Genomic DNA, 47003 nt, shown 5'->3' on the forward strand with positions numbered 1-47003 from the left:
CGAAGGCAATGTTGTTGTGGGATAGAGCGATGCTGTCGAGACGTTTCATCATAGAAACCATCAACGACCAGTTAAAAAATATCTCTCAAATAGAACACTCTAGACACCGCAGCGTGCATGGTTTTATGCTAAATATGATTGCCGGACTCATCGCCTATCAATTGAAAGACAATAAGCCACAACTGAACCTCACTAACGCAGAGTTTAATGCTATTACAGTTATGGCTTGTTAAACCGATCTCAGGTTAGCTAGGTTGAGAAGGGCTTGATTGAGTGGATATGAAAGCAAAAAACGCTGCGATTCTATAGAAGGAATCGCAGCGTTTTTTATTGAGCTGTATTGGTTGCTATTGATTTCGACACGTTTTAAATAGCGTTAAGTTTCAATACATTTATTTAGACTGGTGCAAAAATTCGGCGCGGGTCGCAGGGTTAGATTTGAAAATACCGCCCAGCGCTGTGGTAGTGGTCGAACTGGTGGAGTCCATCACGCCACGGGATTTTACGCAGTAATGCACGGCATCCATTTTAACGGCAACGTCTTTGGTTTCGAGCAAGGTTTGTAGCGCGACTAACACTTGCTGAGTCAAACGCTCTTGCACTTGTGGACGTTGGGCAAAGAAACGCACAATACGGTTAATCTTTGATAAACCAATGATTTTTTTGCGTGGTAGATAAGCTATGGTCGCAGTGCCATCGATAGTCACTAAATGATGTTCGCAGGTGCTGGTAAGGCTAATGTCTTGCACTCGCACCATTTCATCGAAGCCCATCTTATTGTCGATAACCGTGATCTTAGGGAAGTTCGCATAATCTAAGCCGGAGAAGATTTCATCGACGTACATTTTAGCAATGCGGCGCGGCGTATCGGCAAGGCTATCATCTGACAGATCCAATGACATTAATGTCAGGATTTCTTTCATATGATGTTCAATCTTGTCTTTACGTTCTTCACTGCTGTAAACGCTTGGGAGCATTGGGGTTTCAAGTCCACGTTCTAATAACGCGGCTTGTACTTTTACTGCTGCTTCACTTAATGCCATCTTATCCTCCACTACGTCGTAGCGGCTATAACAGAAAACCTATGCTGATCATCGCGTGGTACTTGGGCTGTTCAGCATCAGATACAAATTATTGCTATTCTCGCTAGGGCAAGAATAGGGGGAGGAGGATAGCGCGAATTGCAGACAATTCATACCGAAAAACGCGCATAGGCCACATGAAAAAGCCGATAGTCCTTATCGGATATCGGCTTTAAATCTGCCACTGCTAATCGAGTTTAGCCTAGCAGTGTCGGCAAGTTTGAGTCAATTCTAAAGTTTCAGATTGGTTTTTAGGAAACTGAGCATTTGTTCATAGTATTTCGCTCTATGCTCATCGTTATAAAAACCGTGGCCTTCATTGTCCATCACCAGTTTTTGGTAAGGATAATTGTGAGCTTTTAGGCCTTTTTCGAGGGATTCGAGTTGTTCAATTGGCGCTCGCTCATCTTCACCACCATGCACCAATAGTATGTTTGCTTTGAGTTTATCGACGTTTTCAGAAGGAGACATTGCTTTAAGTACCGCTTTATCTTGGCCAAGCACATCCTTGAGATAGCTAGTACCAGAACGGCTGTTGGCGACATCGCCTTCATTAAACATCAATTCAAGATCATATACGCCAGCTACACCTATGGCGCATTTAAACATATCTGGCGCAAGCACAGCGCTCTGCAAGGCGCTGTACCCACCAAAACTGCCGCCAACAATACAGATGCGTTCCTTATCGGCAAAACCTTGGTCAATAACGTACTGGGTTGCGTCGATAATGTCGTGCTGAATATCTGAGCCCCATTTTTGATAGCCAGCGCGTTCAAATTGATCGCCATATCCGCCTGAACCACGGAAGTTGACCTGTAGAACGGCTATGCCTTGGCTTGCTAGATATTGGTTTTGTGGGTCAAAGCCCCACCAGTCACGGATACCGTGTGGACCACCGTGTGGATTGACGACTAAGGGTAGGTTTTTAGCTTCTTTACCAAAGGGGAGCGTTAGATACCCATGGAGTTGTTTACCATCACGGCTGGTGAAACTGATGGGTTTAACATCAGCCATTTGCTCTGGGTCGAGCCATTTTTTAGCGGCGGCTAGATATTCAAGTTTTAGTGTTTTCGTATCAAATATGTAGTAATCGCCAGGGTTTCGATCGTTAAACGCAAGTACAACGAGTTTTTCTGCATCTCGGGTTTCGCTAACAATTCGTACTTGATGGCCGGGGAGAGCACCAAGCAGATCTTTTAGTAATTTAGCGTGCGAATCCTCATTATCGACAAAGGCATAACTTGGGTAACCATTTTCAAACTCGACGGCGTAAAGTTGTTTATTGGTGCCGTTAATCCAAAAGTTGCTAGGGTCAACGTTTTCATCCTGAATGATTTCAGTTTTATCGCCCGTTTCGAGATTAATTTTGTAAACCCCTAAGGTTTCACCTTGGGAGCGACCGGCGGCATAAATCGTATTTTTATCATCGGCAAAGGAGAGTGGTTTAAAATCAGCAAGACCTAGATTTAGTTTATCTGTATTTACCCAGTTACCATCTTTGCGGTAGAAGACTTTAGTGATGTTTTGTTTGTCTTCACCTGCAACGAAGCGAACCTCTCCATCATGGTCTGTCATAAAACGGGCTCTGCCGATAGGTGAGCCTGTGATGCGTTTACGTGTGCCATTGAACAAGTCTACGCGATAGACATCTTGTGATAGTTCAAAGTCAAGATTGATCCTATCATTCCATGGAATAGCATTGACTAACATGTAGCGTTCATCATCTGGCAGAGGATCGAGGATAAACGCGCTCGCACGCATAGGGGTGTTTTTCTTGATATTTGAACCTGTTTGTTGCTCGCCACTCTCGAAGCCGAATAAATACGCTTTTCGTGAACCATCGGCATTTACCGCCATCAATTCACCGTAGTAGATAGGTGTGTCTTGCCAGCCTTTTAGGTATTCTTTTGCCAGTACCAGTCGCTCACTGTTGGCCCATTCATAGTCGCCGACTTGAGCATTATCGGGAAAACGTATCGCATTGAGGAGTTTTTTGGTTTGGGTATCTAAGACTAAGAGAACGTTTTTACCTTCGACACTTGTGATAGCGCTTAAATATTTACCAGTAGGCGATATTTTTACATCCGAGTACTCATCACCTTTGCTGAATAACTGTGCTTGCGATAACGCATTCGCGTTGGAGCTATTGGCTGCAAAGGTGGATATTGGAAGTATTGGTAAGCAAAGTGTCGCCAACATGGCTAATCGGAAGAGTTTCATCTGACATCCTTGTAAAATCATTGTGTTTTTTGTTCTTAAAATGTTTTTCGAGGATAAAACAAAAGATGGGGCGAAACAAGGAAGGAATATCGAAAATAAAGGACGATAGTTACCGTCCTTTATGTTGAAAAATCATTAGCTTTGTAAAAGTTGGTGCTGGATAAAACGCCACTGTTCATCGAAGTGTGTCGTCGGTTTGAGTTTGAATTCACTTCGTACAAATTGGGCGATGCGGCCTTCGGCAAAGGCTAACAGTAAATTGGCTAATATGGCTTCGTCTAAGTTGAAGCCTTTACCTTCTCGTAGGGTTTTTTCCCGTAAAATTTGCTTTAACTGGGTTTCAATTTTGGCAAATAAGTTACCAATACGGCTTCGCAGGCGTTCATTTTCACCGAGTAGAGCATCACCGTTGAGAACGCGGGAAATTCCTGGGTTACGTTCTGCAAAGATCAGCAGCAGTTGCAGTACCAACTGGCAGCGCTTCATGGTGTCTTTTTCGTCATCCATGATTAAATTGATGCGCGACAATAACGACTCTTCGATAAATTCGATTAGGCCTTCGAACATCCGCGCTTTACTCGGGAAGTGGCGATACAGTGCGGCTTCCGATACACCGACTTCTGAGGCCAGTTTCGCTGTGGTGATCCTTTGTCCTGGGTTGGTTTCTAGCATCTGCGCTAGACATTGCAGAATGTGTTCACGACGATTAATTTTTGGGCTTACAGCCATTGCAGTATCCTTGGCTCAATAACGACTTAGGGGATTATTTAGTGCCTGAATGGCCAAATCCGCCTTCACCACGGTCTGAGCTGTCGAACTCATCAACGAGTTTGAATTGTGCTTGTACCACAGGAACAAACACCAGTTGCGCGAGACGATCGCCCATTTCTAAGGTGAATGGACTGTCACCACGATTCCAACAAGATACCATTAAGGGGCCTTGGTAATCTGAATCTATGAGTCCGACTAGATTCCCCAGTACAATACCGTGTTTATGGCCCAGGCCTGAGCGCGGTAAAATCACCGCTGCAAGTCCTGGGTCGGCCACATGAATGGCAATCCCCGTGGGGATGAGCACAGTTTCACCCGGTGCTATGGTTAAAGCCGTGTCTATCATGGCGCGAAGATCCATGCCTGCACTGCCTGCGGTGGCGTAAGCGGGCAAGGGAAATTCTGAGCCGATACGGGAGTCGAGAATTTTTAATTCAATCGGTGTTTTCATGTATTTGTTTTTTCTTTCACTATCAACGAAAGTAATTGGCGTGCCAACGTGAGTTTGTCAGTAGCAGGCAAATCTTGACTGCCGTGCGGCCAGAAAACACGCAGGGCATTAGCATCGGCATTAAAGCCTAGGCCAGCAATGGAAACGTCGTTTGCGGCGATCATGTTCAAGTTTTTACGTTTGAGCTTATCGCGCGCATAGGCTTCTACATCATGGGTTTCGGCGGCAAATCCCACCACAAAAGGACGGTTAGGTAAGCTCGCAACCGTGGCTAAGATATCAGGATTCCTCACCAGCGCAAGTTGCATTTCTTCGGTCGATTTTTTGATCTTACAGGTAGCAATATCGCTAATGCGGTAGTCTGCAACGGCGGCGCAGCCAATAAAAATATCTTTTTTATCAACGTTATCCATAACAGCATCGAGCATATTTTGCGCCGATTCAACATCAATGCGTGTCACGCCTTCTGGGGTGCTTAGATTTACTGGGCCTGAGACTAAGGTGACTGTTGCCCCCATATCTGCCGCGGCTTTGGCTAGTGCAAAGCCCATTTTTCCAGAACTGTGATTTGAAATGTATCTGACGGGATCAATTGCTTCACGGGTTGGTCCGGCGGTAATCAGCACCGACTGGCCAGCAAGAGGCAGCGCAGAGACTTCTTTTGTTGCAAAAAAATCACTGGCTAGCTCGGCAATTTCTAGCGGTTCGAGCATGCGTCCAGGACCCACTTCACCACAGGCCTGACTGCCACTGGCGGGTCCCCAAAGTGTAAAACCACGTGATGCTAGGCTAGTTAAATTCGCCTGCGTAGCCAGATTGCGGTACATCTGCTGATTCATTGCTGGACACAGGGCAATTGGCGCCTCAGTGGCAAGACATGTGGTGGTGATTAGCTCATCGGCCATGCCTGCATTAATCCGCGCCAATAGGTTTGCGGTTGCAGGGGCGATGATGACGAGATCTGCCCAACGAGCGAGTTCTATATGACCCATGGCTGCTTCTGCTGCGGGGTCGAGCAAGCTAGATGCCACTGGATGTCCAGACAACGCTTGCAGCGTCAGAGGCGTGATAAATTCCATCGCACTTTGGCTCATCACCACGCGCACATCAAAACCACGCTCTTTCAAGCGACGTACTAAATCAGCACTTTTATAGGCCGCAATACCGCCGCCAATGCCCAGCAGGACGTTTTTATTTGTCAGACTCACAGACATCATCCGAGATAGAAATAATGCCGGCAACAATATCACAAAGTGGTGAATTTTAGTGACTATCCCAGTTCAAAAAATCTCGTCCATACTCAGTAAAGTGAAAATATGTGAGATGACAGGGAGGTCACATGGGGATTAAAGATTGGCCTGAGGGCGAAGGTCCCAGAGATAAACTGTTACAAAAAGGAGCTGCGCATCTCTCGGATGCTGAATTACTGGCAGTATTGCTGCGTAACGGTTTAGCTGGATTAAACGCGGTTGACCTTGCTAGGTCGCTTATTTGCGAGTTTGGCGGCCTCAGAAACCTGCTCTGTGCCCCAAGAAATCAGGTGTGTCGACTTCCGGGCGTAGGACCTGTAAAATACGCCCAGCTTCAAGCTGCGGCCGAATTAGCGCGGCGTGTAGCGCAGGAAAATCTGCAAAGAGGTCAGGTTTTGACAAATCCCGATTTAACTCGGGACTATTTAATGCGACAATTGGCCGATCGCTCCTATGAAGTGTTCGCAGTTTTACTGCTGGATAGCCAGCATAGAGTGATTCAATTTGTCGAATTATTCCGCGGCACAATAGACTCAGCCTCAGTGTATCCACGTGAAGTGGTGAGCTTAGTGCTGGAGAAAAAGGCCGCAGCAGTTATAGTTTGTCATAATCATCCGTCTGGTATTGCCGAGCCCAGTCAGGCTGACCGACGAATAACTGAGCGATTAAAAAATGCGTTAGCAACCATAGACGTATCCTTGTTGGACCATATGGTTGTAGGTGATCGAGAGATAGTTTCTTTTGCAGAACGAGGCTGGATTAATTAATCTAACACTTGATCTTCACTCTGTGATCGTGTATAAAATGCGCCCTCTTTGTGCCTCGGGCGACGGCCATACGAGGCACATTAATGCTCGAGCGTTAAAATTGTTTTTGGAGAAGATTGACATGTCAAGAGTATGCCAAGTTACTGGCAAGAAGCCGATGGTTGGTAACAACCGTTCGCATGCAAAAAACGCGACCCGTCGTCGTTTTTTACCTAACCTACAAAACCACCGTTTTTGGTTAGAAGAAGAAAAGCGTTTCGTACAGTTACGTGTATCTACTAAAGGTATCCGTCTGATCGACAAAAAAGGTATCGAAGTTGTTGTTGCTGAACTTCGTGCCCGTGGCGAGAAGGTATAATAGATCATGGCTAAAGCTAAAGGTAATCGTGAGAAGATCAAATTAGTTTCTACAGCTAAGACTGGTCACTTCTACACAACTGAAAAAAACAAGCGTAACATGCCTGAAAAAATGGAAATCAAAAAATTTGATCCAGTTATTCGTCAGCACGTTATCTACAAAGAAGCCAAAATCAAGTAATCCTTGGTTAGTGTTTCGAGAAAAGCCCCTTATTTAAGGGGCTTTTTTTTGCACTTTTTTTAGTGGCTAGTCATCAAGTTGAGATAATTGCCTCGCAAACTGATGCCGCTGAATCATCCCCTGTGAAGTTAAAAAAGTGTGAACACTTACTGAAAATATAAAATAGTGCGGTTCTAAGCACTTTAAATCATCAAATCTGCACTTTAGTGAGAATAAATTCTTTATATGTGAATTAAAATGCAATACCATACGCGAAAGTTAGCGATTCATTCCTGGTGTGTCATAGTGACGCTGCCAGCTCAAAAATGAGGTGTAAATAACGCGTGCGTACCACTGAACTGGTTGATGGATTTCGTCATTCTGCCCCCTATGTTAATGCTCACAGAGGTAAAACTTTTGTGGTCATGCTGGGTGGTGAAGCTTTGGCTCAAAATCAATTCCGCGCCATCTTAAATGATGTCGCCCTGCTGCACAGTTTAGGGATCAAAGTGGTGTTGGTATATGGCGCTAGGCCGCAGATTGATGCTGCATTAGCCGCCAACGGTATTGCGCCTGCCTACCACGACGGTGTGCGTATCACGGATGAAGATTCGCTCAAAGTGATTAAGCAAGTTGCGGGGGCACTGCAATTTGATATCACAGCGCGTTTATCCATGAGTTTAAGTAATACGCCGATGCAAGGTGCGCAAATTAACTTAGTGAGCGGCAACTTTGTGATTGCTCAACCACTGGGTGTGGATAATGGTGTGGACTTTTGTCTGAGTGGCAAAGTGCGTCGTATTGATGTGCAAGGCTTAAAACGTCAGCTAGATAATCACTGCATCGTGTTGATGGGGCCGATTGCGGCTTCGGTTACTGGTGAAAGCTTTAATCTCACCGCTGAGGAAATCGCGACTCAAGTGGCAATTAAGCTTAAAGCAGACAAGATGATCGGCTTTAGCTCACAGAACGGTATTCTCGATCGTAATGGCGATGTAATTGCCGAGTTGATGCCAAATGATGCGCAAAACATCATGAACAAGCTGGCCGAGCAAGGGTCTGCTTGTGTTGGCACTATGGCGTTTCTCAAAGCCAGTATCGATGCTTGCCGCAATGGTGTGCCACGTTGTCATTTAGTTAGCTACCTTGAAGATGGTGCTTTACTACAAGAGCTGTTTTCCCGCGAAGGGATTGGTACACAAATCGTCACTGAGAGTGCTGAGCGTTTACGCTGTGCGTCGATCGCCGATATTGGCGGTGTGTTGAACCTTATCCGTCCATTGGAGGAACAAGGCATTCTGGTGCGTCGTAGTCGTGAGCAGCTTGAGATTGAAATCGAACAGTTCATGTTGATTGAGCGCGACGGTTTAGTGATTGGTTGCGCTGCGCTCTATCCTTTTGAAGAGGACAATGCGGGTGAGTTTGCTTGTTTGGTGGTGCATCCTGATTATCGCGATGCCGATAGAGGGAGCTTACTGCTGAAGAACATTATCAATCAGGCTAGAAACCGCGGTTATTCACGCTTGTTTGCGCTGACAACTCGGAGCATTCACTGGTTCTTAGAGCATGGTTTTGTGATTGAAGATGTTGAAGCACTGCCACAGAAGAAAAAGCAGTTGTATAACTATCAACGCCGCTCAAAAATTCTCGCGCTCGATCTTTAAGCCGTTCTAAATCAATCCAATCAATGCCAGCCTAGTACTCATATTAGCGCTGGCATTTTTATTGACATAATATGTCTTTATTGGCAGATTAAGACTTCACTGCATGGGAGATACTGCCAATGAGTCCTCAATTTTTTGAACTCGCCCCTTTAACCCAAACCTCTATCTTCAGTTTTATCGTCTTATTGCTCGGTTTAGCGGGTATCTTGCTGATGTTATGGCTAAAAAATATGCCTAAGATAGCGAAGTCGGCGAGTTTAGGTATATTGCTGGTGGTGATGGGCGGATTTTCTTGGGTCTTCTATCAATCGAATAGCGCCGAATTAGTGTTAACCGATACAGAGCTCACAGTGGATGTTCCCTTCTATAAAGTGCAGTTATCTCGCGTGGATTTATTGCCTGCCGAGGCGCGCATAGTCGATTTGCAGCAAGAGGCAGATTTAGCGCCGAGCTTTAAAACGAACGGCATAGGCATGCCAGGGTTTCAATTAGGCTGGTTTAAGTTGCAGGGGAAAGGCAGGGCATTTTTGGCGATAACAGATAAATCGCAGTTAGTGTTAGTGCCAACGACTAAAGGCTACAGTTTATTACTAACAGTACCGCAAGGGAGTGAGTTTTTAGCACAGTTACAGAAGTAATCATCATATGTCATCACTTCTGCCACTGTGTTTATCGGCGTGATAATGCTCACGCCGTTTTGCGTTTATAGGCCATATCTAAGGTAAAGACGAGCAGCGCGCTCCAGATAAAGCCGAAGGTCACGCCTTTTTCGGCATCGAAGGGCTCATTGAACAGACTCACCGCGAGGATGAACATAATACTCGGACCAATATATTGGAAAAAGCCGAGCATAGACAATGGAATACGTACCGCTGCCCCTGCAAAACACAGCAAAGGAATGGTAGTCACTATCCCTGCCGCCATTAACATCAGATTCAATTGCCAATCGTTAGTTAGCATGCTCGCCGTGGCTGTGTCTAAGGTTGCGACGAGATAAATCAGCGCTACCGGTAATAACACTGCGGTTTCGACCAATAAGCCGGCCTTAGCATCCACATTGACCTTTTTTCGCAGCAGCGCATAGAAACCAAAGGTACCCGCGAGTGCCAGTGAGACGATGGGAATTGAGCCAAAAGAGATTAACTGGATCAATACGCCAGCGCTGGCGAGTGAAACCGCAAACCATTGCAGTTTACGCAATCTTTCGCCTAGAAATAACATACCGAGTAAGACGTTGAGTAAAGGATTGATGAAGTAACCTAGGCTGGCATCGAGCATGTGATCGTTATTTACCGCCCAGATAAATAGTAGCCAGTTTCCCGCGATCAATATGGAAGTAATGGTGAGAACCATCAACTGTTTAGGCTGTTTAAACAGTAAGCGTAAGCGAGAAAAACCGCCGATAAACTGCATAATGATCAGCATAAACACGAATGACCAAATCACTCGATGGAGCAAAATTTCGGTGGCGGAAACATGGTTGAGTAATTTGAAATATAAAGGCGCAAAACCCCACATACAGTAAGCACTGACGGCAAGTAGGATCCCTTTGCGGTATTCAAGATTTGGCATGAGACATCTTCGAAGAACAACAAGGTGGCGATTGTAGGTGTGTCTGACCGCTGACTCAAGGGATTCGCCGCGTTCTTTTCGTTACAGAATATCTCCACAAAAAATTGAATGGGCGATTAAAGTCAGTAAACATCCTGTTAATCAAGACGTTTACCTTAGTCAGTTTTGAGCCCTAAGGCAGTAATACACATCTAAATTTAATCGCCTAACCCACCATATAAGTCCCTGTTCCAAAGGCGATATGCGTGCCTTGCTCATTATGTAGTTCCATGCGGCATACTGAAACTCGATTACCCGCACGAATGACGCTGCCCGTCCCCGTAAAGGTGAGGCCACGGCCAGGTCTAAGATAATCGACGCGCATATCAATCGTCCCTAAAGTTTGGAGGCGTTGTTGTAATTCTTCAATCGTCCAATCTTCACGGCTTGCGACCAGTCCTGCAAATGCGGTAAGTCCGCCGACCACATCCAGTACTGTAGCTGTGACACCGCCGTGGAGGATCTGTTGATGGATATTGCCAATAAGTTCTGGTTTCATATTGATGACCACTTCGACACCGTCGACATCGTAACGTTTGATATCGAGTCCGAGTAGATTATGGAAAGGGACATGTTGATCAAATACTGCTGCGACTCTTCTCAAAGCTTCGGCTTGGATTGGGTTTGTCATGGTTTCTCATCCTTGTCACTGAGTGACGGTATTAGGCGTAATTGGATTTGTTATCAACACTTAGATTAACAAAGTGCGGCTTAGAGCAATTAATCTACAGTGAAGCGTGCGCAGAATGCAACTTAAGCCAGATTGAAGATAAATTGGCTATGGGCATTATGGTTAGTTGAGGGAGGGCGATCTTAGTCGATGACATTTATCCAGAATGGGTTTACGACAAGATGGCGCAAGACAGGAGCGGTTCAGTCCTTTAGAATAGGCCCCCTCACTTTTGACATAGAAGATCCATGGAAAAGCTCGTACTCGACACGCATGATGATCCGCTCTCGCAACGCCTCGCGCAGGTGTTTGGTTACCGTGACTTTAGGGACGGTCAGCGGGAGGTGATAGAACGTGTCTGCGGCGGGCAAGATTGCTTAGTGATCATGCCGACTGGCGGCGGTAAGAGTCTGTGCTATCAGTTACCCGCCTTGATGATGAATGGCATCACTATTGTCGTCTCCCCATTGATTTCTTTGATGAAAGATCAAGTCGATAGCTTATTGCAAACCGGTGTTGCTGCGGCTTATCTGAATTCTTCTTTGCCGCGCGAGCAGAGTGCCGAAGTATTAAGGCAGCTACGCCACGGTGAGTTAAAGTTACTTTATGTGTCACCTGAGCGTTTATTAACCGCTGATTTTATTGAGCGTATGCAGTCTCTCCAGCTGGCGATGTTTGCCATCGATGAGGCGCATTGTATCAGTCAGTGGGGCCATGATTTTCGCCCTGAATATGCGGCGCTCGGCCAGTTAAAGCAACTCTTTCCCTATGTGCCCATGATGGCGCTGACCGCAACAGCAGATCAGGCGACTCGGCAGAGTATTTGTGAGCGGCTCGGTATTGACCCGTTCCGTTTACTTTCAAGTTTCGATCGGCCCAATATTCGCTATACAGTCGCTGAAAAGCTTAATGCAGCTAATCAGTTACGACATTTTTTAACGCAGCAGAATGGCACTAACGGCATTATTTATTGTAGCAGCCGTCGCCGTGTCGATGAAGTGGCTGACCGTTTATGCCTGCAAGGTTTTAATGCCAAGGCCTATCATGCGGGAATGACGCAGGAAGACCGTGGTGCAGTACAGGATAGTTTCCTTAAAGACCAAATCGATATTGTGGTTGCCACTGTGGCTTTCGGTATGGGTATTAATAAGTCGAATGTGCGTTTTGTGGTGCATTACGATATCCCAAAAAGTATCGAAGCCTATTATCAGGAAACGGGCCGAGCAGGACGTGATGGGCTCGATGCAGAAGCTTTTATGTTGTTCGATCCCGCCGATATTGGTCGGGTGCGACATTTGATTGAACAGTCCGAGCCAGGGCCGCAGCAACAGGTCGAATTCCACAAACTTAATACTATGGCTGCCTTTGCTGAGGCGCAGACCTGTCGCCGCCAAGTGTTGCTGCATTACTTTGATGAGAGTGCATTAGAGCCCTGTGGTAACTGCGACATTTGCCTCGACCCGCCTAAGCGTTATAACGGCACCGAAGATGCACAGAAGGTGTTGTCATGTATTTTCCGTTTAGGCCAGCGTTTTGGTATCAATCATTTAATTGAAGTGTTGCGCGGTTCGAAAGGCGCACCGATAGTCGAACGAGGGCATGACAAACTCACGACTTGGGGGATTGGTAAAGACAAGAGCCATGAATATTGGTTGAGTGTGATCCGCCAACTCATTCATTTGGGACTGGCGAGTCAAGATGTGACTCGCGGTTCATCTATTACCCTAAACCCATCAGCACGGCCTGTGCTCAAAGGTGACGTAGCGTTAATGCTCGCCGAACCGCGTATTCAGTTAACGACCACAAAACGTAAGGCGAGTCAGTCTAAAGCACCGTTGAATTATGACCGTAAGTTGTTCGCACGGTTGAAGTTATTGCGTAGAACCATTGCCGAGCAGCAGGATGTGCCGCCGTATTTAGTCTTTAACGACGCTACCCTCGCAGAAATGGCAGCCATGATGCCAACGAGCGCGGGGGAAATGCTCGTAGTCAACGGAGTGGGCGAGCGTAAACTGAGCCGTTTCGGTGACGCTTTTCTCGATGAAATCGCGGCTTATTTAGCGGGAGAATAATAGTTTGGATTATTTTCATTGATTTTAACCTTGCCCAATTGATTGATACTGGCTCTCTTAATTAAAGACTCTAAGGTATCAAACTGTTGCATCGCCGCTATACCAATATTGACCTTACTTGAACCCTGCCAAGGCTGAATGCAAGCAACTAACTGACTAACGACTCTTTTAGCACCAGTTGCCGAGGTATGCGGCAGGATAATGACAATTTCATCCATCGAATATCGGATTAACTTATCTTGCTCCCGTAGTCTGTGTTGTAGCTCATCCTGTAAGATAGGTAGGTCAACTTGACGGATCTGACTCGCATTAAACAATAATAAAGACAGTGGGTAATTACCTTGTTTGGCACTGTTTAATGCTGATGTGACTTGTTGGAGCAGCGTTTCCGCAGGTTCATTACCTTCAATATGTGGGGCACGATTATTCTGTTTATCAATCAAATACCAAATCGCTCCGCCCAATAATGCCATCGCGATTAAGAACAGTGTGCTATAGGCCCAATCGACATTTAGCTCTTGTAAGATTGAATCTTTTTCTGGTGCAGTGCTATTTGGCTCCTGCTGCAGATCTTGTTGATTTAGACGTGCCTTAAACTGCAATATCCGAGCATTATTCATCGCTTGATTGGTGAGCTCGGCCGCTCGATAACGTTTGAGTAAGAAAGAATAGGCCTGTTTAAAATCCCCTTTTTCTAAGTAGTGATCGCTCATGATCCCGTAAAATCCTTTGAGATCAGAATACTGTTTTAGATTTTCAGCTTGCTCAATTGCGTGATTCATGAGGATTAAAGCGGCATCTTCTTGATGCTGAGCAAAACGAATTTGGGCGAGTAGGCGAGTTGAACGCATTGTCGCTAATTGTTGATTTTGTTTTTTAAACGTATTAATCGCGATAGAAAGATATTCTTCGGCATTATCGATGCGGCCTTTATCGAGCGCGATTGAGGCCAAAATGGCATAACTGTAGGCGAGTTCAAGTGGCGAACCGAGCTCAGGTAAAAGCGCTTTAGCTTGTTGTTCGAGTTTATCACTGTAATCAAACTCTTGATTATCAAGCGCTATCCGAGCTGCATTGCGTAAAATAAAGTGTAAAACCTTCCCTTTTGCATCGGCACTTTGTATACCTAAGTTGGTGTAATACATGGCTTGGGGGAAATCATGGGTGGCATAAAGTAAATTTCCCATCGCGGCATACACATAGGCCTGTGGTGGCCAAATCCAATTTTGGTTTTGAGTATGAATATCCGGATAAATATCAATCGCGAGGCGTAAATCTTCGATAGCAGAGGAGAAGTTATCAGTGTCAGTATCGAGTTGGCCACGTAAGCGTAAGGCATCGACTAAGGCTTGTGGTTGCTGGTAACGTCGCGCTAGGTTAATGGCTGAATCAAGCAAAGGTAGGGCATTTTGAATATTGTTATAGCTAAGGTTGGCGTCGGCTTGGCAAATCAAAAAGTAAGGTCGTACTTGATCTAGCTTAAGTTGTTTAGCGTTTGCTTCGCCTAATTGAGCAACGTTGATAGCGGCTTCATTTTCCCCTATTTGTAGTAGGTTTTGGCATTTCAATACACTTAATCTGAGTCGATTGATATCTGAGCTTGCACTGGTCGCAAATTGTTTTTCTAACGCTGTTATTTGAGTGAGTGCTTTACTGGGATATTGGTAGACGAATTCAGTGAGTTCATCTAATTGGTCTATAGCACTGGCCCCAAAGGGAAACAGCCATAACAACAGGCTCAGTACCAAGACGCGAAAATCCATTTTGTGCTCCATATAAAATGCGTAAGTTCTAATATCCCTAATCACTAAGGCGGGATTATAACTTTTCTTAATCGTTTTTTGCATAAAAAACTATTTTTTTCTAAGGGGAATAAGTTAACACATCCCAGTGATTTCTGAATCCAAACAGCCGGTTAATTCTGTGGAATCGATCACTAATTTGGGGATGAAACTCACCGTTATTAGCCTTAAGACAGGTTGAATGAGTGGAACATGAAAAAATTAGGGTTGACACTATCGGCTAGGCAAGTTAAATATTAACCGTCCTCAATAATTCAAACAGAATAAATATACAGATTAAATGAATATTATTAGCCGCAAACTCGACCTCCTCCTTCTCTCTCTCGCGGTTTATACGCGGAGGTCTTAGTGTTGCACGCTCGATAAAGAGGCAAAGCATTCACAAACCCCGCACCGATGTTGCGGGGTTTTTTGTATCTGAATACGGCAAAAATTAACTAACGAACGGTGACGTTCCATGGAGAAGCGAGATGTCTAACAGAGTCATAATATTTGATACTACCTTGCGTGATGGTGAGCAGGCATTAGCCGCAAGTTTGTCGGTCAAAGAAAAACTACAGATCGCTATGGCGCTGGAACGTCTCGGTGTGGATGTGATGGAAGTGGGTTTTCCGGTTTCTTCACCCGGTGATTTTGAGTCAGTGCAGACCATAGCGCGTACCATCAAAAATAGCCGCGTTTGTGCCTTATCCCGTGCATTGGAAAAGGACATAGATGCAGCGGCGCAGGCCTTGTCAGTTGCAGATCAATTCCGTATCCATACTTTTATCTCGACCTCGACTATTCACGTTGAGAGCAAGTTGAAGCGTTCTTTCGATCAAGTGTTAGAGATGGCGGTGGGCGCGGTGAAGTATGCCCGCCGTTTTACCGACGATGTGGAATTTTCCTGTGAGGATGCGGGGCGTACGCCCATCGATAATCTATGTCGTATGGTAGAAGCCGCCATTCGTGCGGGGGCGCGCACCATTAATATTCCCGATACGGTCGGTTACACAGTGCCCAGCGAGTTTGGCAATATCATTCAGACTTTGTTTAATCGGGTGCCGAATATCGACCAAGCGGTGATCTCAGTGCATTGCCATGATGACTTAGGTTTATCTGTGGCTAACTCGATTACCGCTGTACAGCACGGTGCACGTCAAATTGAATGTACGATCAATGGCATAGGTGAGCGTGCGGGTAACTGTTCACTTGAAGAGATCGCTATGATTTTAGCGACGCGTAAGGGCATGTTAGGGCTAGAAACGGGCATTAATGCCAAAGAAATTCACCGTACTTCTAATTTAGTCAGCCAGTTATGCAATATGCCAGTGCAGGCGAACAAAGCGATTGTCGGTGCGAATGCCTTTACCCATTCGTCGGGCATCCATCAGGATGGCATGTTAAAAGCACAAAATACCTATGAAATCATGACGCCAGAAAGCATAGGTTTGAATCGCAACAACTTGAATATGACCTCGCGCTCGGGTCGCCATGTGATCAAGCATCGCATGGAAGAAATGGGCTATAGCGAGCACGATTACAATATGGATACTCTGTATGAAGAGTTTCTAAAATTGGCAGATAAAAAAGGCCAAGTATTTGATTATGATTTAGAAGCCTTAGCCTTTATGGAAGCGCAGGCCGAAGAAGACAATCACTATCAATTGCAGCAATTAGTGGTGCAGTCTGACTCAACTGAAGGCGTAGCTACGGCGACTGTGCGTATCGAAGTGGGCGGCGAAATTAAAACAGAAGCCGCAACGGGTAATGGTCCTGTTGATGCTGCCTATAACGCGATTGCTCGCGCAACCGATCGTCGAATCGATATCATCAGCTACAAGCTAGGCGCTAAAGGCGTAGGTCAAAATGCCTTAGGCCAAGTGGATATTACCGCGGTTTACCACGAGCAAAACTTTCACGGCGTAGGTTTGGCAACCGATGTGGTTGAAGCCTCGGCACGCGCTTTAGTGCATGTGATGAACTTAACGTGCCGCGCAGACAAGGTTGCCGATTACAAACAAAGCATGCAAAAAAATCGAGAGCTAGGCGGCGTCTAGTCGCTAAAAGTATCCAAAGAATAGCAAGGTCGAGCATAAAGCATTTACATTTAAAGGAGTTGGCTGGCGTATGAGTTATCAAATAGCAGTATTAGCAGGGGATGGGATCGGTCCTGAAGTGATGGCAGAGGCGCGTAAAGTGCTGCGTGAGGTTGAAGCGCGTTTCGATTTGAATATCGAATACACTGAATTCGATGTTGGCGGTATTGCCATCGATAACCACGGTTGTCCCTTACCCGATGCCACACTAAAGGGCTGTGAAGCGGCCGATGCGATCCTGTTTGGCTCGGTAGGCGGCCCTAAGTGGGAAAAGTTACCACCAAATGAGCAACCTGAGCGCGGCGCGCTATTGCCACTGCGTGGTCACTTCGAACTGTTTTGTAATCTGCGCCCAGCTAAATTGCATGATGGCTTAGAACATATGTCACCGCTGCGTAGCGATATTTCCGCCCGTGGCTTTGATGTTTTATGTGTGCGCGAGTTAACCGGCGGCATTTATTTTGGTAAGCCGAAGGGCCGTCAAGGCGAAGGCGAAAATGAAGAAGCCTTCGATACCATGCGTTATAGCCGCCGCGAAATTAGCCGTATCGCCCGTATCGCCTTTGAAGCCGCCCGTGGTCGCCGTAAAAAAGTGACCTCAGTGGATAAAGCCAACGTACTGGCTTGTTCAGTCTTATGGCGCCAAGTGGTTGAAGAAGTCGCGGTAGATTTCCCCGATGTCGAGCTTGAACACATCTATATCGATAATGCGACCATGCAGTTGCTACGTCGTCCCGATGAGTTCGATGTGATGCTATGTTCTAACCTGTTCGGCGATATTTTATCCGACGAAATTGCCATGTTAACGGGCTCTATGGGCTTGTTGTCATCGGCGAGCATGAACAGCACTGGCTTTGGTTTATTTGAACCAGCGGGTGGCAGTGCGCCGGATATCGCGGGTAAAGGCATTGCAAACCCTATCGCCCAAATTCTGTCGGCGGCATTAATGCTGCGCCACAGTTTAAAGCAAGAAGAAGCTGCGTGTGCGATTGAGCGTGCCGTCAGCAAAGCATTAAATTCTGGCTACTTAACCGGTGAGCTATTGAGCAGCGACAAGCGTAGCCAAGCTAAATCAACCGCCGAGATGGGTGACTTTATCGCCAATGCTATAAAGGAAGGTGTGTAATGACGACTGTGCCAAAAAACGCGGTGGCAAAAACGCTGTATCAAAAAGTATGGGATGCCCACGTTGTAGCGACTCCTGAAGGTGAAGCGCCGATCATTTATGTCGACAGACATTTAGTCCATGAAGTGACTTCTCCCCAAGCATTTAGTGGCTTAAAAGTGGCGGGCCGCAAACTGCGTGCACCGGAAAAAACCTTTGCCACTATGGATCATAATACTTCGACCCGCAGCGCCAGCTTGGATGCCCTAAGCCCGATGGCACGCACTCAGGTTGAAACCCTAGCGCAAAACTGTAAAGACTTTGGCGTGCGTTTATACGACATTCATCATCCTAATCAAGGGATTGTGCATGTAATGGGGCCAGAGTTAGGGATTACCTTACCCGGCACTGTGATTGTCTGTGGTGATTCCCATACCGCGACCCATGGCGCCTTTGGGGCGCTGGCGTTTGGCATTGGCACATCTGAAGTTGAGCACGTTTTAGCGACGCAAACTCTGCGTCAGCTAAAAGCTAAGACCATGAAGATTGAAGTGCGTGGTCATGTCACCGATGGCGTGACCGCCAAAGATATCGTACTCGCTATTATTGGCAAAATCGGCATGGATGGTGGCACGGGTTACGTGGTGGAGTTCTGCGGTGAGGCGATTGAAGCCCTGTCGATGGAAGGCCGCATGACAGTGTGCAACATGGCAATTGAGATGGGCGCTAAAGCGGGCATGGTCGCGCCGGATCAAACCACTTTCGACTATTTAGCAGGCCGCGAATTTGCGCCAAAGGGCGAAGATTGGGCAGAGGCTGTCGCTTACTGGAAAGCCATAAAGGCCGATGATGGCGCCGTGTTTGATGCTGTCGTTGAGTTAGATGCCGCTGATATTGCGCCGCAATTGACTTGGGGCACTAACCCTGGCCAAGTCGTAGCGATCGATGGAAAAGTGCCAAATCCTATTGATGAAGTAAATCCAAGTACCCGAGCTAGTATGGAAAAGGCCCTAGAATACATTGGCCTGAGTGCGGGGACGCCTATGACAGACATCAGTATCAACAAAGTATTTATCGGTTCATGTACTAACTCGCGGATTGAAGATTTACGCAGCGCCGCAGTACATGCCAAAGGCCGTAAAGTCGCGAGTGGCGTCACCGCGATTGTAGTACCTGGTTCTGGTCAAGTGAAAGCCCAAGCCGAAGCCGAAGGCTTAGATAAAATCTTTATTGAAGCGGGATTTGAGTGGCGTTTACCGGGTTGTTCCATGTGTTTAGCGATGAACGATGACAGATTAGAGGCGGGCGATCGCTGTGCCTCGACCAGTAATCGTAATTTCGAAGGTCGCCAAGGCCGTGGCAGTCGCACCCATTTAGTGAGCCCGGCGATGGCCGCCGCCGCTGCGGTGGCTGGGCATTTTGTCGATATTCGTAAACCTTACTAATTACCGTAAACCCAAGAGGAGAAGTTAATGCAACCTTTTACGACCCATACCGGGCTTGCGGTCATGATCGACAGCACCAATATCGATACTGATCAAATCATTCCTAAACAGTTTTTGTCTAAGGTGACGCGCGATGGTTTTGGCGTGCACTTATTTCATGATTGGCGTTATTTAGATGATGCGGGGGATGTGCCCAATCCTGAGTTTTCATTGAACCAGCCTCGTTATAAAGGCGCTTCAATTCTTTTGTCGCAGGAAAACTTTGGTTGTGGTTCAAGCCGCGAACATGCGCCTTGGGCGCTGGCGGACTTCGGTTTGCGCGCCATTATTGCACCGAGTTTTGCCGACATTTTTTACGGCAACTCAATCAATAACGGCCTATTGCCTGTGGCGTTAACCCATGCGCAGGTGCGTCAGTTGATGGACGAAGTGGCGGCAGAAGAAGGCGCGCAAATCACGGTTGATCTCACAAGCTGTAAAGTGATTGCACCGTCAGGTGCTGAGTTTAGTTTTACGCTGGCAGAGTCGGCGAGACATAAGTTACTCAATGGGTTAGATGCTATTGGGCTGACCTTGTCCCATGCTGTGCAAATCAGTCAGTACGAAACTCAAATCCAAGGTTGGCGCCGCTAAACTTTCAGCGCACATTTGTACTCGTGTTGAGTCTATATTTAAGCGCCTAGGTTAATACCTAGGCGTTTTTGTTTTGAATCTCAATACACTCTTAATTTAATCAGTTGTATTTTAAAGCATAAATTTTTATTGTCGTTTTGATACTAGAAAATTTTATTCTCCACAGTGATTTATGCTGAATTTGTCGAGTTTAAATGATTTACAGGTGTTCCAAAGTTTTAATTTTTTATCTTGTTGTTTAATATTGGTATTTGTTGGGTTCTTAATTTAAATCTCACGACTGTCGTGAATGATTTTTGAGTGTTTAAAGGTGGTTTTTTGTTTTAATGGTGATGTATGTCACTAAATCTGTTTTAAAGACTCATTTTTTTAGAGTTTCTGTCTGTTTTATCTCCTTTGGTTGCAAACATCTTCTGCATAAGTAAACTGCTGCGCATTCAATATGGAGTGTTTGCTCTATTTTGCCTGAACGCCGCAGTACTCATCTAAGTAGTACAGATAACAATAATATGATTAGAGAATAACAATGCAAAAACGTCTTCTGACTTTGGCTGTCACTGCAGCCTTGTTAAGTTCAACGACTCAACTCCATGCCGCGGGTTTTCAACTTGCGGAATACTCTGCTACAGGTTTAGGTCGCGCCTTTGCGGGTGAAGCCGCTATGGCGGATAACGCTTCGGCTCAAGGTCGAAATCCTGCAATGCTGACTTATTTAGAAGGACGTCAGTTGTCCGCGGGTGGCATTTACGTTATGCCAAACGTCGATGTGACTGGTGATGTGAGCCTTAGCTCACCGTTAATTGGTCCTAATCCTGTTGTTATGAAAGGTGGCGATGCACTAGATGTAGCTGATGACGCACTTGTGCCAAATTTTTATTATTCAAATCAGCTAAATGATCAATGGACTTGGGGCCTAGCGGTAAACTCTAATTATGGTCTAGCCACTGAATTACCCGCGACCCACGCAGCGGCTATTTTTGGTAACAAGACTTCGGTTACGACCGTTGAATTTAATCCAAACATCGCTTATCGCATCAATGATGCTGTCAGCGTAGGTGCTGGTGTACGTATCGTTTATGGTGAAGGCGAAATTGGTGCCTCATTACCAGGTTGGGTTGATGGTATCAAACCTGCTCTGCCGGCTCCTGTGCAGGCAGTGTTACCTCCAGGTGGCACTGAGCTGAAAAGCATGAAGGGTGATGATGTGGGTTATGGCTGGCAGTTAGGTGCCAGTTGGCAGATTAATCCGGCTCACCGTTTGGGTTTTGCTTATCACAGCGGCGTGCAACTGGACTTAGATGGCCATGCGTCTGGTGTTCTGTACACTGGCGGCCAAGATGTGTCCATTGAAGGTTATTTACCGCTTGAATTGCCCGCTTTTGCAGAGATAGCTTCCCATCACCAATTGACCGATAACTGGGCCATGCATGCGAGTGTGAACTGGACAGATTGGAGCGTATTCGATCAACTAGTGGCTTATTTCCCTGGTGAAGTTAAACCTAAGGGCGGTTTAGAGTCTGATTTAGTTAAAGAAGAGCACTTCGAAGATAACTGGCGCTTCGCGCTAGGGACGACTTATCAAGTGAATAACGACTGGTTAGTGCGTGCCGGTGTTGCTTTAGATAAAACGGCGGCAAATGACGAGTGGCGCACAACCACAATTCCAGACTCTGACCGTCTGTGGTTCTCTGTCGGCGCAGGTTATCAGGCAACTAAGAACCTGAACGTTGATTTTGCTGTGACTTATATTAAAGCGACTGGCGATGCGCCAATCAACGAACAGCAAAACCTATTGAACCTAGCGACTGTTAACTTTAACGGCGAAGCAAGCGGCGATGTATGGCTTGCGGGTATCCAAATGAGCTACAAGATGTAAGTTCAGTATGTTAAAAAAAGCCCTGAATCTTCAGGGCTTTTTTATGGCTATAGCATGGTGGCGTTATCTTGTTTTACGGCTTACTTGCTGGTCACGGCGGTAAATTCCGAATATATTCACTGCATAAGTCGGTGGATCATGTTAATTCTCGCCAGCATAAAAAGGCGGCGGAGAGTTCAGATAGGATAGTAGCGTGCAGAAAAAATACGTGGTGGCCTTAGATCAAGGCACGACCAGCTCAAGGGCGATAGTGTTCGATCACGACGCAAACATTGTCAGCGTGTCCCAGCGGGAATTTACCCAGTTGTACCCTAATCCGGGTTGGGTCGAGCATGATCCCATGGAGATTTGGGCAAGCCAAAGTTCAGTGTTAATTGAAGTATTGGCGCGTGCGGGTATTCACAGCGATGAAGTGGCCGCCATTGGCATTACCAATCAGCGGGAAACCACTGTTATATGGGAGAAGGCCACAGGTAAACCTATTTATAACGCGATTGTGTGGCAGTGCCGTCGCAGCGCTGAGATTTGTGAGCAACTCAAAGCTCAAGGGTTAGAAGAATATGTGCGTGAGAATACCGGTTTATTACTCGACCCTTATTTTTCAGGCACTAAGATCAAATGGATTCTAGATCATGTGCCCAATGCCCGTGAGCAAGCCGAGCGTGGTGAGTTGTTGTTCGGCACTATCGATACTTGGCTCGTGTGGAAGTTAACCGAGGGCAAGGTGCATGTCACCGATCCCACCAATGCTGCCCGTACTTTGCTATTCAATATCCATAGCCTGACTTGGGATAATAAGTTACTCGAAGCCTTAGATATTCCCTTGTCTATGTTGCCTGACGTTAAACCTTCCTGCAGCGTGTATGGTACGACACGGATAGCGGGGGAAGGCAGTGAAATCCAAGTCGCAGGAATGGCGGGCGATCAACAGGCTGCGCTTTTTGGTCAGTTATGTGTCGAGCCCGGCATGGCGAAGAATACCTACGGCACTGGTTGTTTTTTGTTGATGAATACAGGGACCAAAGCGGTGCGCTCAAACCATGGCTTATTGACTACAGTTGCCGTGGGGCCTAAGGGTGAAGTGAACTATGCCCTCGAAGGTTCAGTCTTTATGGGCGGCGCGACCATTCAATGGCTGCGAGATGAACTGGGGCTTATTCGTGATGCCAGTGATACTGAGTACTTTGCCTCTAAGGTCGCCGATACTAATGGCGTGTATCTGGTGCCCGCTTTTGTGGGACTCGGTGCGCCCTATTGGGATCCCAATGCCCGTGGTGCGCTATTTGGTCTGACACGCGGGGCGAATCGTAATCATATTATTCGGGCGGCGTTAGAATCCATCGCTTACCAGAGTAAAGATTTACTCGATGCCATGATCAAAGACAGTGGCGTCAGCCTTAAGCGTTTAAAGGTGGATGGCGGCGCGGTCGCTAATGATTTTTTGATGCAATTTCAAGCCGACATTACCGATGTCGAAGTGTTAAGGCCAAGCGTTTGTGAGACAACCGCTTTGGGTGCGGCATTTTTAGCTGGGTTGGCAGTGGGCTTTTGGGAGAGTGTGATAGAGCTTGAGCACAAAGCCTGTATCGATAAGCATTTTATCCCTAATATCGATGCCCAGACTCGAGTACAGCTATACGCAGGTTGGCAGGACGCGGTGGCCAGAACTCGAACTTAAACAATACGCCTTGAGGCGGCATTGGTTTGAGATAAAACTTAATTTGAGGTATCGCATGATTCGAAATCTGGCCTGATTTCAGGCATGCTCGATAGTGCTGCTAAAAAGAGGCTAATAAAAAGGCGCTAATCCAATGGGATTGCGCCTTTTCCGTTTTATATCAGTACGGATTTATACTTCTACATCAATGATATGTTGGCTCGGTAGCTTCTTGATTTCTGCGGAATCATCGGTCACTTCAAGTACGACACCTTCTTTTAGTTTTAGCGTTTCGGTTTCATCCGATGCACGGCGTTTCTTATTTTTATTGTTATCTGATTCTTTGCGTCTTTCCCTGACTTTAGTATTGTGGCTTTCTAACGCTGGAGGTAACTGCGACTGCGGTGTTTCATGGCTATCGGGGGCATTTGCGCTTGCACTGCTGACTTGGTCAACAACCCGTTTAGGGTGAAACACGGCTTTTACTGGCTGTGCCAGCATGGCATAAATGCTATCCAATCCACTCATAACGCCTCCTTGTTATTACACCTCTTAATATGATATCGGCTGAAGTCGGTCAATATTTAGACTATACGCCGTTTAACTTGTTAAGGCGAATAGGGCGAGTCATTAGGTAGTTAGTGCGGGTATAAGGTGAATGTGTAGGGATAAAGTGGTTATTTTGGTGGATTTTACGTGGGATTTTTGATCTTTCTCGCAATCGCGACATTAATATTCAGCCATTAGTAAAAAGATGAACGTCTTTATTTGGAATAAAAATTTAGATTTTTATGCTGATTTCAACTCTTTTTTGACTGTCGAATAAGGATGGACGTAAGTTTGTTTTGTTGCGTTTTTGAGTTTGACGTTATTTCTCGACCCGTAAAATCCCACAAATACAGAAATAATTCCCCATTTTTTTCATCGCAAGCACCTGAAAGCAAAAGGTTGCTGAATATATCGGCGCTATTTATTCCTGTTGTTTCCTCTGTTTAGTCAATCTCTAATGGTTTTTCTTGTCAAAAGTTTGTCGCGAGGTTAAGTGCTCAACATGCGGCTAACCCGCTTGCCGACTGGATTTATAAAAGGATCCCATCCCTTGACAATGCTTGTCGACTGTCCCTAAACTTAGCAGTTGTGGGAAATAGTGGATATTTGTGGATCAAAAATCAAAGGATAGGATGAATTAGCGTGTTTCGTGGAGCCAGTGCTATCAACTTAGATACAAAGGGACGGATCGCTATTCCAGTGCGATACCGCGAACCTTTGCAGCTTGAGCACCAAGGCCGCATCGTGATTACCGTCGATATCCAATCCGCCTGTTTACTCTTGTATCCCATTCACGAATGGGAATTGATCGAAGCTAAGTTGTTGAAGCTTTCAGATACCGATAAAACCCAGAGATCCTTAAAACGCCTGTTACTCGGCTACGCCCACGAAGTGGAGCTCGACAGTAATGGGCGCATATTACTGCCGCCACCGTTAAGGCAATATGCCAATTTAGATAAGCGCATCATGCTGGTGGGGCAATTGAATAAATTTGAGCTGTGGGATGAGCAATCTTGGCTGCAGCAAATTGATGAATGTCAGGAAACGATTCGAAGTGAGGATCTCGTTAATAATGAGCGTCTCGCGGATTTTTCACTTTAACGAGTCGTGATAACTAAATAAGAAGAGAGTAATGAGTCAAGAATTTGCCCATTTATCCGTACTGCTAGCAGAAACGGTTGGCGGTTTAAACATCAAAGACGATGGCATCTATATCGATGGCACGTTCGGCCGCGGTGGTCATTCAAGACAAGTATTACTACAACTCGGTGAACATGGTCGATTGATCGCCATCGATCGTGATCCTCAAGCGATTGAAGCGGCCAAACAATTTGCTGACGATCCACGCTTTCAAATCGTGCATGGTGGCTTTGGTCAATTAGCCGATTATGTCGAAGAGCTTGGGCTTGTGGGCAAAATTGATGGCGTATTACTCGATTTAGGTGTGTCTTCACCCCAGCTCGACGATGCTGAGCGCGGTTTTAGTTTTTTGCGCGATGGTCCACTCGATATGCGTATGGATAACAGCCAAGGCCAAACGGCTGCGCAATGGTTGGCTCGTGCCGAAATTGAAGATATGGCTTGGGTATTTAAAACCTACGGTGAAGAGAAAAATGCTCGCCATATTGCCCGTTGTATTGCTGCCGATCGTGAGAAAACGCCGTTTTTACGTACCAAAGATTTAGCCGATTTAATTGCGCGTATCACTAAAAATAAAGAACGCAATAAGCACCCTGCGACTCGGGTGTTTCAAGCAATCCGCATTTATATCAATAGTGAATTAGATCAAATTGATCAGGCACTTGAAGGAGCCGTCAATGTGCTCGCACCCCAAGGACGCTTGTCGGTCATCAGTTTTCATTCTTTAGAAGATCGTATCGTGAAGCGTTTTATTCGTCGTCATAGCCAAGGCGAAAGTGTGCCGCACGGTTTTCCGGTTACTGAAGATCAAATTAACAAGTCGCGTAAGTTACGTGCCGTGGGCAAGGCGATTATGCCATCCGACGAAGAAATCGAACGCAATGCCAGAGCTCGCAGCTCAGTGTTACGCATTGCCGAGCGTTTAGATTACTAAGGGGCGCACTGTGAGTAAGCCCTCGATTAATCTGCCACGGATCGTTTTACATGATTTATGGCTGCACAAATGGATCTTGTTATTAGCCTTGCTTGTGCTGAGTAATGCGGTTGCCGTGGTTTATGGCAGCCATGTTAGCCGTCAACTGACAACCCAGTGGGACCAGTTACTGCAGGAGCGAGATAGATTAGATATTGAGTGGCGCAATTTATTATTAGAAGAGCAATCGCAGACTGAGCACAGTCGTATTACGCGTATTGCCTCTAAGGAACTCAACATGAGTCGTCCGTTACCCAGCGAAGAAGTTGTGGTAAAGGTGCCGTGAGTATAGGGAAGATATGACTAGGCAAGCGAAAATCAAACGGGTAAGCAAACCGCAAAAACCTCAATTGATCCACTGGCGTTTATACGTAGTGGTCGGGTTTGTGTGTGCGTTGTTTTGCAGCCTAGTGGGACGCGCAGCTTACATTCAAATTATCGAGCCCGACAAATTACGTCACGAAAGTGACATGCGAACATTGCGGACCACAAGTCGTGAAGTGCAGCGTGGCTTGATCACCGACCGTAATGGCGACATGCTGGCCGTGAGCGTACCTGTACGAGCCGTCTGGGCCGATCCAAAACAAGTCAATGATAGTAATGGTTTTGCCGATATGCGCCGCTGGCAAGCCTTAGCCGATGTGTTGCATGAGCCCCTCGAAGATTTGTTAGAGCGAGTGCGCAGTAACCCCACCAAACGCTTCACCTACTTGAAACGCCAAATTACCCCTGCGGTTGCGGACTATATTACTCAGCTTAAATTACCCGGTGTATTTCTAAAGTCTGAATCACGCCGTTATTATCCCGGCGGTGAAATCACAGCTCAGTTAATCGGCATCACTAATATAGATGATGTTGGGATTGAAGGTGTTGAAAATGCTTATAATAGTTGGTTAACAGGTACGCCTTCCAAACAAAAAGTGCGTAAGTCACGCGATGGTCATGTCGTCGAGCGTCTCGATATAGTGCAGGAAGGTGAGAGCCCTAACGATCTCGTGCTGAGTATCGATCATAGGATCCAACAATTAGCCTATCGCGAACTAAAACGCACCACTGAGATGAACCAAGCGACTTCGGGTTCGATTGTCGTCCTCGACATTCACACGGGTGAAGTCTTGGCTATGGTGAATACGCCTTCGTATAACCCCAATGCGCGCGACAATCTGCAAACCTTCAGAATGCGTAACCGTGCTATGACAGATACCTTTGAGCCGGGTTCGACCATTAAGCCATTTGTGGTAGCCGCAGCGCTTGAAGCTGGCACAGTTAAATCGACCGATATTATTGCCACTTCACCGGGTTGGATGCGTTTAGGTGGTCGCCAAGTACGTGACCCCGCGAACTACGGCGATATGAGTTTGGCGCGTATTTTGGCTAAATCCAGTAACGTCGGCATCAGTAAATTGGCTTTGTCTATTCCGGTGCAGCAACTGCTCGGCACTTATCAATCCATGGGACTTGGTAGTTTTTCGGGAATTAATCTCACGGGTGAAAGCGCTGGCTTGATTCAAGATCGCCACCGTTGGTCAGACTTTGAACGTGCCACCTTGTCGTTTGGTTACGGCTTAACGGCAACAACACTTCAACTTGCGCGCATGTACGCCACCTTAGGCAATGGCGGTACTTTGTTCCCAGTCTCGATAATGAAACTGAAAAAGCCACCTGTCGGTGAGCGAGTCATTTCTGAAAATGTGGCCCACGATGTGATGCAAATGCTGGTCGGTGTAACGGAAAAAGGCGGCACTGGCACCTTAGCGCACATCGACGGTTATCCAGTTGCAGGTAAGTCTGGCACAAGTCGTAAGGCAGTTGCTGGTGGTTATGGTGATGATTATGTTGCTTTATTTGCGGGTGTTGCTCCTGCGAATAATCCTAGATTAGCGATAGTGGTGGTAGTGAATGAGCCTAAGGGCGATCTCTATTATGGTGGTTCAGTGGCGGGGCCTGCATTTGCCAAAGTTATGTCTGGCGCACTGCAAATGTTAAACGTTGAACCCATTACCGACAAAGAACAAGTGCAATTGGCGGGAATCGCCGCTGGGAGAGCAGAATGATGTTATTACGGGATTTGCTAGCGCCTTGGCTACATTATGCTGGCGCGCAGTCCTTCAATGATCTGACCTTAGATAGCCGCGCAATACGTCGCGGCGATGTGTTTTTGGCGCTGCCAGGACATAAGGTCGATGGCAGACAGTTTATTGAAAAAGCCTTAGATTTAGGTGCTGCAGGCGTATTAGTTCACACGGATGATGCTGACCAACATGGCAAAGTGTTGCTGGGCGATAATGCCGAGTACGGTGTGCAGATTTATTTCTTTCAGTTAAGTCGTCAGGTATCGGCAATTGCCGCCCAGCGTTATCCCTTAGCGCACAAGTCTGCCGTTATGCCATCCCTTGGGGTTATCGGTATTACTGGAACTAACGGTAAAACCTCTACGAGTCAACTCATTGCACAACTGGTAACTTCATTGGGGCGCAAAGCCGCCGTCATGGGCACCCTTGGCAATGGTCTCTGGGGCGAGCTTGTTGATAGTGGTAACACTACAGCCGATGCGATTACCTTAATGCGTCAGTTGCATGAGTTTGAAGCCCAAGGCGCGAACGTCTGCGCCATGGAAGTGTCGAGTCACGGCTTAGTGCAAGGCCGCGTCGATGCGGTGCCCTTCGATGTGGCTGTATTCACTAATCTGACGCGCGATCACCTCGATTACCACGGCGATATGGAAAGCTATGCCGCCGCTAAACAAAGCCTATTTCGTTTCAGCACTTTAGGTCACGGTTTATTGAATCTCGACGATGCAGTTGGCGCCTCTTGGTTGACTGAGCTTAAGCCTGCGCCTGCGCAGATTTGGGGTTTTAGCATTGAAGGTCATCAAGGTGCGGCTTTTTATACTAAAAATGCCAAGTTTGACGATCAAGGTGTCAGTGCAACCTTAGTGTGGCCCGAGGGCGAGACTCAAATCCACTCGCCACTTCTTGGTGCCTTTAATCTCTCTAATTTACTCGCGACGTTATCGGCCTTGTATCTGCAAGGTTTTGATATGAAAGCGTTAGCGGAGCAAGTGCAATATTTAACGCCCGTTGCAGGTCGTATGGAGCGTTTCACTACTGCGGATAACATCACCTTAGTGGTCGATTATGCCCATACACCCGATGCGATCGAACAAGCGTTAAACGCGCTACGTCGCCATTGTGCCGGTGATTTATGGTGCGTGTTTGGTTGTGGCGGCGACCGTGATAAGGGCAAGCGTCCTTTGATGGGTCAAGCTGCAGAACAGTATGCCGACCGTATTATGGTGACCAGCGACAATGCGCGCAGTGAAGACCCTGCGCAAATTATTACCGATATTATCCAAGGGCTTGCAACACCTGAACAGGCATTGACTGAGGTTGACCGTATCGCAGCGATTAAAGAGGTTGTGGCATTGGCTAAACCTGGCGATGTGATCTTGCTTGCGGGCAAAGGCCACGAAACTTACCAAGAGGCGGCAGGTGTGCGTCATGATTATAATGAACGCGCCCTGGCACGCCAGTTATCGGAGCAATCAAGATGATCCCTCTTTCTCTCGAGACTCTAAGTCAACACTTAGGCGTGCATCGAGTCGGTGACGACGTCACCATCCAAGATTTAAGCAGTGATAGCCGTAAAATCGGCGCTGCAACCCTGTTTGTTGCCTTAAAGGGTGAGCGCTTTGACGGCCATGATTTTGCAGCTACAGCTATTGCGAACGGCGCAGCGGCGTTAATGGTTGAGCGTGAGTTAGCTTTTGATATTCCGCAGCTCATAGTGGCTGATTGTCAAAAAGCCATGGGGGCGATTGGTGCTTATGTTCGTGACCAGATCAATCCGATTTGTGTTGCTTTGACTGGCTCAAACGGCAAAACCAGCGTGAAGGAAATGATCGCGACCATTCTGTCGGCAAAGCATCAAATCCTCTATACCGCTGGCAATTTTAATAATGAGATTGGTGTGCCGCTCACTTTGCTGCGTTTAACGCCAGCGGATGAGTTTGGGATATTCGAGCTCGGCGCTAACCATAAAGGTGAAATCGATTACACCTCGGGACTTGTGCGTCCAAACGTCGCGCTGGTGAATAACGTCGGCAGCGCCCATTTAGAAGGATTTGGATCACAAGCAGGTGTTGCACAGGCGAAGTCAGAGATTTTTAATCATCTGCAGGCCGATGGCACTGCCATCATTAACGCCGATGATGCCTTCGCTGATTTTATGAGCGTTAAGGCAAGACCTTATAAGCAACTGAGCTTCTCCCAGCAAGATGGCGCCGCTAAACGTCATATCGACGTGATAGCGACAGGTCATAAGACTAATGCGGATGGTTGCTATCGTTTTATGCTCAATTATTTAGGTGAATCTTGCCAAGTGGTATTGCCGTTGGCGGGTCGTCATCAGGTGAGTAATGCTCTCGCCGCTGCAAGTGTTTGTATTGCTTTGGGATTGAGTTTGACTGAAATATCTGAAGGCTTGAGCCAATTAACGCCAGTGAAAGGACGTATGCAGCCGAGTCAATTGGGACGCGTGCGTCTAATCGACGATAGCTATAACGCAAATCCTGTCTCCGTTGGCGCGGCGATCGCTTGGTTAAAGGAAATTTCTGAAAATCGCTGTCTGGTACTGGGAGATTTAGGAGAATTAGGCGACAATGCGCCCCTTTTACACGCTGAACTAGGGCAACTGGCCAAGCAACAGGGGATTGATGCCTTGTTTTGTACCGGAACTTTAAGTCAGCACACGAGCCAAGCTTTCGGTGCGGAGCACTATGACAGTGTGGCGACGTTAGTAGAAAAACTTATAAAGCATATAAACCAGTTGCCGGGACAGGTAACGGTTCTCGTTAAAGGTTCACGTAGCGCCGCCATGGAGCGGGTCGTGGATGGCCTAACAGTAGCCTTCGGGCGTGGGGAGTTAGTGTAAATGCTGGTATATCTGGCCGAGTATTTAACCCGTTTTCATACCGGGTTTAACGTGTTTTCCTATGTGACATTTCGAGCCATTTTAGGCTTATTGACTGCATTGGTTTTTAGCTTATGGTTTGGCCCTAAACTGATTGAACGTTTGCAATTACTGCAAATTGGTCAGGTTGTGCGTAACGATGGTCCAGAATCACATTTTAGTAAGCGTGGCACGCCGACTATGGGGGGCTTGCTGATATTGGCTGCTATTTTCATCAGCGTATTGTTGTGGGGTGATCTGGGTAGCCGCTATGTGTGGGTCATGCTGTTTGTGCTCGGCAGTTTCGGTTTGATCGGCTTTATCGACGATTACCGCAAAGTGGTGCGTAAAGACACTAAAGGCTTGATCGCGCGCTGGAAGTACATTCTGCAATCTTTGGCTGCGCTGCTTATTGCTTTTTTCCTGTATGCCACGGCGGCCAATCCAGGTGAAACCCAGTTAGTGGTGCCTTTCTTTAAAGACGTGATGCCGCAACTCGGCGCCGTATTTATCGTATTGGCGTACTTCACTATTGTGGGTTCGAGCAATGCGGTGAACTTAACCGACGGCCTCGATGGTTTGGCGATTATGCCGACGGTAATGGTTGCGGCGGCGTTTGCCTTGATTGCTTATTTATCGGGTCACGCGCAGTTTGCGAACTACTTACATATTCCGCATTTACCTGGCTCGGGTGAGCTTGTGATTGTCTGTACCGCCATTGTCGGTGCGGGTCTAGGCTTTTTATGGTTCAACACTTACCCCGCGCAAGTCTTCATGGGCGATGTGGGTTCACTGTCATTAGGTGCTGCACTGGGCACGATCGCAGTGCTTGTTCGCCAAGAAATTTTGTTAGTGATTATGGGCGGCGTGTTCGTGATGGAAACCCTGTCAGTCATTCTGCAGGTGGGTTCGTACAAGTTACGCGGCCAGCGTATTTTCCGCATGGCGCCGATCCACCATCACTATGAGTTAAAAGGTTGGCCTGAACCTCGAGTGATAGTGCGTTTTTGGATTATCTCGATATTCCTCGTCTTACTTGGCTTAGCCACGTTGAAGTTAAGGTAATTGGTTATGCAAAATCAGTATTCACACATAGTGTTAGGTTTGGGGGCCACGGGCTTGTCCGTGGTGCGCTATTTGTGTGGAAAGGGCATTACGCCATTGGTGATGGACAGTCGTCGGCAGCCTCCGGGCGCCGAAACGTTAGCGACGTCTTTTCCTGATGTGAAGCTGATTTCTGGCGGGTTCGATTGCCGTTATCTTGTGCAAGCGACGCAGATCATTATCAGTCCCGGCATTGCTACTTATACCCCAGAGGTGCGTGCCGCTGTGGATATGGGTATCGAAGTGATTGGTGATGTTGAGCTATTTGCCCGTGAGATTGCTGACCGTAAACCTTGTGTGATTGGCATTACTGGCTCTAACGGTAAATCGACAGTCACTACGCTGGTGGGCGAGATGGCAAGGGAAGCGGGTATTGCCGTTGCCGTCGGAGGTAATATCGGTGTACCTGCGCTGGATTTGCTGCATGAAAATGCGGACTTATTTGTGCTTGAGTTGTCGAGCTTTCAATTGGAAACCACCCACAGCCTTAAGTGTGTAGTGGCGACCTGTTTGAATATCAGCGAAGACCATATGGACAGATACAGTGACATCGATGCCTACCGCGAGGCTAAATTACGTTTATACAAACAAACCCGTGCCGTACTCTTTAATCGTGACGATAAACTGACCGTACCGCCAGAACCAATGAACCAAAATAGTTTTGGTTTAGCTGCGCCAGAAGCGGACGAATGGGGCATCAGCGACAGCAAGATTTATCACGGCAGCAGCGAAATAATGCCGATCACTGAAGTCTCGCTGATTGGCAGTCATAACCATGCCAACCTACTTGCGGCGATGGCGCTTGTGGATGTCGTCGGTGTCGATAAGCACGTTATGGCAAAAGTGGCGCGTACTTTTACTGGCTTATCCCATCGCTGTGAAGTGGTTGGTGTTAAGAATGGCGTGACCTATGTCAATGACTCTAAAGCGACAAATGTCGGTGCCACAGTCGCCGCGCTCGATGGCTTGAGTGACCACTTAGGCGATATTATTTTGATTGCTGGCGGTGACGGTAAAGGGGCTGATTTTAAGCCTTTAGCTGTGGCTTTAGCTAAAGTTACACACCTCATCACCTTAGGCCGCGATGGTAAAAAGATTGCTGCATTGAAAGACGGCTCGATAAGAGTCGACACTATGGCTGCTGCGGTAGCGAAAGCCGCTGAATTGGCAACCTCTGGTGATATCGTTTTATTATCGCCAGCCTGCGCCAGTTTAGATATGTACAGTAACTTCATGGCTCGAGGTGATGATTTTAGAAACCTCGTGGGACAACTTAATGGCGAGTGATGCAAGACAACTTAGCCTATTTGGGCGTTTGCGTTTAGCAATACCCAATTGGCAACGTGATACCGAAGTCCCGGGCGTGCAATTGTACGACCGTGCTTTGCTCGCGGCTGTGTTGTCTTTGATTAGCTTCGGCTTTGTAATGGTGATGTCAGCCTCTATGCCTGAAGCGCAAACGCTCACGGGAAACCCATTTTATTTTATGACTCGCCATGTGGGTTATTTAGTGGGTTGCTTATTCATTGCGGCATTTGTGCTAAGAGTAGATATGCAGACTTGGCAGCGCTGGAGCCCCATGTTGTTGTTGATTGTGGGTTTGATGTTGTTAGCTGTATTGGTAGTTGGTACTACGGTAAACGGTGCGACGCGTTGGTTATCCATAGGCCCTATTCGCATCCAGGTGGCGGAAGTCGCTAAATTTGCCTTCGCCATCTATATGGCGGGTTACTTAGTGAGGCGTCATCAGGAAGTGCGCGAGAATGCTAAAGGCTTCTATAAGCCGATTGCAGTATTTGCGATTTATGCTGTGCTGATTTTGATGCAGCCCGACTTAGGTACTGTGGTGGTGCTATTTGTTGGAACGGTTGGTTTATTGTTTTTAGCCGGTGCGCGTTTACTCGATTTCTTTGCCTTGATTTTTGCGGGCGTATTGGCGTTTGTGGCCCTAGTGCTATTGGAACCGTATCGTATCCGCCGAGTGACCTCCTTTATGGATCCTTGGCAAGATCCCTTCGGTAGCGGTTACCAGTTGACTCAATCTTTGATGGCCTATGGTCGCGGCGATTGGTTTGGCCAAGGGCTAGGTAATAGTATTCAAAAATTAGAATATTTACCCGAAGCGCACACAGACTTTATCTTTGCCGTGATCGGGGAAGAATTGGGCTTTATCGGCATTATTGCCGTGTTATCTGTACTGCTATTTGTGGCGCTGAGATCGATTCGTTTAGGTAATTTGTGTTTAGCCATGGATAAGCCATTTGAAGGTTATTTAGGTTATGCCATCGGTATTTGGATTTGTTTCCAGACTGTGGTGAATGTCGGCGCGAGTATCGGCATGTTGCCAACCAAAGGGCTGACATTACCTTTTATCAGTTACGGTGGTAGTAGTTTATGGGTCATGACTGCGGCAGCGATGATGTTGCTGCGCATTGATTACGAGCGGCGCATGACATTAGTTCAGGCCGTGCAAGGGAGATTGAAGTGATGACTCCAACAGGAAAACGTATTTTAGTCATGGCGGGTGGTACGGGAGGACATGTGTTCCCGGCACTGGCGGTGGCTAAGTATTTAGCTCAACAGGGTTGGCAAGTGCGTTGGTTAGGCACGGCCGATCGTATGGAGGCGCGTTTAGTGCCCCAGTATGGATTTGATATTGATTTCATTGATATCAAAGGTGTGCGCGGTAATGGTTTGATCCGAAAACTCGCGGCGCCCTTTAAAGTGGTGCGCTCAATATTGCAGGCTAAGGCCGTGATTGCTGAGTTTAAACCCGATGTGGTCCTTGGCATGGGCGGATTCGCTAGTGGCCCAGGTGGTGTGGCGGCAAGATTAGCCGGTATTCCATTGGTACTACATGAGCAAAATGCCATCCCAGGGATGACGAACAAGTTGTTGTCGCGGATTGCGACGCAAGTGTTATGTGCCTTTAAAAATACCTTTACCACAGTGAAGGCCAAGGTTGTTGGTAATCCGATTCGCCAAGAACTGATTGCCTTAGGCGCAGAACCTAAGCATGAGGCTGATGAAGCTTTAAAAGTGCTCGTGGTCGGTGGCAGCCTTGGCGCCAAAGTATTTAACGATCTTATGCCAGAAGCGGTTGCGATACTGAGTCAGCAGCAGTCTGTGACGGTTTGGCATCAAGTGGGTAAAGATAATCTTACGGGCGTGAAGGCGGCATATCAGCAACAAGGACAAGATGGTGGCGTGAATATCGCTGAGTTTATCGACGATATGGAAGCCGCCTATCGCTGGGCTGATGTGGTATTGTGCCGAGCTGGCGCCTTGACTGTGTCTGAGTTAGCGGCGGTGGGGCTACCGAGTATTCTGGTACCTTATCCCCATGCAGTGGATGATCATCAAACCCGTAACGCTCAAGTATTGGTTGAGGCTGGCGCAGCTTTCCTATTGCCACAGGCCATCTTGGATGTGAATAAACTGGCGAACAAATTACAGTTGCTCGCCAATGACAGAACAGAATTAGCCCGTATGGGCCAAAGAGCGAGAGACGTTGCGGTACTGGATGCGACTGAACAAGTTGCCGCAGTGTGCATCAGCCTTGCTGAGAAAGGATAAGCATGACTAAGACAGAAAGATACGCACAACTGAGAAGCATGATCCCAGAAATGCGCCGTATTAAGCGTATTCACTTCGTCGGCATTGGCGGCGCGGGCATGGGTGGGATCGCCGAAGTGTTAGTGAACGAAGGCTATCAGGTGAGTGGTTCGGATATTGCGCAAAATGCCGTGACCGACAGATTGTGTTTACTCGGAGCCAAGATCCAAATTGGTCATGCCGCGGAAAACGTGCAGCAAGTGGATGTGGTCGTCATATCAACCGCGATTAATCTGGAAAATCCAGAAATCCTTGCCGCTAAAGAATTACGTATTCCTATTGTACGTCGTGCTGAGATGTTAGCCGAGTTGATGCGTTATCGACATGGTGTGGCGATTGCGGGCACGCATGGTAAAACCACGACAACGAGTCTTATCGCCAGCGTTTATGGTCAAGCTGGGCGGGACCCAACCTTTGTGATTGGTGGTTTGCTCAACAGTGCCGGTACCAATGCCAGATTAGGCACCAGCCGTTATTTGATTGCCGAAGCCGATGAGAGTGATGCGAGCTTCTTGCATTTGCAGCCTATGGTCAGTGTGGTGACCAACATCGAAGCTGATCATATGGATACTTATGGCGGTGATTTTGAAAAACTGAAATCGACTTTTGTGGATTTTCTGCACAACTTGCCGTTCTACGGTGTTGCTGTGGTGTGTATCGATGATGCCGTCGTGCGTGAGATTCTGCCGCGTATTGGCCGTAAACACGTGACCTATGGTTTCAGTGACGATGCGGACGTGCAAGCACTTAATTTTAGTCAGCAAGGTCATCAGTGCCGTTTTACTGTCAGACGTAAAGCTAAAGAAGATCTCGATCTGGTGTTGAATTTACCGGGCCAACATAATGTGCTCAATGCGTTAGCGGCCATTGCGGTGGCGACTGAAGATGAAATCGACGATAACGCTATTACTCAGGCTCTAGTGGAGTTCCAAGGTATAGGGCGTCGTTTCCAGCATTTAGGCAAATTCGCCACGCCGAAGGGCGAAGTCATGTTAGTGGATGATTATGGTCATCATCCCAGCGAAGTTGCGGCGACCATTAAAGCTGCGCGTGCAGGATGGCCTGATAGACGTTTGGTCATGGCGTATCAGCCGCACAGATACACTCGTACCCGTGATTTGTATGAGGATTTTGTGGAAGTATTATCGCAAGTGGATTGCTTATTGTTACTCGATATTTACAGTGCGGGGGAAGCGCCGATCACAGGTGCGGATGGTCGCGCATTATGTCGTTCAATTCGCTTGCGTGGTCAGCTAGATCCGATCTTTATCGCAAGCCCAGATCTGCTTGCAGAAGTGTTGCCCGATGTATTGCAGGACGGGGATTTATTACTCACCCAAGGTGCGGGTAATATTGGCGCCCTGTCGCGACAGTTAGCGTCGTCTGGATTAGGGTTTGCTGTGGTGGAGTTACCTGCGCAAGCAAGCTGATCTTTAGCGCTTGATCTGCGAGAAAAAGGAAATTTTGACCAAAGGATTTTGGTCTATATAATGGCCGGTTTTCTGTGGTTTTTAATGGGTGTCGTTAAAGGTGGGATGAAGCGTGTCTTGGAGTGATAAGAGGCGGCACTGGCGGGCAAGAATGTCACGGTTTAATTGGTATCAATGGAGCGGGGCTGGCTTTTTATTCTTCATCGTAGCCAGTTTTGTATTTGGTGGCTATCAGTTACATAAATTTTTGAATGATGCCAGCAACTTGCCGATTGAGGCCGTTGCCATCAAAGGTGAGCGGGTTTACACCACAGATAAAGATATACAAGTAGCACTACAGCATTTAATGCAGCGCAGTTTTTTTAGTGCTGACATTACCTTAGTGCAGCAGGCACTAGAAGCCTTACCTTGGGTATATCGCGCATCGGTAAGGCGTGAGTGGCCAGCGAAACTCAGGGTGTATTTGCAAGAGCAACAACCCGCAGCCCATTGGAATGGTGACTTGTGGTTGAACGTGCATGGAGAAGTATTCGAAGCGCCATCGCACCCAGAGCTTGAGCATTTACCGCAGTTATCTGGACCAAATGATATGGGCCTTGAGGTGTTGACTGTCTATGCACAGATCAACTCCCTACTAAAGATTAATGGCTTTACCTTAGCCAGTTTGAATTTAACGCCACGACATGCGTGGCACGCGACCCTTGGAAACGGTATCGTTTTAGATTTGGGTCGAGAAGATAAAATTGCACGGATACAGCGATTTATTACTGTTTATCCGGTTTTGGCGAAACAAGAGAAATCCGTTGCCAGAGTAGATTTGCGCTACGACACAGGGTTGGCCGTAGGCTGGGGCGATGCACAAACAAGAGAGCCGATAATTAATGATCAAAAACCAAGATAGAAACCTTATCGTCGGATTGGACATAGGAACCTCTAAGGTCGCAGTGATCATAGGCGAAGTTCTGCCCGATGGCGAAATTAGCATAGTCGGCCTTGGTAACCATCCCTCAAGGGGCATGGATAAAGGTGGCGTGAACGATTTAGATTCAATAGTTCGTAGTGTGCAACGCGCGCTCGATCAAGCGGAATTAATGGCGGATTGCCAAGTGTCATCGGTTTACTTGAGTATTTCGGGTAAACACATCGCCTGCCAAAATGAAAACGGCATGGTATCGATCAATGATGAAGAAGTGACACAGGAAGATGTTGATAACGTGATCCATACGGCTCGCTCGGTGAAGATCCCGACCGAACGTCGCATTTTACACGTGCTGCCGCAGGAATATGCAATCGACGTTCAAGACGGTATTCGCAGCCCAATCGGTATGTCCGGTATGCGTATGGAGGCCAAGGTACACATAGTGACCTGCGCCAATGATATGGCGAAGAATATTACTAAGAGCGTTGAGCGTTGTGGCCTTAAGGTCGACGACTTAGTGTTCTCTGGGATTGCTTCAGCCGATGCTGTGTTGACCTTCGATGAGAAAGATTTAGGTGTGTGTATCGTCGATATCGGCGGTGGCACTACGGATATCGCGGTATATACCAATGGCGCCTTGCGTCATTGTGCGGTTGTACCGGTTGCTGGTAACCAAGTGACGAACGACATTGCGAAGATTTTCCGCACGCCATCGTCACATGCTGAACAAATTAAAGTGCAGTTCGCCTGTGCTCGCAGTTCTATGGTGAGCCGCGAAGACAGTATTGAAGTGCCATCGGTAGGTGGTCGTCCATCGCGGAGCATGTCACGTCACACGCTCGCCGAAGTGGTAGAACCAAGATACCAAGAGCTGTTTGAGCTTGTGCTTAAAGAGTTGAAAGACAGTGGGTTAGAAGATCAAATCGCCGCAGGTATTGTGCTCACAGGTGGCACAGCGTCGATTCAAGGTGTGGTCGATATTGCGGAAGCGACTTTTGGCATGCCAGTTCGCGTAGCGTCACCGCTACCGATCAAAGGTTTATATGAATACGTGGACCAGTCTATTTACTCCACTGGAGTCGGACTGCTTCATTACGGCGCACGACGGGTAATCGAACGTCAGTTCGAACGTCCTGAGCGCCAAGGGGTAACTAGCGCTTGGAATCGGGTCCAAAGCTGGTTTAAGGGCGAATTTTAATTTTCATAACGCAGGCAACACGGAGATCAGACAATGTTTGAGATCATGGATACTCACTCAGACGACGCGGTGATTAAAGTCATCGGCGTTGGCGGCGGCGGCGGTAACGCTGTCGAACATATGGTCAAACACAACATTGAAGGTGTTGAGTTTATCGTTACCAATACAGACGCTCAGGCCCTGAGAAAATCAGGCGCTGGCTCAACAATTCAATTAGGACGCGATGTCACTAAAGGTCTTGGAGCAGGGGCAAACCCAGATGTGGGTCGTGCTGCAGCTGAAGAAGACCGCGAAAACATTCGCGCGGCAATCAAAGGTTCTGACATGATCTTTATCGCTGCCGGTATGGGCGGTGGTACAGGTACAGGTGCTGCACCTGTTGTGGCTCAAATCGCACGTGAAGAAGGCATTCTGACCGTTGCGGTTGTGACTAAGCCTTTCCCATTCGAAGGGAAAAAACGTATGGCTTACGCTGAGCAAGGTATTGCTGAGCTGGCTAAGCACGTGGATTCGTTAATCACGATCCCGAACGAAAAATTATTAAAAGTATTGGGCCGTGGTACTTCTTTACTCGATGCGTTCGCCGCAGCGAATAACGTGTTACTTGGTGCGGTACAAGGTATTGCCGAGCTTATCACTCGTCCTGGTCTGATTAACGTCGACTTCGCCGACGTGAAGACTGTGATGTCTGAAATGGGTAATGCCATGATGGGTACAGGCGTCGCTCGCGGTGAAGACCGTGCAGAAGAAGCGGCCGAAGCTGCTGTTGCCAGCCCATTATTAGAAGACATCGACTTAGCCGGTGCGCGTGGTGTGTTAGTTAACATTACTGCGGGTATGGATATGAGTATCGAAGAATTCGAAACTGTCGGTAATCATGTTAAGGCTTATGCCTCTGACAACGCGACTGTTGTTGTTGGTGCTGTCATCGACCCTGAAATGAGTGATGAGTTGCGTGTAACGGTTGTTGCGACTGGTATTGGTGCTGAAAAGCGTCCAGATATCCAATTGGTTTCTAAACCTGCACCTCGTCCAGAGCCTGTAGTTGTTGAACCAAAAGTCGAAGCCTATGTCGAAGAAGCTGCACATGTGAACTATGCAGCGCCAAAAGGCAACGTGTTGCCAGCGGCTCCGCAGCCAGCTCCTACGCCTGCACCATCGACAAAGCATGAATTGGATTATCTTGATATTCCAGCATTTTTGCGTAAGCAAGCCGACTAGCGAGAGCGTTTGAGTCCAGCGTAATATGTGAGGTGTTGTTCGTTTTGGGCAATACCACAACATAGCTGCATTTGTGTGACATAATAAAGTTATGTTATTATGTTGAACCAGTGCGGCTCGATTTGCCGACGCTGAGTGTACAAATATTAGGCTTTATAATTGGCATATAAACGGGTAACTGAATGATATTTCAACGAACTGTTCAGAAAATGGTGAAAACAACTGGTGTCGGATTGCATTCTGGCAACAAGGTCACTTTGAGCATTATGCCCGCGCCCGTTAATTCAGGGATCGTACTCGTGCGCACCGATTTGAGTCCTGCCGTCGCCATTCCTGCGAAGGCGGAGCAAGTTCGTGAAACCACTATGTGTACGGCACTTGTCAATGACGAAGGTATTCGTATCTCGACCATTGAGCATTTATTTGCAGCTCTTGCGGGTTTAGGCATAGATAACGCTGTAATCGAAGTGGACGCGCCTGAAATTCCTATTATGGATGGCAGTGCAAGCCCATTCGTCTTCTTGTTGCAGTCTGCGGGGATTAAAGAGCAGGCCGCGCCTAAGAAGTACTTAAAGATTAAGCGCCCTGTGCGCGTTGAAGATGGCGATAAATGGGCCGAGTTAAAACCGTTTAAAGGTTTTAGAGTCAATTTTAAAATTGATTTTGCGCATCCAGAAATCGCTCGTAGCCAACAGCATGTGGTGATGGACTTTTCAACTTCTGCTTTCGTGAAAGATATCAGCCGTGCCCGTACTTTTGGGTTTATGCGTGATATCGAATATTTGCGAGCCAACAACCTAGCGTTGGGCGGCAGCATGGAAAACGCTGTTGTACTTGATGAATATCGCGTCCTTAATCCCGACGGCCTGCGTTATGAGGACGAATTTGTTAAGCACAAAATTCTAGATGCGTTTGGTGATTTATATGTGGCTGGGCACGCTATTTTAGGTGAGTTCACTGCGTATAAAACCGGTCATGCGTTGAACAACCAATTGGTGCGTGCTTTACTCGCGCAACAAGATGCGTGGGAGTTGGTCAGCTTCGAAAAAGAAGCCGATGTTCCCGTCAGCTTTACTGTACCAGGTGGCGCTGTACTTGCTTAAAAAGCGGTAAGATTATTTATTACGGCTGGCCAATGAGGCCAGCCGTTTTAGTTTTTCACCCAGTGAACCGCCAATATTTTCCGCTAATGCTGCAATGTGCTCCGCTGCTGCTGGGCTTAATTCTTTATGTCCCTGTTTAGGCTTTGCGTCATACATTGCTAATCTCGGGTTGACTTTAACTTCAATTGCGGTAAGGATTGGGAGCGTTTCTGCTTGAAGCTGGATTAATAGCTTCGGCTTTTGGAAATTAATTCGCGCAGCCCAGGCTGCCGAAGTGGTTTCAACCACAAGAACACCCTGGCGGAAATTAGCGACTTTTAGTTGCTCCGCAACAGGACCTGCAATAATCTGCTTCACATGCTGATCCAGATACATAAGTAGTTCCGCTTTCTCAGCAAGGTCGGGTAATTTTCCCGATTGATGCAGTAATTGGCTGAGATCTTGAGGGGGCTTTTTCATATGATAATAAGATGGCTGAATTAGGCTATGAGTGTAACAGTATTTATTCAAGGTCGGAATGGCGTCACACGCTGGCAGCCCAGTAAACGCTGGTTGCTACTTCCAATACTATTGTTGGCCACTGGGTCCGGTATTTATCAACACAACTCCGCTCGATTTCAAGATCAGCAAGCCAGTGTCGATAACGATCGTCTCGTGCGCGAACAACAAAAGAAACAAGTCTTAGAGCTTAAAAGTGCTACTGAGTCTCAACTGGCTATGCTTGTGACTCATGTTGCACGTATGCAAGCCAAGATCACCCGTCTCGAAGCTTTAGGTCAACAGGTCGCCCAGCAGAATAAGTTGGATGAAGATTTTGATTTTTCATCCGAGGTTGGTGTGGGTGGTTTGAGCGAACTAGGCACTAACATCGAGCTCGGACAGCTTATCGACGATATGGATAAGTTGGCATCTCGAATTGACAATAATAATGTTCAGCTTTCACTACTTGAAACAGTGTCATCTAACCACCATATAGATGATGAACGTTATATATCAGGTATCCCGCTCGATAAAGGTTGGTTGTCGTCGCCCTACGGATTACGTAATGACCCTTTCAACGGTCGCAGGTCTGTGCATAAGGGGATTGATTTTACCGGTCGAGAAGGAGCTAAAGTTGTTGCGACTGCTGCAGGCGTGGTGACTTTTGCTGGAAATATGTTCGGTTATGGCGAATTGGTTGAAATCGACCATGGTAACGGTTTGCATACGCGTTATGGCCATAATAAAGCTTTGTCAGTGACTGTAGGTGATGTGGTCGCAAAAGGCGATGCTATCGCCAGTATGGGAAGCACTGGGCGCTCAACTGGGGCTCATGTGCATTATGAAGTGTTGCGCGGCGGACAGCAGATAGATCCACAAAAGTTTGTCTACCGCAAAGCAAGTTAATTGAAACATTGGCTTCTAGTTTCCATCATGGACTTGGCCTACAGAGAATAAGTGATTCAGATGTTTGGTAAATTACTGACAAAAGTATTTGGTAGTCGCAACGACCGCACCCTTAAAGGGCTTCAAAAGATCGTTATTAGCATTAACGCATTAGAAGCTGATTATGAAAAATTAACCGATGAAGCATTAAAGGCGAAAACCGCAGAGTTCCGTGAGCGTTTAGCTGCTGGCGCTTCATTAGATAGCATCATGGCTGAAGCCTTTGCGACAGTGCGCGAAGCGTCTAAGCGTGTATTTGATATGCGTCATTTCGACGTGCAGTTACTCGGCGGTATGGTACTCGACAGCAACCGTATTGCTGAAATGCGTACGGGTGAAGGTAAAACCTTAACGGCAACCTTACCCGCCTACTTAAACGCATTGACAGGCAAAGGCGTCCACGTGATTACAGTGAACGATTACTTGGCACGTCGTGATGCCGAGAATAACCGCCCACTGTTTGAGTTCCTTGGTTTAACCGTAGGAATCAACGTCGCAGGTATTGGCCAACATGAGAAGAAATCTGCCTATAACGCCGATATCACTTACGGGACCAACAATGAGTTTGGTTTCGATTATCTGCGCGATAACATGGCGTTTTCACCGCAAGAACGGGTTCAACGTCCGTTGCACTACGCCCTAATCGATGAAGTGGATTCAATCTTAATCGACGAAGCGCGTACGCCGCTGATCATTTCTGGCGCTGCTGAAGATAGCTCTGAGCTATACATCAAGATCAACACCCTGATCCCTAATCTTATCCGTCAAGATAAAGAAGATACGGAAGAGTTTGTGGGTGAGGGCGACTACAGCATCGATGAAAAAGCCAAACAAGTGCATTTCACCGAGCGTGGTCAAGAAAAAGTAGAAAACCTGCTGATCGAGCGCGGCATGTTAGCCGAAGGCGACTCACTCTATTCTGCTGCAAATATTTCCCTATTACACCACGTCAACGCGGCGCTTCGTGCGCACACGCTGTTTGAACGTGATGTGGATTACATAGTACAAGACAACGAAGTCATCATAGTCGATGAACACACGGGTCGTACTATGCCAGGTCGTCGTTGGTCAGAAGGCTTACATCAAGCCGTCGAAGCCAAAGAAGGCGTGCATATTCAAAACGAAAACCAAACATTGGCTTCAATTACCTTCCAGAACTACTTCCGTCAATACGAGAAGCTGGCAGGTATGACAGGTACAGCCGACACTGAAGCGTTTGAATTCCAACACATCTATGGATTAGACACAGTCGTTGTGCCGACTAACCGTCCAATGGTGCGTAAGGATATGGCGGATTTGGTTTATCAATCGAACAGTCTGAATTGCTAGCGCGCTTAATGGTGCAGGAAAAGATCCCGCACGAAGTTTTAAATGCTAAATTCCACGAACGAGAAGCTGAAATCGTCGCGCAAGCTGGCCGTACTGGCTCTGTGACTATTGCGACGAACATGGCAGGTCGTGGTACCGATATCGTGCTTGGCGGCAACTGGAACATGGAAATCGATGAACTCGATAATCCAACATCAGAGCAAAAAGCTAAGATCAAAGCCGATTGGCAAATTCGTCATGATGAAGTTGTTGCTGCGGGTGGTTTACATATCCTAGGCACTGAACGTCACGAATCACGCCGTATCGATAACCAGTTACGTGGTCGTGCGGGTCGTCAAGGTGACGCCGGTTCATCACGCTTCTATCTATCGATGGAAGATAGCTTAATGCGTATCTTTGCCTCGGATCGTGTCTCTGGCATGATGAAAAAGCTGGGTATGGAAGAAGGCGAAGCGATCGAGCATCCATGGGTGTCTCGCGCAATCGAAAACGCTCAACGTAAAGTTGAAGCGCGTAACTTCGATATTCGTAAGCAATTACTCGAATTTGATGACGTCGCTAACGATCAACGCCAAGTGGTTTACGCCCAGCGCAACGAGTTGATGGATGCGGAAAGTATTGAAGATACTATCCAAAACATCCAAGACGATGTAATTGGCGCGGTAATCGATCAGTATATTCCACCGCAATCAGTAGAAGAGCTGTGGGATATCCCAGGTTTAGAGCAACGTCTACACCAAGAATTTATGCTCAAATTACCTATCCAAGAATGGTTAGATAAAGAAGACGATCTGCATGAAGAGAGTCTACGTGAGCGTATTATCACTGCTTGGGGCGATGCGTATAAGGCAAAAGAAGAAATGGTTGGCGCACAAGTGCTACGCCAGTTCGAGAAAGCCGTTATGCTGCAAACGCTCGATGGCCTGTGGAAAGAACATTTAGCGGCGATGGACCATCTGCGTCAAGGTATCCACTTACGTGGTTACGCACAGAAGAATCCAAAGCAAGAATATAAGCGTGAGTCGTTTGAGTTATTCCAACAACTGCTTAACACCTTGAAACACGACGTCATCAGTGTACTGTCGAAAGTACAAGTGCAAGCTCAGTCAGATGTGGAAGAAATGGAAGCGCGTCGTCGTGAAGAAGATGCCAAGATCCAGCGCGACTATCAACACGCAGCGGCAGAGTCGCTTGTTGGCGGTGGTGATGAGCATGAAGCTGTTACTGCGCAAGCACCAATGATCCGTGATGGTGACAAAGTGGGTCGCAACGATCCTTGTCCTTGTGGCTCTGGTCGTAAGTACAAACAATGCCACGGCAAGTTAAGTTAATCTGCTGACAGATTAGCCTACTGCCTACTGAATAAGTAGAATAGAACGCACACTAAAGGCAACTTATCTAAGTTGCCTTTTTATTTCCTCTTTAATAAGCCTAGCGCTTACTCTCGTGCCATCCGGATTACATTCTTACTCTTCTTTATATAGCTAATCGTCGTTATTCCCCATTGAATATCATTTCATTCTTATCGATAGCCATTAAAGCAAAGCCATCGCTGTAGCAAATTTAACCGTTAAAACCCATTTTGTGGATAAGTCTGAGGATAAAGTGGGGGTATTGTGTGACTAACTGAAAGTATTAAAAAAAGATCCATTTTTCTCAAAAAAGCCCTTGCGGACTTTCTCAATCTCCCTATAATGCGCATCCACTGACACGGCAGACAGCGTAACGCAAGTTAAGCAAAGAAAGCCAAGCAGTTCATCGGTTAGCGAGCTAAACGATAAGTGTTGAGAAAGTTGAAAAAACTACTTGACGCACTAACGGGAATGCGTAAAATACGCAGCCCTGACCCGCTGAAAACTCAGTGTGTGGTCAACGCTCTTTAACAATTTATCAAGCAAATCTGTGTGAACACTCACAGGTGTTGAGTTAATCGAAACTGCTTAGCCTTCGGGTTGGCAGTCAAAAATTTAAATCAATGTTTTCAAGTCATTCTCCTTATGGGAAGGGTGATTGAGTGTTCATAGTAATATGTACATACAGTAATGTATGAATTGAAACGCAATGCTTATTAGTGAGCAAAGCGAATCAAAACAGTAGAATTCATTGAGCCGTTTGACGAAAGTCAAACAACAAAACTTTAATTGAAGAGTTTGATCATGGCTCAGATTGAACGCTGGCGGCAGGCCTAACACATGCAAGTCGAGCGGCAGCGCAAGGGAGTTTACTCCTGAGGCGGCGAGCGGCGGACGGGTGAGTAATGCCTAGGGATCTGCCCAGTCGAGGGGGATAACAGTTGGAAACGACTGCTAATACCGCATACGCCCTACGGGGGAAAGGAGGGGACCTTCGGGCCTTCCGCGATTGGATGAACCTAGG

The 47003-nt window shown here is 47.1% G+C and carries 39 protein-coding genes, 1 rRNA gene and 1 pseudogene; 31 read left to right on the top strand and 10 right to left on the bottom strand.

Annotated features, from left to right (window positions below; all coding sequences use genetic code 11):
- Nucleotides 1-233, top strand: a 233-nt coding sequence (locus L5M18_RS16865) for a transposase (RefSeq protein ID WP_263197872.1), incomplete at its 5' end; no start/stop codon positions are given.
- A gap of 159 nt (nt 234-392) precedes the next feature.
- On the opposite strand, the gene folE is transcribed toward L5M18_RS16865, so the two are convergent.
- The 5 genes from folE to coaBC form a co-directional block, all read right to left on the bottom strand.
- Nucleotides 393-1043, bottom strand: a complete 651-nt coding sequence (folE, locus tag L5M18_RS16870) for a GTP cyclohydrolase I FolE (protein ID WP_006079864.1) — start codon at nt 1041-1043, stop codon at nt 393-395.
- A gap of 270 nt (nt 1044-1313) precedes the next feature.
- Nucleotides 1314-3302, bottom strand: a complete 1989-nt coding sequence (locus L5M18_RS16875) for an alpha/beta hydrolase family protein (RefSeq protein WP_263197874.1) — start codon at nt 3300-3302, stop codon at nt 1314-1316.
- Between the two features lie 135 nt (nt 3303-3437).
- Nucleotides 3438-4031, bottom strand: a complete 594-nt coding sequence (slmA, locus tag L5M18_RS16880; protein WP_113941097.1) for a nucleoid occlusion factor SlmA — start codon at nt 4029-4031, stop codon at nt 3438-3440.
- A gap of 34 nt (nt 4032-4065) precedes the next feature.
- Nucleotides 4066-4524 carry a dUTP diphosphatase gene (gene dut, locus L5M18_RS16885; RefSeq protein WP_105251173.1) on the bottom strand — a complete coding sequence of 153 codons (459 nt, stop codon included), beginning with the start codon at nt 4522-4524 and terminating at the stop codon, nt 4066-4068.
- Nucleotides 4521-5741 carry a bifunctional phosphopantothenoylcysteine decarboxylase/phosphopantothenate--cysteine ligase CoaBC gene (gene coaBC, locus L5M18_RS16890; RefSeq protein ID WP_212601190.1) on the bottom strand — a complete coding sequence of 407 codons (1221 nt, stop codon included), beginning with the start codon at nt 5739-5741 and terminating at the stop codon, nt 4521-4523. Before coaBC ends, dut begins: the two co-directional genes overlap by 4 nt.
- A gap of 122 nt (nt 5742-5863) precedes the next feature.
- Between coaBC and radC the strand changes: the two genes are divergently transcribed.
- From radC to L5M18_RS16915, 5 genes are all read left to right on the top strand, one after another.
- Nucleotides 5864-6541 carry a RadC family protein gene (gene radC, locus L5M18_RS16895; protein ID WP_113941095.1) on the top strand — a complete coding sequence of 226 codons (678 nt, stop codon included), beginning with the start codon at nt 5864-5866 and terminating at the stop codon, nt 6539-6541.
- A gap of 121 nt (nt 6542-6662) precedes the next feature.
- Entirely contained in the window at nt 6663-6899 is a 237-nt protein-coding gene (rpmB, locus tag L5M18_RS16900) for a 50S ribosomal protein L28 (RefSeq protein ID WP_006079870.1), read from the top strand.
- 6 nt (nt 6900-6905) lie between these two features.
- Nucleotides 6906-7079: a 50S ribosomal protein L33 gene (rpmG, locus tag L5M18_RS16905; protein ID WP_006079871.1), complete on the top strand. Its 174-nt coding sequence runs from the start codon at nt 6906-6908 to the stop codon at nt 7077-7079.
- Nucleotides 7080-7402: 323 nt separating this feature from the next.
- Entirely contained in the window at nt 7403-8722 is a 1320-nt protein-coding gene (gene argA, locus L5M18_RS16910; protein WP_105251176.1) for an amino-acid N-acetyltransferase, read from the top strand.
- 119 nt (nt 8723-8841) lie between these two features.
- Entirely contained in the window at nt 8842-9360 is a 519-nt protein-coding gene (locus tag L5M18_RS16915) for a PH domain-containing protein (protein ID WP_198572570.1), read from the top strand.
- A 49-nt stretch (nt 9361-9409) separates the two neighbouring features.
- On the opposite strand, the gene rarD is transcribed toward L5M18_RS16915, so the two are convergent.
- Nucleotides 9410-10294, bottom strand: coding sequence for an EamA family transporter RarD (gene rarD, locus L5M18_RS16920; RefSeq protein ID WP_198572571.1), 885 nt, complete (start codon nt 10292-10294; stop codon nt 9410-9412).
- Nucleotides 10295-10499: 205 nt separating this feature from the next.
- The gene (locus L5M18_RS16925; RefSeq protein WP_263197877.1) at nt 10500-10964 is read right to left on the bottom strand and encodes a thioesterase family protein; all 465 of its coding nucleotides are present in this window, start codon (nt 10962-10964) and stop codon (nt 10500-10502) included.
- A gap of 287 nt (nt 10965-11251) precedes the next feature.
- Here L5M18_RS16925 and recQ point away from each other — a divergent pair, with 287 nt between their 5' ends.
- Nucleotides 11252-13075, top strand: coding sequence for a DNA helicase RecQ (gene recQ / locus L5M18_RS16930; RefSeq protein ID WP_263197879.1), 1824 nt, complete (start codon nt 11252-11254; stop codon nt 13073-13075).
- Here the strand turns inward: recQ and L5M18_RS16935 are convergent.
- Nucleotides 13057-14838 (bottom strand): diguanylate cyclase domain-containing protein, encoded by a 1782-nt coding sequence (locus L5M18_RS16935; protein WP_263197882.1) that lies wholly within the window; start codon nt 14836-14838, stop codon nt 13057-13059. The genes recQ and L5M18_RS16935 overlap by 19 nt on opposite strands.
- Nucleotides 14839-15347: 509 nt before the next feature.
- Between L5M18_RS16935 and leuA the strand changes: the two genes are divergently transcribed.
- The 6 genes from leuA (at nt 15348) to glpK (ending at nt 23692) form a co-directional block, all read left to right on the top strand.
- Nucleotides 15348-16916, top strand: a complete 1569-nt coding sequence (leuA, locus tag L5M18_RS16940) for a 2-isopropylmalate synthase (RefSeq protein WP_113941087.1) — start codon at nt 15348-15350, stop codon at nt 16914-16916.
- Nucleotides 16917-16986: 70 nt separating this feature from the next.
- Nucleotides 16987-18081 carry a 3-isopropylmalate dehydrogenase gene (gene leuB / locus L5M18_RS16945; protein WP_198572574.1) on the top strand — a complete coding sequence of 365 codons (1095 nt, stop codon included), beginning with the start codon at nt 16987-16989 and terminating at the stop codon, nt 18079-18081.
- Between the two features lie 23 nt (nt 18082-18104).
- Nucleotides 18105-19505, top strand: coding sequence for a 3-isopropylmalate dehydratase large subunit (gene leuC / locus L5M18_RS16950; protein ID WP_263197901.1), 1401 nt, complete (start codon nt 18105-18107; stop codon nt 19503-19505).
- A 27-nt stretch (nt 19506-19532) separates the two neighbouring features.
- Nucleotides 19533-20138, top strand: a complete 606-nt coding sequence (gene leuD / locus L5M18_RS16955) for a 3-isopropylmalate dehydratase small subunit (protein ID WP_113941084.1) — start codon at nt 19533-19535, stop codon at nt 20136-20138.
- A 526-nt stretch (nt 20139-20664) separates the two neighbouring features.
- Complete coding sequence (locus L5M18_RS16960) at nt 20665-22014, top strand: outer membrane protein transport protein (protein ID WP_219234674.1); 1350 nt, start codon at nt 20665-20667, stop codon at nt 22012-22014.
- 193 nt (nt 22015-22207) lie between these two features.
- Nucleotides 22208-23692 (top strand): glycerol kinase GlpK, encoded by a 1485-nt coding sequence (glpK, locus tag L5M18_RS16965; protein WP_263197885.1) that lies wholly within the window; start codon nt 22208-22210, stop codon nt 23690-23692.
- A 171-nt stretch (nt 23693-23863) separates the two neighbouring features.
- On the opposite strand, the gene L5M18_RS16970 is transcribed toward glpK, so the two are convergent.
- Complete coding sequence (locus L5M18_RS16970; protein ID WP_263197888.1) at nt 23864-24199, bottom strand: hypothetical protein; 336 nt, start codon at nt 24197-24199, stop codon at nt 23864-23866.
- A 663-nt stretch (nt 24200-24862) separates the two neighbouring features.
- Between L5M18_RS16970 and mraZ the strand changes: the two genes are divergently transcribed.
- The 15 genes from mraZ (at nt 24863) to lpxC (ending at nt 41873) form a co-directional block, all read left to right on the top strand.
- A complete protein-coding gene (gene mraZ, locus L5M18_RS16975; RefSeq protein ID WP_105251188.1) occupies nt 24863-25321 on the top strand; it encodes a division/cell wall cluster transcriptional repressor MraZ in 459 nt (152 codons plus the stop codon).
- A gap of 31 nt (nt 25322-25352) precedes the next feature.
- The gene (gene rsmH, locus L5M18_RS16980; RefSeq protein ID WP_263197890.1) at nt 25353-26294 is read left to right on the top strand and encodes a 16S rRNA (cytosine(1402)-N(4))-methyltransferase RsmH; all 942 of its coding nucleotides are present in this window, start codon (nt 25353-25355) and stop codon (nt 26292-26294) included.
- Nucleotides 26295-26304: 10 nt separating this feature from the next.
- Entirely contained in the window at nt 26305-26619 is a 315-nt protein-coding gene (gene ftsL, locus L5M18_RS16985; protein WP_105251190.1) for a cell division protein FtsL, read from the top strand.
- Nucleotides 26620-26632: 13 nt separating this feature from the next.
- Nucleotides 26633-28387, top strand: coding sequence for a penicillin-binding transpeptidase domain-containing protein (locus L5M18_RS16990; protein ID WP_105251191.1), 1755 nt, complete (start codon nt 26633-26635; stop codon nt 28385-28387).
- On the top strand, nt 28384-29886 hold the full coding sequence (gene murE, locus L5M18_RS16995; RefSeq protein WP_263197893.1) for a UDP-N-acetylmuramoyl-L-alanyl-D-glutamate--2,6-diaminopimelate ligase: 1503 nt from the start codon (nt 28384-28386) through the stop codon (nt 29884-29886). The genes L5M18_RS16990 and murE overlap by 4 nt, the downstream gene beginning before the upstream one ends.
- A complete protein-coding gene (locus L5M18_RS17000; protein ID WP_263197896.1) occupies nt 29883-31265 on the top strand; it encodes a UDP-N-acetylmuramoyl-tripeptide--D-alanyl-D-alanine ligase in 1383 nt (460 codons plus the stop codon). Before murE ends, L5M18_RS17000 begins: the two co-directional genes overlap by 4 nt.
- Nucleotides 31266-32348, top strand: coding sequence for a phospho-N-acetylmuramoyl-pentapeptide-transferase (mraY, locus tag L5M18_RS17005; protein WP_006079891.1), 1083 nt, complete (start codon nt 31266-31268; stop codon nt 32346-32348).
- Nucleotides 32349-32354: 6 nt separating this feature from the next.
- Nucleotides 32355-33674, top strand: coding sequence for a UDP-N-acetylmuramoyl-L-alanine--D-glutamate ligase (murD, locus tag L5M18_RS17010; RefSeq protein WP_131525724.1), 1320 nt, complete (start codon nt 32355-32357; stop codon nt 33672-33674).
- Complete coding sequence (gene ftsW / locus L5M18_RS17015) at nt 33664-34875, top strand: cell division protein FtsW (RefSeq protein WP_263197903.1); 1212 nt, start codon at nt 33664-33666, stop codon at nt 34873-34875. The genes murD and ftsW overlap by 11 nt, the downstream gene beginning before the upstream one ends.
- The gene (gene murG / locus L5M18_RS17020; protein ID WP_168826594.1) at nt 34875-35963 is read left to right on the top strand and encodes an undecaprenyldiphospho-muramoylpentapeptide beta-N-acetylglucosaminyltransferase; all 1089 of its coding nucleotides are present in this window, start codon (nt 34875-34877) and stop codon (nt 35961-35963) included. Before ftsW ends, murG begins: the two co-directional genes overlap by 1 nt.
- Nucleotides 35964-35965: 2 nt before the next feature.
- Nucleotides 35966-37432 (top strand): UDP-N-acetylmuramate--L-alanine ligase, encoded by a 1467-nt coding sequence (gene murC / locus L5M18_RS17025; protein WP_105251197.1) that lies wholly within the window; start codon nt 35966-35968, stop codon nt 37430-37432.
- Nucleotides 37433-37583: 151 nt separating this feature from the next.
- Nucleotides 37584-38333, top strand: coding sequence for a cell division protein FtsQ/DivIB (locus tag L5M18_RS17030; RefSeq protein WP_168826587.1), 750 nt, complete (start codon nt 37584-37586; stop codon nt 38331-38333).
- Nucleotides 38314-39549, top strand: a complete 1236-nt coding sequence (ftsA, locus tag L5M18_RS17035) for a cell division protein FtsA (protein WP_006079897.1) — start codon at nt 38314-38316, stop codon at nt 39547-39549. Before L5M18_RS17030 ends, ftsA begins: the two co-directional genes overlap by 20 nt.
- 33 nt (nt 39550-39582) lie before the next feature.
- Complete coding sequence (ftsZ, locus tag L5M18_RS17040) at nt 39583-40770, top strand: cell division protein FtsZ (RefSeq protein WP_106648312.1); 1188 nt, start codon at nt 39583-39585, stop codon at nt 40768-40770.
- 182 nt (nt 40771-40952) lie between these two features.
- Complete coding sequence (lpxC, locus tag L5M18_RS17045; protein ID WP_263197898.1) at nt 40953-41873, top strand: UDP-3-O-acyl-N-acetylglucosamine deacetylase; 921 nt, start codon at nt 40953-40955, stop codon at nt 41871-41873.
- Nucleotides 41874-41885: 12 nt separating this feature from the next.
- Here lpxC and L5M18_RS17050 read toward each other — a convergent pair whose 3' ends face one another.
- Nucleotides 41886-42332: a DUF721 domain-containing protein gene (locus L5M18_RS17050; protein ID WP_105251200.1), complete on the bottom strand. Its 447-nt coding sequence runs from the start codon at nt 42330-42332 to the stop codon at nt 41886-41888.
- 27 nt (nt 42333-42359) lie between these two features.
- On the opposite strand from L5M18_RS17050, the gene L5M18_RS17055 reads away from it, so the two are divergent.
- The 3 genes and pseudogenes from L5M18_RS17055 to L5M18_RS17065 form a co-directional block, all read left to right on the top strand.
- Nucleotides 42360-43259, top strand: coding sequence for a M23 family metallopeptidase (locus L5M18_RS17055; protein WP_105251201.1), 900 nt, complete (start codon nt 42360-42362; stop codon nt 43257-43259).
- A gap of 60 nt (nt 43260-43319) precedes the next feature.
- A pseudogene (secA, locus tag L5M18_RS17060) lies at nt 43320-45958 on the top strand (preprotein translocase subunit SecA).
- An 807-nt stretch (nt 45959-46765) separates the two neighbouring features.
- A 16S ribosomal RNA gene (locus tag L5M18_RS17065) occupies nt 46766-47003 on the top strand; the annotation flags it as partial.

The sequence above is a fragment of the Shewanella sp. SM20 genome (assembly GCF_025654545.1).
Lineage (GTDB): Bacteria > Pseudomonadota > Gammaproteobacteria > Enterobacterales > Shewanellaceae > Shewanella > Shewanella oncorhynchi.

Excerpts from the sequence above, each read along its gene's own strand:
- leuB (WP_198572574.1), top strand. The coding sequence starts at position 16,987 with ATGAGTTATCAAATAGCAGTATTAGCAGGGGATGGGATCGGTCCTGAA.
- rpmB (WP_006079870.1), top strand. The coding sequence starts at position 6,663 with ATGTCAAGAGTATGCCAAGTTACTGGCAAGAAGCCGATGGTTGGTAAC.
- leuA (WP_113941087.1), top strand. The coding sequence starts at position 15,348 with ATGTCTAACAGAGTCATAATATTTGATACTACCTTGCGTGATGGTGAG.
- mraY (WP_006079891.1), top strand. The coding sequence starts at position 31,266 with ATGCTGGTATATCTGGCCGAGTATTTAACCCGTTTTCATACCGGGTTT.
- murE (WP_263197893.1), top strand. The coding sequence starts at position 28,384 with ATGATGTTATTACGGGATTTGCTAGCGCCTTGGCTACATTATGCTGGC.
- murG (WP_168826594.1), top strand. The coding sequence starts at position 34,875 with ATGACTCCAACAGGAAAACGTATTTTAGTCATGGCGGGTGGTACGGGA.
- L5M18_RS16925 (WP_263197877.1), bottom strand. The coding sequence starts at position 10,964 with ATGACAAACCCAATCCAAGCCGAAGCTTTGAGAAGAGTCGCAGCAGTA.
- L5M18_RS16970 (WP_263197888.1), bottom strand. The coding sequence starts at position 24,199 with ATGAGTGGATTGGATAGCATTTATGCCATGCTGGCACAGCCAGTAAAA.
- rsmH (WP_263197890.1), top strand. The coding sequence starts at position 25,353 with ATGAGTCAAGAATTTGCCCATTTATCCGTACTGCTAGCAGAAACGGTT.
- dut (WP_105251173.1), bottom strand. The coding sequence starts at position 4,524 with ATGAAAACACCGATTGAATTAAAAATTCTCGACTCCCGTATCGGCTCA.
- L5M18_RS17055 (WP_105251201.1), top strand. The coding sequence starts at position 42,360 with ATGAGTGTAACAGTATTTATTCAAGGTCGGAATGGCGTCACACGCTGG.
- rpmG (WP_006079871.1), top strand. The coding sequence starts at position 6,906 with ATGGCTAAAGCTAAAGGTAATCGTGAGAAGATCAAATTAGTTTCTACA.
- folE (WP_006079864.1), bottom strand. The coding sequence starts at position 1,043 with ATGGCATTAAGTGAAGCAGCAGTAAAAGTACAAGCCGCGTTATTAGAA.
- coaBC (WP_212601190.1), bottom strand. The coding sequence starts at position 5,741 with ATGATGTCTGTGAGTCTGACAAATAAAAACGTCCTGCTGGGCATTGGC.
- L5M18_RS16990 (WP_105251191.1), top strand. The coding sequence starts at position 26,633 with ATGACTAGGCAAGCGAAAATCAAACGGGTAAGCAAACCGCAAAAACCT.
- slmA (WP_113941097.1), bottom strand. The coding sequence starts at position 4,031 with ATGGCTGTAAGCCCAAAAATTAATCGTCGTGAACACATTCTGCAATGT.
- L5M18_RS16935 (WP_263197882.1), bottom strand. The coding sequence starts at position 14,838 with ATGGATTTTCGCGTCTTGGTACTGAGCCTGTTGTTATGGCTGTTTCCC.
- L5M18_RS16960 (WP_219234674.1), top strand. The coding sequence starts at position 20,665 with ATGCAAAAACGTCTTCTGACTTTGGCTGTCACTGCAGCCTTGTTAAGT.
- rarD (WP_198572571.1), bottom strand. The coding sequence starts at position 10,294 with ATGCCAAATCTTGAATACCGCAAAGGGATCCTACTTGCCGTCAGTGCT.
- murC (WP_105251197.1), top strand. The coding sequence starts at position 35,966 with ATGACTAAGACAGAAAGATACGCACAACTGAGAAGCATGATCCCAGAA.
- leuD (WP_113941084.1), top strand. The coding sequence starts at position 19,533 with ATGCAACCTTTTACGACCCATACCGGGCTTGCGGTCATGATCGACAGC.
- radC (WP_113941095.1), top strand. The coding sequence starts at position 5,864 with ATGGGGATTAAAGATTGGCCTGAGGGCGAAGGTCCCAGAGATAAACTG.
- recQ (WP_263197879.1), top strand. The coding sequence starts at position 11,252 with ATGGAAAAGCTCGTACTCGACACGCATGATGATCCGCTCTCGCAACGC.
- L5M18_RS17000 (WP_263197896.1), top strand. The coding sequence starts at position 29,883 with ATGATCCCTCTTTCTCTCGAGACTCTAAGTCAACACTTAGGCGTGCAT.
- lpxC (WP_263197898.1), top strand. The coding sequence starts at position 40,953 with ATGATATTTCAACGAACTGTTCAGAAAATGGTGAAAACAACTGGTGTC.
- ftsA (WP_006079897.1), top strand. The coding sequence starts at position 38,314 with ATGATCAAAAACCAAGATAGAAACCTTATCGTCGGATTGGACATAGGA.
- L5M18_RS16875 (WP_263197874.1), bottom strand. The coding sequence starts at position 3,302 with ATGAAACTCTTCCGATTAGCCATGTTGGCGACACTTTGCTTACCAATA.
- L5M18_RS16915 (WP_198572570.1), top strand. The coding sequence starts at position 8,842 with ATGAGTCCTCAATTTTTTGAACTCGCCCCTTTAACCCAAACCTCTATC.
- ftsW (WP_263197903.1), top strand. The coding sequence starts at position 33,664 with ATGGCGAGTGATGCAAGACAACTTAGCCTATTTGGGCGTTTGCGTTTA.
- murD (WP_131525724.1), top strand. The coding sequence starts at position 32,355 with ATGCAAAATCAGTATTCACACATAGTGTTAGGTTTGGGGGCCACGGGC.
- L5M18_RS17030 (WP_168826587.1), top strand. The coding sequence starts at position 37,584 with ATGTCACGGTTTAATTGGTATCAATGGAGCGGGGCTGGCTTTTTATTC.
- ftsZ (WP_106648312.1), top strand. The coding sequence starts at position 39,583 with ATGTTTGAGATCATGGATACTCACTCAGACGACGCGGTGATTAAAGTC.
- L5M18_RS17050 (WP_105251200.1), bottom strand. The coding sequence starts at position 42,332 with ATGAAAAAGCCCCCTCAAGATCTCAGCCAATTACTGCATCAATCGGGA.